Origin of the sequence: Pollutimonas rozaliensis, assembly GCF_048751585.1 — a bacterium.
GTDB lineage: Bacteria > Pseudomonadota > Gammaproteobacteria > Burkholderiales > Burkholderiaceae_B.
The window spans coordinates 1-57,671 of the sequence record NZ_JAZHOB010000009.1; the positions used below are offsets into that span (position 1 = coordinate 1).

A 57,671-nucleotide genomic window follows, 5' to 3' on the forward strand; every position below is an offset into this window, starting at 1 on the left:
TGATCTCGTCTTGCATCTTCATACTCATGGTGATTTCCTAAATTATCACCTGAGCAGGATTTCAGTGGGTCATTACAAAGGGGCGCTCCATCAAAAGATCACACACTTGGCCCCCACGCATCTCGCCTTCCTGGGCAAAGCCGCTTACGCCGCCATTTCGGATCAACGAGACATCGCCTGGGGCTTGCAGCCCACGCGATTCGCGGGTTCTGTCGTGTGGGTCCTGCCGAATCCCAGCGGGCTCAATCGTGCGTTCAGCCTTGATGCCCTGGTTCGGGAATATCGTGAGCTGCGATTGGTCGCGTTCCAAGCGAGTAGCGATCGTCCGCAGCTGCGGTAGCCCTTCAATCGCGTCGCAACAGCACGGCGCTGATGGCCACCACCACGCATACGATGGCCAGGCCGTCTTGCCAGCTCGGCCACTCGCCGATAAAGATGCTGCCCAGCACCCCTACGATGGGCACCGCGGTGACGCTCATGGCGCTGGTCGACGGCGGTAATGCGCGCGCCAGGGAAAACCAGATGACCTGGGCCACGCCGTAATTCAACAGCACCGACCAGAAAAGCACGGCCCAGGTGGTCGCACTGAAAGGCCAGGACGGCATCGGTTCAACGGCGCTGGCCACCAGGCCTAAGCCCAGCGACGCCACCATCAGCATCCAGATCACCAGGGTTTCGGGCGCCAGCGTCAGCTTCGCGCGTTGCATCCAGACCGTGCCCAGGGCCCAACAAAAAGCGGCGGCCTGCATCCAGGCAATGCCCACCGGGCTACCCGCCAGGGCATGAAGCTCGTTCCAGAGCAGCAGTGCGATCGCAATCAGTACGGCGGTGACAGCCAGCGCCAGCCGCGCGGTGAAACGTTCGCCATAAAACAGCACCGTCAGCAAGACCGTGAAAACCGGCATGGTGAAGCCCAGGATGGCGGCGCGGCCGGCCGGTAGATGTGCAACACCGATAATGGACAGACCATGCCAGCCCATCATATTGGGCAAGGCCAGCACGAGAATGCTGCGCCACTGCTTCACGCCGCGCGGCAATACGGGGATCCCCTGCGACCTGTAGTAAGCCAGCAGCACCAGGGCACCACCGGCCATGGTGACGGCGCGAAACCATAATGGGCTCCATTCGCGCAGCCCCAGCTTCATCACGGGCCAGTTCACACCCCACATCAGCGTGAGCAAGACGAGGCCTAGCAGTTGTCGGGCATTCAAAGCGGATACCGGAATAAGAAAGGGAAATAAGAATGGGTTAGCCGAATCTTAGCACCGGTACGGGTGGCTTTTATAGATGGATGCAATGCGCTAGTTGGGGGTAAAAATATTCAATCCCTCCATTTTATTTACCATCCCCTTTGCACCCAGCCAATCGATCGTCTCGGAGCCTTCCAGACAATCATCATGCAATAGGGAAATAAACCTCCTGCCTGACTGAAGCTCTTCCCCAATAATGGTTGCTGATGCAACCCCCTGCTTGTTGAAATTGATCCCGTAAGTCAAGACCCTGGACGGGCCGGACGGATGCTCGGTGAAATCAGCCTTTGGTGAAGCATCAATTTCTTCTTGCAACACTCTACAGTCGTTCTTCTGCCATTTACCCTTAACAGGCTGCGTAGAATAGATGCCAAATGAATGCTTTGAAATCCAATTCCCATTAGCCGTAACGAGGCCAAACGTTCCGGTATCGGCCCTCAGCTTTTTTACCATCTCGCATATCGACATTACGACATAGCTGTTTCCGGCGCCTCCGTAATAAGGCAGCCCGCCTGTTACAGTCAGGCCTCTGGGGTCGTCTTCAGCGATGCCCAGCTCTTTGCAGCTAATCTCGACGGCGGACGGAAAACAGCTATATATATCGAAGTGGCGGACGTCATCAATATCGATGTCAGCCATTTTCAATGCGGATTTCGATGCACTGCGAATTGCCGGAGACGAGAAAAGGTTGGGCTTTTCCGTTACGAACCAATGATCATTGGCATCGGCGTAGCCATGCAAAAACACCCATTTTTCCCTGGGAATGCCTTGCTTTTCAGCGTTTTCCACCGAGGTCACAATGAACGCCCCCGCCTGATCGATAAACGCATTCGAGACCATCAGCCTGGAATACGGGAAGCTGATCCATCTATTTTCCTCATCAATCGTCGCAAGCCGCTCGGCCGTATAAAAATGCGGGCGAACCGCATTTTCGTTGTCGGCCGCAACCTTGGAAAAGCGCGACATGATTTTTGCCATGGACCCGATATGCGAATCTATGGAGCTGCCCCTTGATCTCCTGATAGCGTTTTCGAACAGCGGATATATGGATATGGCGGACTTCAATCCATGATCAAACTCGTGGTTGGTCCACGCCATTCGAGAATCGCCCAACAGTTCGGGGGCTCCCTGCGGGTCTTCATTCCAATTTACATCCACAGATTCTCTTTGCGCGAACAGCTGAGTCTTTAAGACTTCTCCTCCGGTAATCAAGACAGTATCAATTTCCCGGCTTGCAATCTTTTCAGCCGCCCAATTGGCGGCATACTGCGGCATGTTCCCGCTATGCCAAGTGTAAATGTTTCGCTGCGGCGAAATATTGAGCCGGTTCGCAACACTTTGGGGCGGATTCTTTGAGCTTCCGAATTGATGAGCAAACCTGGGAGACGTATCCGCATGGGAGCGGATCACTACCAGGGTATCGATACAATTTCTGAAATCCGCGGATTGGGTATCAAGCAACGCCAACTCCGCAGCCTGCGCCAGCAAGTCATATCTTGACCGTTTTATATCCGGCAAAGGGCTCTTATCCGTAATGCAACCAATGCCCACTACAATTGGAGTTCGGGGATCCATGCCTTGCCCCTTAGTTTGGCTGGATGTTGGCCTGCTTGATCACTTGCCCCCACCGAGGTATTTCACTTTCGACAAACTTGGCGCTTCCGACCGGGTCGAGTTCGATGACGCGCCCCCCGATGCTGCTCACCTTTTTAGTGACTTCCTCTGATTCCAAGCTTGCCGCAATCGCTTTGTGCAGCTTGCTCACCACCGCGGCATCAAGGCCTTTGGGCCCAGCAATCCCGAACCATGCCTCGGTAATAGGCAGATCGAATCCAAGCTCTGCAAGCGTCGGCACGTCTGGCAAGATGCTAAGTCGCTTCTTTGAAGTCACGGCCAGAACCGCAATTTTCCCTGACGAAATATGTTGAGCTATCGAGGAATAGCTACTGATACCCAGTGCGGTATGGCCTCCGAGAACGTCGGTGACAGCGGGAGCCTCTCCTTTATAAGGGATATGGGAAATTTGTATGCCTGCCTCCTTCGAGAAGCTTTCGGCCATCAAATGGACTGCCGTCCCGAAACCACCGTTTGCCATGCTAAGCCGTTCATTCGGCTGCTTTGCCCGATCAATCAGCTGTTTAATGGATTTGATTCCGGAATTTTCGCTCGCAATAATCATGTAGGGAACGGCGAACAAAATAGATAGATGAGTAAAGTCCTTTTCCGGATCGTATCCAATGTCTTTATAGAGAAACTTGTTTGCAGCCATATTGCCATTGGTGGTGATACCCAGCGTATACCCGTCAGGCGCCGAACCGCTTAACAGCTTTGCGCCATGACTGCCTCCCACACCAGGCTTGTTTTCTACGATGACCGGTTGCTTCAGGTTCTCTGACATTTCTTTCGCTACAACCCTGCTGACCACATCGGTAATTCCGCCTGCGGCAAAAGGAACGATTACTTTTATCGCCCTATCCGGATATTCAGCGGAAAATGCCAGTGTGTGAGCAAAAACCAATACAGCGGATAAAGCAAGTTTTAAATTCAGCGCCATCTTCGTCTCCATTTTGTTTCTTTAAAAAACAACTTTTTTGTCTCTCAGGCGCTCGATGTCATCTGCGCCCATACCGAGTACTTCCATTAAAATTTCACCGCTATGCTCCCCTAGCCTGGGCGGAGGCGTGTGCTCTTTTCTTAATGAATTCTGCATTTCAAATGGTGTCTCAAGAATGGGAAACCTATCCCCTTCTTTGTTATGTATGTATTTGACGATGTTCTGGCTTTCCATTTCCTCTGAGCTAAACGCCTCTTCTACGGTGTTGTAGACCCCGAGTGGTATTCCATACTTGATCGCCAGCTTCTTGAGATCCTCCTTCGTCATTTTCTTCAAGGTTTGCTTTATCAGCAGATCCAGCTTGTTTGCATTCGCAACTCGCGCTTCGTACGTTTTGAATTCGTCCCGTTCCGCGATCGATTCATCTAAAAGCACCTTGTCGCAAAAACTTCTAAACGACTTTTCTGTTGTGCATGTCAGGTATATTCGGCCATCCGCACACTCATACAGCCCGGCGGGGCTGGCGTTTTTTGATGAGTTCCCCGCCCGCTCTTCATTTTTATTTGTTATCAGGTAATTGGTCCCGATATTTCCTATAACGGTTACCGCACCCGCCCATAAGCTCGTTTCAACATATTGCCCCCGGCCGGTTCTTTCTCTGGCCAGAAGGGCCGCCAGTATGGCGCTCGTAGCGTTGATGGCGGTGGTTATATCCACGACAGTGGGGCCGACTCTCACAGGTTCATATTCCTTGAACCCATTTAGCGATATCAACCCGCTTTCTGCTTGCATAACAGTATCGAATCCTATGCGCTCTGAAACACTGCTATTTCTATAAAAAGCGGATATGGCGCAATAGATTATTCGTGGATTTATTTTGGAGACTTCCTCGTAAGAAAATCCCAGTTTCGCCATGACTTTGCTGGAAAAATTTTCGACTATGACGTCGGCATCTTTTATCAAACCCGTCAGGATTTCCTTCCCTTCGGGCGTTTTTAGATCCATGCATAAGCTCTTTTTATTCCTGTTCGCCCATATGTACATGGCACCGAAACCATTTTCATTAGGAATGGTGAGCTTTCTGGAATTGTCTCCACCGTCTGGGGTTTCAATTTTTATTACTTCAGCGCCAAGATCGGCAAGAGTCTGCGTCGCATACGGACCTGCGATTAATCTGGACAGATCCAGAACTCTAAGCCCTTCCAGAGCCGTATCTTTTGTTGGGTTTGGCAATCTCGCGCTCCTTTAAAACGTAGGCTATTCAGCCCATATCCGCTGCCATGCTGCGGCTAAACAATGTATTTAGTTTTACGCAAAGATCATGCCAACTTATCAAGCATGGGCTTGAGGTGCAGGCTATTGGGCGTGACTGCCGCCTGCAGACAACGACTCGCCGGTCTTGTCTCCCACAAGCAAAAGGCCGTCCCAATCGGACGGCCCTATGCATTTATTGACGACAGCGTGTTCAAGGCAACGACACACTGTTTTCTTTGACTTTCTTGGCCGTGCGTCGTCCGGCAGCCCCGGATTTAGGCCAAGTGACGTCTTTTCTTAAGGGCATTTCACAGCACACAAAGCCGCATGCCGCTCGATCAATTGATGCTGACCACCGTCACATACAAGCACGCAACTTCCAAGCCCATCACCCTCGCCTGCTCCCTGGGTGACAATGGAGTAGGGCGTGCAGCGCGGCGGATCATTCTTCAGAATAGAAGCTCTGAGGATATGGCACGCCGCCTAACACAGTACTGGCCTGCATTGCCCAGCGTACAACCTGCTGCCCCAAAAATGGAAAATCCTGCGACTTTAGCTCGTTTTCGTCACCAGTCACTGCGATGGATCCGCACACCAGCCCATCGCCCCCCCAAACCGGAGCAGCAACCGAGTTCACTCCCTTGCGGAAGCCGCTTTCAGAAGTGGCGTATCTCCGTTCCCGAATGATCGAAATGGATTGCGCTAGGCTTTGCAGATCGATGCCCGAAAATTCGAACCTTCCACGCTTCGCAGGCTTGCGCAGCGTTTCGCACTGTTCCCGTGAGAAAAACGAAACGATCGCGAGTCCGGCAGCAGTCAATCCGATGGGAATGCTGGATCCTAGCACCGAAGAATACGTCAAACCACGCGGCCCTTCGACCTTGTCGAAGTAAGTAGCGAATGGTGCATTATTACGTAGGAAATATGCCGTGAAGCCGCTGGACTGCGCAGCTTCACGAAGGATGGGGTGCACGCTTCTGTAATAGACGTCTTCCCACAGAACTTGTGAGCCGATTTCCCAGGCCATCAGGGTCGCACGGTACTTGCGAGACCCTGCATCTTGGCGGACATAGCCGGATTCCACTAGCGTTTTTAACAGCCGCTGTACGCCACTGAGGTTGAGTTCAGTCGCCTTGGCCAACTCTGTGATGCCTACGGCCTCGCGCGTGCAGCAGAGAAACTCAAGCAGTTTCAGGCCCTTGGCCAATGTTGCGCTCATCAATACTCCGATCAAAAGTGCCCATGCCGAAAGGGATGTAGCGTTCATTATTCATTTTACACTCCATCATAATCGGTATATGATCTCATTTAATAATATTAATTATCGATATTCAATAATATGACTGGCTTTTATGATGAAGATTTGAGCGGTGCATGGGAAATGCCGGAGCACTTCCGAATGCTGCGAGACACCGTCCGGCGTTTCATGGATGACGAGGTGCGTCCTGTAGAAGAGCGCCAAGCCCACGACTGCTATGCCCTGCCGCACAACGACCTAGAGGCGTTACGAACCAAGGCGCAGGCGGCGGGGCTATGGTGCTTCGCCTCGCCCGAGCAGTACGGAGGAGGCGGCCTGGGTCTGCTTGGCCAGGTCGTCGTAGCGGAAGAGGCAGCCAAATGCCGAATGGGTGCCTACGTGCCCGCCTGTGGAGCTTTTGGCATCGACCCTCCGTCGGTAATCTGGTTGGGAAATGAAAAGCAGCGCCAAAAGTATGGAGTGGGCGGCATTCAAGGCGGAAAAAAGAACTTTGTCGCAATCTCAGAATCTGGCGGAGGATCGGACCCTGCACGAACAATACGCACCCGCGCCGTCAAGTCTGGCGACAAGTATGTGATCAATGGCACCAAGATGTGGATCACAGGAGCGGAAAACGCCGACTGGGGCATTGTTTTCGCGCTCACCGGAGCAAAGGGCGCGAACGGCGGGATCAGTGCGTTCATCGTAGACCGTGACACTCCGGGAATTACCTGCCGTGAAATCGGCGTAATCCGCTCCTATTCACCCTACGAAGTCTTCTTTGACAATGTCGAAGTTCCCAAGGAAAACCTCCTCGGCGATGAAGGCAAAGGATTCGATATCTGTCAAAAATGGCTGGTCCATGCAAGAGTCCCCTACGCTGCGGGAGTGATCGGCATAGCGCAAGCAGCGCTCGGAATCGCGACGGACTGGGCGCGTAACCGTAACGTGCACAAATCCCTGCTCGCCGATAAACAGGCGGTGCAATGGATGATCGCCGACAGTGAAATGGAACTGCGCGCCGCCAGGCTTTTGACCTGGCAAGCGGCATGGAACGGCGATCTCGGGCGTGACATCAAGACCGACGCTTCCATTGCCAAGGTCGTGGCGACCGAGACAGCGGGTCGAGTCATAGACCGGTGCGTTCAGATTCTAGGCGGGATGGGGCTTGCCCGCGAATTGCCGCTCGAGCGTTGGTATCGCGAGCTTCGAATCAAGAGAATCGGCGAGGGGCCATCCGAGGTGCACCGCATGGTTCTAGCACGCGAAATCTTGAAAGGCTAAACACCTATGTCCATTGATTTCCACCTCCAGGATGGCGTGGCGCTGATCACGATAAACCGGCCGGAGCGGGCAAATGCCCTCGACGCCGAGCATTATGCCGCTTTGTCGTCGGCATGGTCGCGAGTACGCGATGATGACGAGGTCCGTGCAGCCATAGTCACCGGCGCCGGCGATCGCGTATTTAGCGCAGGGGCCGATCTGAAATCCTGGATCGGCCGCGAACGCAAGCTGTCAGACCATTGGTTGACTCAGAAAGACCCACTTTTGAATCGGGGGCTCGAAATCTGGAAACCAGTCATATCGGCGATCAACGGCGCATGCATAGGCGGCGGAATGACCTTGATGCTCGCCACCGACCTTCGAATCGCCGTAAAGGGCACCCGTTTCGGCTTATCGGAAACCAAGCGCGGCATCATCGCGGCGAATGGTGGAACGCAACGGATCATGCGGCAGCTTCCCTATGCCATCGCGATGGAGATGCTGCTGCTCGCCGACGACATCAGTGCCGATGATGCGCTTCGATGGGGGTTGATCAACCGTGTCGTAGAACGAGAGCAACTGATTCCAACAGCAATGGATTTTGCCGCCCGCCTCAGCCGGAATGCGCCGCTCGCCGTGCGCGCAGCCAAGGAATTGGCGTTGAGGTCTTTTGATCTTCCATTGGCAGAAGGACTGCGGATGGAACAGTACGTCAATTTAGTCCTGCAGCAAACAGACGATGTCCGAGAAGCTAAAGAGGCATTTGCGGAGCAGCGCCAGCCGAATTTCAAGGAACGCTAGGTGTTCTTGCTGCCCATGACATCGTCTGCAAAATATTGAAAATTAAAGGATTTACTCATGCAAGGGAAAGTTGTCATCGCGGGGGTAGGAAACACGCCTTATGGAAAGCATCCGGGACGAGACAAGGTAGATTTGATCGTCGATGCGGCACGCGAAGCCCTTGAAGACGCCGGCGTCGAAAAGCCGGAGGTCGATGGCGTTTTCGTCAAGATGGCCAATGCCGCTCCCAGCGTGCTCTATGGCCAGAAAGTATCAGAGGCCCTCGGCCTTCAGCCCACCATCGGCTGTGCCCTTGATCAAGGAGGAGCGGCAAATGTGAGCCTCATCAGTTATGCGGCCTTAGCAATCGATGCCGGCATGATCAACACCGCATTGATCTGCTATGGGGATACGGCCCGCACGGGCAGCCACGCCGTGTACCACCGACCTCGCGGCGAGGATGCGGTATGTGGCTGGTACTCGACTGCCGCAGGCTACGCAATGATTCACCAAGCGTACCGTCAACGCTATGGAGCGAAAGACGAGTATTTTGGCGCAGTAGCCGTTGCAGCACGCGCACACGGGGCATTGAATCCCAAAGCGCACTTGCGTAGTCGTCTAACCATGGAAGCCTATCTATCCTCCCCATTCATCGTCGAACCGATGCGGCGTGATGATATTTGCCTGATTTCCGACGGTGGCGCAGCCATTCTACTTATGAGTACAAAGGCAGCGCGCGCCCGACGCAAGGTTAGATCGGTGCCGATACTTGGTATTGGTCAGGCGCAGGAAAGTTGGGAAGTGCAACTACGCCCGGATCTGTTGCACACTCGAGCCGAAGCCAGCGCCGACATGGCTTTTAGCCGCGCCGGAATCCAACGTAGCCAGATCGATTTTGCCCAGCTATACGATTGCTTCACGGTTACTGTCCTCCAAACGCTTGAGGATTATGGGTTTGCGCCTCGAGGACAGGCTGGCCGAAAAGCGTTGGAGGAAGGGCTGGGCATTGACGGTTGGCTACCGTTCAACACCTCTGGCGGCCTGCTTTCCGAAAGTGGCACGCCCGGCCTTCAATTAATCATAGAAGCCGTTCGCCAATTACGCGGCGAAGCCAATATCCAAGTCAAATCGCCGCGCTATGGCCTCGTTTCGAACCAAGGCGGGTCGATGCACACTCACTCCACTTTGATTCTAGGAGCAGCGGGATGAGCATTCCAGAGATTGCGGAGAATACGGTGAGTGCTCCCTACTGGCAAGCATTGCGCGAGGGTCGGCTGGATTTTCAGCATTGCGGAAATTGCGGAAATTCCTGGCTGCCGCCGCGCAACCATTGCCCAAGCTGCCTCGCTTCCGACGTGAGTTGGCTAACCGCGACAGGTAAGGGACGACTGCAGTCCTGGGTGGTATATCACAAGGCCTACGCGCCGCAGCTGAACGACCGTATTCCCTACAACGTCGCCATTGTCGAACTGGTCGAAGGCCCACGCTTGCTAACCAATATTATCGGCTGCCCCGATGGGAAAGGGCTTTCACCCAATGCGAAGGTACAGCTATGTATCGAGGAAGATTTCGGGCGTTGCCTTCCTCGGTTCCGGTTGAAGAATGCAAAAGCCCGAAGTGCGCCGCGCTGAACGTTTTTGCACAGCGGCACCAAAACTACTTAATTTTAAAAGAGAGGAGAAATTTAGATGAAACGCTTTTTCTGTTTATTGAGCACTGCGCTGATGATTTCTACGGCGACCGCCAAGTATCCCGACAAGCCGATACGTATCGTGGTTCCATTTGCCGCGGGCAGCGTGACCGATGTCGTCACAAGGGAACTTGCGCGAGCGATGCATCAGGAACTGAACCAGGACATCGTGGTGGAGAACAGGGCGGGGGCCAATGGGATAGTCGGAACGCAGGCGGTCATCAGGTCGGCCGCCGATGGCTACACACTACTCGTCGTGGGGGTCTCAATTGCCGCCAGCAATCTAAGCCTGATTAAAAACCTTTCGTACGATCCGCGAAAGGATCTGACCCCTATCGGATTCATTGCGGAAACGCCGTACATATTGGTAGCGGACAAGGGCTTTCCCGCCTCCAATCTGAAAGAGCTATATGCCTTGGCGAAAAAAGAGCCTAAGTCCGTCTCGTACGCCTATGCCTCGGGAAGCACTCAGGTTGCTGGAGCGAAACTGGCCAAAGACGGCAGCGTAACGTTTCTTGACGTCCCTTATCAGAGCTCGCCGCAAATTCTTACCGACATAATGGGGCACACCGTAGACGTGGCACTAACCGATTTTGCGCGAGGCTTGCCGCTGGTGCGATCGGGTAAGCTCAAGGCTTTTGGAGTAACCACCAAAGATCGCTTTGTGCTCGCACCCGATATACCCACTCTCAGCGAATCCGGCGCTCCTGGATACGAAATAACAGGCTGGTTCGGTTTGATGGGCCCCGCCGGAATGCCCGCTAACGTGACGGCTGAAATATCCGCAGCGTTGAAAAAGGCGCTTAAGGATAACGAGCTCGTTAAGAAGTTCGCCGCTCAGGGGTTGACGCCTAAGTTCAGCACCTCGGGGGAATTTAAGGAGATCATCAATAAAGAAATCAAATCATGGGGAACCATGATAAAAGACGCTGGCATTGAGCCGGTGTAAATACCACCACGCCGTCGATGAGACGGCTGTGGCCTCATCAGGCTCAGGATTGAACATCGGCATGCCAATCGCCGGAAGCATGCTCACATTCCTCAAGCGGCGCGTCATGCCCGGTCACGGGCATGGTGATTTCAGGAGACGATCATAGAACGCATAGGTTTCATCGGACTGGGCAACATGGGATTTCACATGGCCACACGGTTGCTACAAGCCGGATATTCCTTGGCTGCCCACGATGCGAATCCGGCATTGTCGGCACGGATTACGCAGCACGGAGCAACGTGGGCAAACTCCGCGCAAGAGGTCGCTTCGGCTGCGGAGATCGTCTTCCTGTGTTTGCCGACACCCAATATCGTGGAAGAGGTACTGATCGGCGAGGCCGGTGTAAGCCAAGGCTCCACAGTAAAAATAGTCGTCGACACCTCCACGACGGGGCCTGAGACCACATTTCGCTTGGCTGACTCTTTACGCCGCAACCATATCGACCTTATCGACGCCCCAATAAGCGGCGGCACGGCGGGCGCCGAAAATGGCAGCTTGGCCGTCATGGCCTCTGGAAATCCCGCAAGTTATGAGGCCATAGTGCCTGTACTACGGTGTATAAGCAGCAAGATCTTCTATCTTGGCAGCAAGGCCGGCCAAGGCCAGATCATGAAGATCATCAACAATATGCTGTGCGCCACCGCCACACTTTCCGCGTTCGAGGGCCTGGTCCTTGGCAGCAAGGCCGGCCTCGACAGCCAAACCATGCTGGATGTACTCAACGCGTCGAGCGGACGGAGCTTTGCCACCGAAGTAAAAATACCTCGATGCGTGCTGAACAGAGAGTTTCCGCTGCAGTTTCCGGTCAAACTGCTTCTTAAAGACATAAAACTTTGCCTGGACGAAAGCGTTCGCGCTAGCGTACCGATGTGGGTAAACGAAACCACCAGGCAGATGCTGTCATTCTCCGTTTCCCAGGGCAACGGTTCGAACGACTATGGAACGCTGATCAAGCACTACGAGACATGGGCGGGAACCCAATTCGGGAACCCAAGCTGATCGCGACGCATAACTTGGGAATGCCGAAAATCGATTTAATTTGAAAACTTCATTGTTTGGAATAGATTCATGACCCATTCTATTGGAACTCAACTTGCCCAGTTTTCCTCGCAGTTCAAGTACGAGGATTTTCCTGAGGACGCCATCCAGTTTGCCAAGATTCTCATCATGAAGACGGTCGCAGGCATGGTTGCCGGGGCACGATTTCCCGCAGCGGAAAAAATCACCTCCGTCATAAAAACCAGGAATTCGTCCCCCGAAGTGGGAGTCATCGGCCATGGATTCAAGGCCTCCGCCTGGGAATCCGTACTGGCGCTAGGCGTGTTCGCCCATGCAAGCGAATTGGAAGATGATCGATTTACAGCTCAAGGCGGTGGTTCATGGGACATCGGCGTGCTACCGGTGACCATTGCCCTTGCCCAACGGGAAAAATTGTCGGGCAAGGCATTCCTCGAAGCCTCGATCGTAGGCCTGGAAGTCCACTGCCGAACCTGCAATTTTCCAACATCGCAGCTCGGCCTTCAGATGGTGCCGGGCGCCATCGGGCCCGCCGCCGGAGCGGCCCGGGCCCTGGGCCTGGATGCCGTTGAAACCGCGAACGCGCTTGGAATGGCCATGTCGGGCCCACCGATCATTTCACTCAATTTTGGCACGGACGCACATTACTTCGAATCCGCCATGCAAAACATGCACGCCGTGGTTGCGGTGGACGCAGCCCGCTTTGGAATGACCGCCAATCCGGAGATCGGGCGCTTTATGAGCCGCCTGTTCGGCAGGGACAGAATCGACCAGGATACGATAGTCGACGGCTTGGGAAGCAAATGGTACTTCGAGGAAATCTGGGTGAAAAAGTATCCGTGCTGCTTCGGCACCCATCGCCAGGTTGACTCATTGATCGAGTTGATGTCCGAGCACCACCTTGCTTGTGAGCAAATAGAGTCAGTGGTGGTGGATATCAGCCGCGTAGACCGCGTGCTCGATCGGCCACAGCCACGGGACCTGGGCGATCTGCAGTTCAGTCTTCAGTATGCGCTGTCCGCCGCAATGGTTGATCGCGATGTAACCCTGGAACACTTCAGTGAAACGAAAGTCCATGACGAAAAATACCTATCGCAAATGTCAAAGGTAAAAATCAGTGTGCATGACGATTGGCCGACCGGAACAATGGAATCTCCATCGGTCATAACACTGTCCACGACGGATGGGCGCCAATTCAAAAAGGAGCGCAGATACGCCATAGGTTCGCCCTCCGACCCCCTTTCCATGGAGCAATGCAAACAGCTATTTCGTAAGTTCACGCAAGGGATTCTGCCTCGAGACGTAACGGAAAACGTGCTGGACTCGATTTTGAACCTGGAGAAACTGGACAGTATCGAAGAACTCATGCGTCCGCTGACCTTCCCGGGCAACGCTGGCAAACACGACTGAAAATATTGCCGTTTCTGTGCCTGCCTCTTTAATATACGAAGGATCGTTTATGGAAAACATACTGGGGATGACAGGGATCAAGGTGATCGATTTATCCCGAGTCATCGCTGGCCCGTGGTGCGGAGCGCTGCTGGGAGACCTGGGTGCGGAAGTCATCAAGGTTGAAGGTGTAACGTCCGGCGACGAGTCGCGTTCCTGGCCGCCGCATAAAGACGGCGAAGCGGCAGCTTACCTGCATTTCAATCGCAATAAGCGAAGTGTTTGTCTGGACCTGAAGACGCAGGAGGGCATCGAAGTACTGAAGACACTTATTCGCGAAGCGGACGTTCTCATTGAAAACTTTCGCACCGGCACCATGGAGTCTTTTGGCTTGGGCTATGAAACCCTGTCGGAAATCAATCCCCGTCTCGTTTACGCGTCCGTATCCGCATTCGGCCGCTCGGGGCCGTTGAAGGATCGCGCGGGTTATGAAGCGCTGATGCAGGCATATACCGGGATCATGTCCATAACGGGCGAGCCAGGCGGCCAGCCTGTGCGATCCGGAGTGTCTCTATTAGACCTGTCCACAGGAATACTTTGCGCACTCGGGATATCCACTGCCTTGTTGAACCGGGCACGCACTGGGCTGGGGCAGCGTGTGGAGGCGTCATTGTTTGAAACGGCAGTAAGCATGCTCGCCTTTCATGCTGCCGGCTACTTGATGGCGGGAGACATTCCCAAGCCCCTCGGGTCCAGCCATCCATCCCTGTGCCCCTACCGGACCTTCGAATGCGAACGCGGCGAATACATCTTCATTGCGGCAGGCAATGACCGCTTCTGGTCCAAATTAGCCAAAGCGCTTGGGTTGGACGGACTGGCGACCGATCCAAAGTACGAGAAAAACAAAGACCGTGTTTCCAATCGCACAGAACTCGAAAATATACTCTCAGAAAAAATAAGCACTTTCAACCGCGACACCTTGCTGGTCCTGCTCGACAACGCTGATGTGCCTGCAACACCCGTGAATTCAGTGCCAGAAGCCCTAAGTACGCCCCAAGCTCGAGAATGCGGAATTATTCAACAGGCCGACCACAAGAAGCTCGGCGAAATCCCTTGCATCGGCACACCGTTAAAGTTTTCAGGGCAGGCGCCTCGTATCCGCCAGGCGGCACCTTTGTATGGCGAGCACACGTACGAGGTGCTTGCCGAGCATGGCTATACGAAAACTGAAATCGATCAGCTAGTCAAGAAGCAAGTTGCGGGCTAAGCGGAGGCGCGCCGCCGGCCAAACGCGGCCGGGCCATTCCTGAAGCGGCCTAGCCCAGCCTGTCAAGAGCCGGCCAAAGCCCCTCCCTAAAGCCCCAGCTCAGCCAGCTTCTTATATAAATGGGAGCGCGAAATGCCAAGGTATTCCGCGGTTTTCTTCTTGTTCCCCTCGAAGCGCTGCAGCGCATCCCGAATCATATCCAGCTCTACACGGGATTTTGCCTGGCGGACGTCCGGCAGTTCCGACTGGGCCGCATACTGGAACCCTTCCGCGAATTCTTCCGACTCCGGCCCCGAACTGATCTCCAGCGGCACTTCGCAATCACCACAAGAGATTTCATCGTGCTCTGAAAAGATGGCGGCGCGCTCTATGGTGTGCTGCAGTTGGCGCACATTGCCGGGCCATGGCAGGGACTTCAAATAGGCCATGACGCCGGGGCCGAAGTGCTTGCCCCGTACGTTATGCCGATGCATGAACCGGTCCAGAAACGTCTTTGCCAATAGCGGGACGTCTTCCAGCCGTTCACGCAGGGGCGGGACACGGATCGTGACGGCGCTGATCCGGTAAAAGAGGTCCAGCCGGAAGTCGTTGGCGGCCAGCATGCGCTGGAAGTCGCGATTGCTGGCGGAGATCAGCCGGAAATCCGAACGGCGTTGGGTGCTGCTGCCGACCCGCTGGAAGGTGCCGTCCTGAAGCGTCCGCAGAACCTTGACCTGTATGTCCAGCGGCATGTCGCCGATCTCGTCCAGAAACAGGGTAGTCTGGTCGGACTCTTCGAATTTTCCGGTGCGGCCGCGCTTTTCGGCGCCGGTGAAGGCGCCTCCCTCGTAGCCGAACAGTTCCGCTTCGACTAGGTTTGCCGGTATGGCCGCGGCGTTGACCAGCACCATGTTCTTGTGCCCGCGCGGGCTTAGCTGGTGGATGGCGTGCGCCACAAGATCCTTGCCCACGCCGCTTTCGCCCACCAGCAGCACCGAAACATCCAGCGGAGCAATCTTCTTGATGCTTTCCTTCAGCTTCTGTATGGCTTCGCTCTCGCCGACTATGGCCTCCATGCCCTGCGCGGTACCGCGCAGGCGGGGCAATTCCCGTTCGTAGAAGCTGATTTCCTGGCGCAGCCGTTTGATTTCCTCGCCCAGCGCCTCGACCGCGGCCGGGCTCTTGAACATGACCTGGCCGATGGCGCCGACGATGCGGCCTTCAGGATTCAGGATGGGCGTGCGGCTGACTACCCGGCTGGTGCCCCGCATTTTGTGAACCTGGCCCACTTCCGTCTTGCCGCTATGCAGCACAGCGGCGAGACGGCTGTTCTCGATAATGGTGTTTACCTCGGCCCCCGACGCCTGGCCCCGGTCAACGCCAAAGAACTTTTCGTGTACCGGGCTCATGTAGCGGATGCGGGCCTGGTCATCGACCACGGTAATGGCTTCATAAGGGTCGGTTACAAAGTGGCGCAGGATGTCGGCCGAAAAATCCACGCTGCTGACGAACTCGTACAGGGGATCGCCGCCGTCATGACGGTACAGGACGAAACAACCCGTACCGCTGGCCGAGAAGGAGACCACCGTCATGGGTTCGCTGGTTCCGTCTAGCGTAAACATGGCGGAAACGGGCCGCCGGTCCCGGTTCTGCCATATGGCGCCAAGCTTTTCCTGGATATGGATATCGGCGCCCGTGCCCGACGCAAAGACGGGTTCGCCGTCCGGGCCCAGCACCAGCACCCCGCCACGTGTGTTCTGAGTTTGTCTGCCGCTCTTCATATACATGTCTTCGCTCAAAACATGGTGGACAATTTTTGGACACTTTACCACCCCTGCCCCGGATGGCAATAGGGGATGCACTAGTTGGCATGAATCGTGCTTAAGGAGACAGTAAGAACAGAGACAAGGTAACAACTATGCAGAAAGAATCAGGCGGCCTACCGTTCATTGAACTACCCAAGGTCGACGGGCAAGAGGGGATTTCCCTGCTAAAGGGCATGCAAGTCATCGACTTGAGCACATCTATCGCCGGTCCGTACGGCACGCAATTGCTTGCCGACCTGGGGGCCACGGTGATCAAGGTCGAAAAGCCGGGGGTGGGCGACGATGCCCGCCACTGGGGGCCCCCATTCATCCATGGCGAATCGCCTTGGTATCTCAGCGTCAACCGCAACAAGCACAGTCTGATGTTGGATCTAACGCACCAGAAAGGTCTTGAGCTGCTGGAAAGACTGTTATCGCAAGCTGATGTGCTCGTGGTCAATATGACGGCGCGCGTGCAGAAGAAGCTGGGAATCGACTACGCGCGGCTGGGCCCCAAGTTCCCCCGCCTGATCCATGCTTCGCTGACAGGCTTTGGGTTGCGCGGAAAGCGCAGCCACCTGCCCTGCTACGACCTTATCGCCGAGGGCTATTCCGGCGTCATGGACCTGACCGGCGAAGCGGAAAACGATCCGCAAAAGGTAGGCACGCCCGCCGCCGATCTGCTTGCGGGGCAGGATGTGGCCATGGCGGTCACCGCCGCATACGCCGCGCGCGAGCGCACCGGGAAAGGGGCTGAAATCGACGTATCCATGCAAGCCAGCATGACGCGCTTCATGGCGCCGCGCCTGCTGTCCTATTTAAGCTCCGACGAATTGCCCGGACGCTCGGGTGGCAAGGACTCCGTCATCGCCATTTACCAGGTATTCGATACCGCGGACAAGCAAATTTCCCTTGGGCTGGGCAACGACGCGATATGGCGCCGCTTCTGGGCGGCCATGGGAAAGCCGGAGGTCGGCGAAAACCCACGCTACGCCTCCAATGCGGATCGCCGCAGCCACCGGGACGAAATCGTCGCCATGATTGCCGATATCCTGCGCTCCAAGCCGCGAGACGAGTGGCTGGGCATACTGGCCGGGAACCGGATACCGGCCGGTCCCATCAACCGCCTGGACGACGTGGCCAGGGATGAGGATTTGCTGGAACAGCAATTTCTGTATCAGGCACAGACGGCCAACGGGCCGGTACCGCAAGTCGGCTTGGGTATTACCATCGACGGTGGGGCCGTGGTGCACCGGAAATCGCCGCCTTCGCTGGGCGAAGATACGGAAAACATCCTGAGCAATATGCTCAAGCTGTCGCCCGACGAGATTCAGCAACTGAGAGATGCCGGCGCGGTATGAGCGCGGCACAGTGATTTGACCAGATACACAGAGGACCTTCATGAACACCATTCTGACTTTGCATGACCCCCAGACCGCGCGCGAGAATTACCTTAGCGGCGTGTGGCACCAGGATACGATGTATTCCCTGGCCCGGGAGCATGCTCGCACACGACCCAATGCCTGCGCCCTGCGCGACCCATACCAGCGCCTGACTTGGCGGGAAGCGCTTGCCAGCGTGGACGCCATCGCCGAGGGCCTCTATCAGGGCGGGCTGCGACGCGGCGACCGTGTAGCGGTATGGCTGCCGAATCGTATCGAGTCCGTACTGGTATTCCTGGCGTGCTCGCGCAATGGCTATGTGTGCTGCCCATCGCTGCACCAGAACTATACAAACGCCGAAATCGTCAAGCTTCTCAAGCGTATTCGCTGCAAGGCCTTGTTCTCGCAGCCCGGCTACGGCGCGGATTCAGATCGCTATTCGATTTTTGAAGAATCCAAGGAAATCACCACGCTGAAACAAATCTATGCGCTGACACCGCAAGGCGGCGGGCCGGACGGCAGGTCTTTGCCGACGGGGGCGCTGCCCTTCCCGGATCATACCAACGGCATGGAAATCACCAGCGCCCCTGTGCTCGACCCCGACAAGGTCGTGTATCTGGCATTTACCTCCGGCACGACGGGCGAGCCCAAGGGCGTGATGCATAGCGACAATACCCTGCTTGCCAATGGGCGCGCCCTGGTCACGGACTGGAAGCACGATTCATCGACGATACTGCTTACGCTCAGCCCCATGAGCCACCATATCGGCACCGTCGGCCTGGAACAATCGCTGGTCGCGGGCACGGAACTGGTGCTGCACAACCCGGCGGCAAGCCGATCCGCACTGGATTGGACGATTGAAACCGGCGCCACTTATGTGATGGGCGTGCCGACGCATGCCATGGACATGCTGACGGCGGTGCGCGAAAGAGGGCTCAGCCGCCTGGGGAACGTGAATGTCTTCTACATGGCCGGCGCCACCATTCCCCGGGAAGTCGCCCAGCGCTTCCTGGACTTGGGGATCAAACCCCAGAACGTTTACGGCATGACCGAAAACGGGTCGCACCAGTACACGCTACCCAGCGACGACAACAACACCATCGTGTCGACCTGCGGTCGCGCATGCAAAGGCTATGAAATCAAGATCTTCAATGCCGAGAATCCCGACATCGAGGCAGGCGTAGGCGAAACGGGGGAAATCGGCGGGCGCGGCGGGGTGCTGACGCTGGGCTACTACGATAACCAGGATGCAACCGAGAAATCGTTCAATTCATCCGGCTGGTTCTTGAGCGGCGACCTGGGCACGCTGGACGAAAACGGCTGCCTGCACGTGGTGGGGCGCAAGAAGGACCTGATCATCCGCGGCGGCCACAATATTTATCCCTCCCAGATCGAGGACCTGGCGCACCGCCACCCCAACATACTGAAATCCGCCGCCTTCGCGGTGCCCGACGACAGGCTGGGCGAAAAGGTGTGCCTGGCCGTGATCTTCGCCTCCGGCACGTCGATGAGCGCCAAGGAAGTCCTGCAACATCTGCACGATGCCGGCCTGTCGAAATACGACATGCCCGAGTACTTCATCGCGATGGACGCTTTCCCGCTCACGCCCAGCGGCAAAATCCTGAAGCGCGAAATGATCGAATGGCTGAAGGACGGCAGGCTCGCACCGGCGCCAGTACGCTGGAAGGCGGAAGCCAAGTCCAACAACGAAGGAGTGTCCGCATGACGGTCCAGCTTGACTACAGCAATGAATTTGCCCACATCACCCTGAACCGCCCCAAAGTGCTGAACGCACTGAGCTTTCAGGTGCTTGCGGAATTGAGCGAGCTGCTGGCCAAGGTGGCCGCCTCCGATGCGCGCGGGCTCATCATCACCGGCGAGGGCGAAAAGGCATTCTGCGCCGGCGCCGACATCCCTGAACTGATGAACCGGCCGCTCATGCAGGAGCTCAAAGGGGCGGAGCAAGGCCAGGAGGTTTTCAAGCAGATCGCGGCCCTCAAGATACCATCCGTAGCGGTCATTCATGGATATGCCTTTGGCGGCGGGCTGGAGCTCGCCTTGGCATGCACCTTCCGCGTCGCCACCGATCGCGCCCGCATGGGCTTGCCCGAAGTCAAGCTTGGCCTGATCCCCGGATACGGGGGAACGCAGCGCCTGCCCAGGCTGGTGGGCGAGGGCCGCGCGCTGGACATGATTCTGTCCGGCCGGACGGTCGCCGCCGACGAAGCCGAGCGCATCGGCCTGGTCAACCGCCTGGATAACGAGGGTAGACCTTTGGAGATCGGCAAGCGCTTTCTTGAACCTTATCTCAAGCATAGCCTTTGCGCCTTGTACTTCGCGCGGGAAGCCGTACAGCGCGGCGGCCAGGTGGCGCTTGATGACGGCTTGCGTATCGAGCGCGATCTGTCCACGCTCGCCTACCGTAGCCAGGATGCGGCTGAAGGGCTCAGCGCATTCGTCGAAAAACGCCCCCCTTCTTTCAAGGACAACTGAAGCATGAAAGGTGAACTCATATACGTAACGGGCGCGAGCCGAGGCATCGGCGCCATGATCGCGTACGAACTTGCCAGCCGCGGGTTCGAGGTGGGCTGCCTGTCCCGGTCTGGCGGCAAGCCCCGGCTTGACGACGTCCCGGACGAGATTGCCGCGCGCTGGCATCCCGTGGCATGCGACGTCATGGACGGCGATGCACTGAACAAGGCCATACTGGCGCTGCGCGATAAATTGGAGATCCCCGTTCGCGGCCTGGTCAACAATGCCGGCCTGCACACCGAGATGCCCACCATCGACCTGCCCATGGACGAATTCCGCAAGCTGATGGACATCAACGCGGTAGCCCTCCTGCGCGCCTGCCAGATCGTGCACCCCGTGCTGAAGGAAAACGGAGGCGGCACGATAGTGAACATCGGCTCCTTCTATGACAAGCTGGGGGTCAAGCGCAACGTGGCTTATTGCGCCTCCAAGGCCGCAGTGGGCGCGATTACGCGCTGCCTGGCGGTGGAATGGGCGCGGGACGGTATTCAGGTCGTCGACGTGGCGCCCGGATACATCGCAACAGACTTGAATCGCGAGGCCATGGAGTCCGGCCCGTTGAAAGCCTACCTGGAAAAACGAATTCCCCGCAAGACACCCGGTTCCGCAAAAGACGTCGCCGTACTGGTTTCGTCCTTGTTCCAAGAGGGCATGGGTTTTCTAAGCGGCGAGACCATCTACATCGACGGCGCGCAAAGCGTGTCGGTATGACAAGTGCACATCAGTGCACAAGCATGAAATTCTAAAGGAGAGAGCGTGAATATACTGGAACGTCTGGATGCGGGGCTGTCCCTTGCGGACGAAGAGCGCATGCTGCTCGATTCGGTGCGAGAACTGGCCACATCCGAGTTGGCCCCCAGGGCGGCGGCCTACGACAAGAATAGCGAGTTCCCCTGGGAGAACATCAAGGCGATCAACAACCTGGGCTTGAACGCCATGTTCATCCCGGAAGAGTACGGCGGCATGCCGCTGTCTTACCGCTGCTATCTGGCCTGCGTTCGCGAAGTATCGAAGGCTTGCGCATCGACGGGCATCATCTGGGCCACGAACTTTCATGCGATCAAGCCGGTCATTCAATACGGCTCGCATGAACTCAAGTCGCGCATTCTTCCCCGTATCGCGGAAGGAGGCCTGGCGGCCCTGGTCATTACCGAACCCTCCGCGGGCTCCGACGCCACCGGCATGAAGACGCAGTTCCGTGAAGACGGCGACGACATCGTCGTGGATGGGCAAAAGATCTTCATCAGCAACGGTGACGTGGCCGACGTATACGTCGTATTCGGCAAGTGGGCGGGCGTGGACAGCGCCAAGGAGGCCATTAGCGCCGTCGTCATCGAAAAAGGCACGCCAGGGCTGACGGTGACCGGCACGGAACACAAGATGGGCACGCGCGCATCGGGAACCGCCTCGCTGTCTTTCGAAGGCTGCCGCATTCCACGCGCCAACCTTCTGGCACCCGCCGGCGAGGGGCTGCGCGTGCTGCTTGCCTCCTTGAACAAATCGCGCCCCAGTGTTGCGGCCCATGCACTGGGTATCGCACGAGCGGCATTCGAAGACGCCACCGCCTATATCAACGACAGGCGCCAGTCCGGCCGGCGCATCCTGGAGTTCCAGGGCGTGCAGTTCATGCTGGCCGACCTGGCGGCCGAGCTTGCCCTCTGCGAGAACTGGCTCTGGCATGTCGCCGACCTGGTGGACCGCAACGTGGAAGACATGGGCATCGAGGCGTCGATACTGAAACTGAGGGCAACCGACCTGGCCATGCGCATGACGACCGATGCCGTCCAGTTGCATGGCGGCTACGGCTATTGCCAGGATTTCCGTGCGGAGCGGCTTATGCGCGATGCGAAGATCACCCAGATATGGGAAGGAACGAACCAGATCCATCGCCAGTTGATCGGCCGCAGCTTTCTGAACAAGGAGAAAAAATGAGCGAGATCAAAACAGTCGGGGTCGTTGGCAGCGGCACGATGGGCACCGGCATCGCCATCGTGGTGGCGCGGGCCGGCTTTAAAGTCGTCGTGCTGGACGCAAGACAAGAGGCGCTTGACCACGCGCGAGATCAAGCCGCCGCCTTCCTGGCCAAGTCCGTAGCGCGGGGCAAGCTGGAAAAGGGGCGCGACGAGGCCATCATGGCGCAATGGACCGGCACGTCGCAAGCGGAAGACCTGAAGGAATGCGACTTGATCATCGAGGCCGTGTTCGAAGACCTCAAGGTCAAGCACGAGCTGTTTGCGAAACTGAACGCCATCTGCCCGCCGCACACTATTTTCGCCTCCAACACGTCCACCATCTCGATCACGGAAATCGCCGGCGGCAGCGGGCGCGCGGACCGGGTGGTGGGCATGCACTTCTGCCTGCCCGCCCAGTTGATGAAGCTGGTGGAGATGTCGCCGGGATTGACGACATCCGATGCAACCTTCGATGCCGCCTGGGCATTCTGCGAAGCGATGGGGCAAAAGCCGGTCAAGACGCGGGATACGCCGGGATTCATCCTGAACTACTTCCTGATTCCCTGGCATAACGACGTCATCAATATGGTGGACCAGGGCGTGGCCGAGCCCGCCGACATCGATCTGGCCGTGAAGACCGCGCTGGGCTATCCCCTGGGGCCGCTGGAACTGCTCGACATGGTGGGCATGGACACCCAGAAGCTGCTGTCCGACGCCATGTACGGCCTGACCAATGAGCCCAGGGCGGCATGCCCGCCTTTGGTCAAGCGCATGATAGGCGCCGGCAAGCTGGGCAGGAAAAGCGGCGAAGGCTTCCATGCCTATGGCAACAACAAGATTTTCGGGGCATGAAAGACATGAGCTATCAAATCATCCAACAAGGCGAGAGCCTCTCCTTTCCCGAAACGCATGCTTTCGTCGAGGCCGCATCCAGCCTGGGCGACGCCGTGGTGCTGCTGGGCAGCGAAGCCGGCCAGGCATGGCGGCAAGGTCTTGAACAGACCGCCGGCAAAGCCTTCATCGCCATCGAACTGGACACGGAATGCCTGGGCGTGCACACCGGCGAGGACGAAGGCCCCGCCAACGTCGTGGGGTTCGCGCGGTTCCGCCTGGGCGACGATGCGCCGACCAATCTTGTGGAACTGGTGAAGAAGCCTTTTACGGACGCGACGGCGGTACAGGCCGCCAAATCCGCCTTCGAGGCAGCCGGCCTGATCGTGGCCGTCTGCAACGACTTCCCCGGCCGTATCCTCAACCGCCTGCTGCGCCCCTACTACAACGCCGCACTGCGGCGCCTTGACGAGGGCCTTGCCTCGGCGGCCGACATGGACAAAACGCTATGCCTGGGGCTGGGCTACCCGGAAGGGCCCATCACCTTGCTCAAGCGCAGCGGACTGCATCACCACTACCGCGTCACCCAGGCTCTATACGAGGCGTTGGGCCAGGAAGCCTATGCCCCGGCGCGGCGGGCACAGGTGGCCTGGGCCCGCCACAGGACGGCAACATGACCCAACCCCTTGCAGGCATCAAGGTGCTGGATTTCAGCACCCTATTGCCCGGCCCCATGTGCACCCTGATGCTGGCGGAAGCCGGCGCGGAGGTCATCAAGCTTGAACGCGCCGCGGGCGATGAAATGCGCAGCTACGAACCGCGTTTAGGCGACGACAGCGTGAACTTCGTCCTGTTGAACCGGGGCAAGCGATCGGTCTGCCTGGACCTCAAGGCGGACGCTGACCGAGCCCAGGTGCTTGCGCTGGCGCGGGACGCGGACATCGTGGTCGAGCAGTTCCGGCCCGGCGTCATGCAGCGCCTGGGGCTGGACTACGAGTCCTTGTCGCAGATCAACCCGCGCATCATCTATTGCTCCATCACGACCTACGGCCAGTACGGCCCCAAGGCGCGCCGGGCCGCGCACGACCTTAATTTCCAGGCCGAAACGGGCATGCTGGCGCTTTCCGCCGACGCAAGCGGCACACCCATGGTGCCGCCCACGCTCACGGGAGACCTTGCCGGGGGTACCTACCCTGCGCTGTTCAACATAATGCTGGCCTTGCGCCAGCGTGATCTGGATGGCAAGGGGCAGCACCTGGATATCTCGATGACGGACAACCTGTTCACCCTGATGTACTGGGGATTGGGCAATGGTTGGGCGGCGGGCCAATGGCCGCGCCCCGGCAATGAGCTGGTGACGGGCGGCTCGGTGCGTTACGCCATCTACAAGACGTTGGACGGACGGTTTCTTTCCGCCGCTCCGCTGGAAGACCGTTTCTGGGAAGCCTTCCTGTCGCTGATCGGCGCGCCGGCGCTACTCGACGAATCCGATGAAAACGTCATACGCGCCGAAGTGACGCGCATTATTGCGTCACAGCCGGCCGCGCACTGGATACAGTGCTTCGAAGGCCAAGACGTATGCGTATCCGAGGTCGTCAACCTTGAACAGGCCGTGCAAGACCCGCATTTCAAGGAACGGGGCATCTTCGAACGGGAAGTCGCCACCCGCGACGGTCAAGTCCTGACCGCGCTTCCCGTTCCGGTTTGCGCGGCGTTCAGGTCTCCCGAGACACGCATCGCCGCGCCGTCATTGGGCGAACATACGAAAGACGTACTAGCCAGTACAAAAACAGGAGGCAATACGCAATGAAAGCTGTTGTTATTCACGATTTCGCCGAGCCCGAGGATTTGGGCATCGAAGAATTCCCCCAGCCGCAGCCCGCTGCGGAAGAAGTCCTGATCCACGTTACCCATGCCGGCATCAATTTTCCCGACCTGCTGGTCATGACGGGCAAATATCAGAACCTTCCGGAACGCCCCTTCGTTCCGGGCAAGGATGCCGCCGGCAGCATCGCCGCCGTCGGCGCGGGCGTCACAGGCTTGAAGAAAGGCGACCGTGTGGTTGCCCAGGTCGAGTTCGGCGCCTTTGCCGAGTATGTGGCTGCGCCCGCGGAATCTTGCTACCCCTTGCCCGACACCATTTCCGACGAGGATGCCGCCGGAATGGGGCTGGTTTACCAGACCGCTTACTTTGCGCTGGTGGAGCGCGGCCAGTTCAAACCGGGCGAGATCGTCCTGGTCAATGGCGCAGCGGGAGGCGTGGGCGGCGCCGCGATCCAGATCGTCAAGGCCTTGGGCGGCACCGCCCTGGCGGGCGTCGTCGGCGAGGAACAGGCGCAGGCGGCACGGGCGGTGGGGGCCGACCACATCATCGACCTGGCCGCGCCCAATCTGCGCGACTCGTTGCGGGAGCAGGTGTTTGCCTGCACCGGCGGGCATGGCGCGGACGTCGTGCTGGACCCGCTGGGCGACGAAATATTCGACGCGGCAATCAGGGCGGTGGCATGGTGCGGGCGCCTGGTCTGCATAGGGTTCGCAGCGGGGCGAATTCCAACGCTTAAAGTCAACTACCTGCTGGTCAAGAACATTGCTGTCACGGGATTGCAATGGAGCGACTACCGGGACCGCCAACCCGAAAAAGTACGGGAAGTTCAACGACGGCTTTATGAGCTGCACGCCAAAGGGGCACTGAAGCCTCAGATCACCCAGGTACTGCCGCTGGAGCGCTTTGCTGAACCCTTGCGAGTCATGGCCAATGGCAAGGGACGCGGCAAGTACGTTTTGCGGATGTCCTGACTCGCCTGCTCTTTCACTCGTCGGGCGAGCCGCCCGACGAGCCCCGCCTTTGTCAGCCTGCGACGGCCGCGCTCCGGCCGAAAGCGCCCGCTTCCGCCAAGCCTTGAATGCGCTCCTCATCGTAGCCCAGCCAATCGGCAAATACCTTTTCCGTATGCTCGCCCACACGCGCCGCCACGACGGGATCGGCCAGCGGCGTATCCGAGTAGCGAATCGGCAAGGACATATTGGGCACCCAGCCCAGCTCGGGATGCGGGATACGCGTAAGCATTTCGCGCTCGCGCGCCTCCGGCGAGCGAACGGCCTCTCCCACCGTGCGCAGCACGCCGCAGGGCACGCTCGCCTTGAGCATGCGCGCATGCCAATATTCAAAGGGCTGCTTGGAAAACTCGTTTTGTAGCAAAGCAAAGATTTCGTCGCGTTTCCCCAGCCTGTCTTTGTTGGTGGCGTATGCGGGATTCGCCGCGACATCGGGCATATCCAGCACTTGAGTCAGCAATCGCTGGAAAATCTGAGTATTGCCGCAATTGATCAAGAATGAACGATCCTTGGCCGTGAACACGCCGGACGGGCACGAGTCGGGACTGGTATTGCCCGGCCGCTGGGGCTCCCTGCCGGTGAAGGTCTGTTGCAAGGATGCGTAGCCGGTCATCAGCAGCGCATTGTCGAACAGGGCCACCTCGACAGCCTGACCCTTGCCCGTACGGGCGCGGGACACCAGGGCGCCAAGAATGGCATTCGACGTCATCATCGCCGTGCTGATATCCATCACCGGCGACAAGGCCCTCACCCCTTCCCTGTCGACATAGCCATTCATGGAAATGAAGCCGCTTTCAGCTTGGGCGATGGGATCGAAGCCCAATCTGTCGGAAAACGCCCCTTCGCGCCCATAGGCGGACACGGAACAATAGATCAGCGCGGGGTTGTACTCGCGGCAGGCTTCATAGCCCAGGCCAAATCGCTCCATGACGCCGGTCGAGAAATTCTCTACCACCACATCGGCTTTCGCGATCAGAGCTCGCGCCTGCGCCAAACCCTCCGGCGACTTGAGGTCGAGCGTGATGCTGCGCTTATTGCGATTGCACCACAACCATGGAGCGCCGCCGCCAAACTCCGGAATCATCGGAGGATACTGACGAAAATCATCGCCCCGGCCGGGCGCTTCAATCTTGACAACATCGGCACCCATGTCCGCCATGATCATGGTCGCCAATGGACCCGCAATGTAATGCGTGAAGTCGACGACACGGATTCCTTGCAGCGCCAGCTCCGCACCCGCGGGGCGCGGCCTGTGCACGGGAAAATCCGCTACCGCCTGGCTGTATTTCGAGGTCTTGGAAGAATCGTTCATGGTGTCTCTGAAAGTTGTTCATTGAATAAAAAGTTCGGTACGCGAGCCTGAGGCACGGTTGCTATCCGTGCTCGAGCAAGCTGTTCCCTTCTCCCAGGGCGGGCCAGCCCGATGCCGCCCGTTCGCGCAGAAACTGCGGATCCAACGGGACTTTCAAGGCCGGCAGCCAATCGTCGCCATCGCTGATGCGCCGATCCAGCAGGCCTCGGTTACGAAAATGCGGATGATCCGCCGCTTCCCGCAGCGTGTTGACGACGACCGCGCACGCGTCCTTGCCATCGAAAACCCCACGCCAGTGCGCGCTGTCTCGGCCCGCGATGATGCCGGCGACCTTGTCTCGCGTGCCTTCAGGGTCCTTGCTGTCGTCGCGCCAGTCGGCACCCAGCCCTATCGCTTCGCAAAACACATTCCAGAAACGCTGCTCAAGCGGCGCCGCGGCAATATGGCGGCCGTCGCTGCAGCGATAAATCTGGTAGCGGGGAGAACCGCCGGTCAACCTTTCGCCGCCCGGCTTTGGCCAATCCCCATAGCGCTCGCCCCGTGGAATGCCCCAATAGGGAAACGCCAAGAGATTGTCGGTAATGGAAATATCCACCCAGCTTCCCTCGCCGGTCGCATCGCGGCTGCGCAGCGCAAGCAGGATGTTGATCACCGCCGGCATGGTTCCGGCGCCGATATCGGCCACCAGCACAGGCGGAATGGCGGGAGAGCCATCCACGCCATGAGACAAGGACAACAGGCCCGACTCCGCCATATAGGTCAGGTCGTGACCCGCCACTTGGGCCGAAGGGCCGTCTTGCCCATACCCCGTTATGGAGCAATACACGAGCCGCGGATTGATCTTCTTCAAGTCCTCGTAACCCAAGCCAAGGCGGGCCATGACGCCAGGCCGGAACTGCTCGACCAGCACATCGGCTTCGCGTACCAGCGAGAAAATCTGTTCGCGCACCTCTGGCGACTTCAAATCGGCGGCAATGCTTCTCTTGCCGCTGTTAAGCAGCGCAAAACTCAAGCTGGTCCCGCCCCATCTCGGCAGCCCCGCGCGCAGCTCATCGCCGCCGTCGGGGCGCTCGATCTTGATGACCTGGGCGCCCGCCTCCGCCAGTATCTGGGTGGCGAACGGGCCGGGCAGCAGGTTGCTGAAATCCAGGACTCGGCAATCAGCCAATGGCCTTTTGGAACAGATGTTGTTGGGCACGCTTTTTCTCTCCGGCTTCTTTACGCTGTGGCGCAGGCATCACTGCCACGCCCACACCGTGACAAGCACTACTCCGCCTTCCTCTGACAGTGAATAAGCAAGAACGATGCCAAGAATTCCTCCCAACGCAGGAAGACGAGCATCGCCCTTCATGGCGGAAAAATGATTGTGTGGGGAACATGAGTGCCTGCCCGAAAGACAATCCCGGCTGCATAACGAGATTCACGCCTGAACGGCAAGACACGCCCATAAATTGGCATGCCTTTTGCTTTATGACCTCTATATCAACCATGGACCGATAGGAGGAACAGGGATGTCCACGAAAGATATCAGCCCGAGCTTGCCCAAGCCGATTGCCAACGCCGACTCTCAACCGTACTGGGATGCGGCGCGGGAGCACCGCCTTGTCATCCGCAAGTGCAACAACTGCAACGCGCTGCATTTCATGCCGCGCTACGTGTGCCCCGAGTGCTGGTCGGATCGGCTTGAATGGGTCGACAGCAAGGGAGAAGGAAGCGTCCATAGCTTTTCCATCATGCGCCGGGTATCCGATCCGGCGTTTGCCCCCAAGGTCCCTTATGTCACGGCCTTGATCGATCTTGATGAGGGGCCGCGCATGATGGCCAACGTCCTGGGCGACGATGCCTTGTCGGTCAAGATAGGCGACCGTGTCACGGTCACCTTCGAGGATCGTGGCGACGGTGCGCTACTGCCTCAGTTCGTCCGCGCCCCCAAGGGAGGCAAAGCATGAAATCTCCCGCATCGCTCAAGAATAAAGTCGCCATTGTCGGGGTCGGCGAGTCCGATATCGGCCGAGTGCCGCACATGACGGGCCTGGGGCTGAACGCCCAAGCAGCAAAGCGGGCCCTGGACGATGCCGGCCTGAAAGTGTCCGACATCGATGGTTTCCTGACCGCTTACTCCTTTACCGAGCCCTACTTCATGCTGGGCTCCGTGCTGTGTGAGTACCTGGGGCTCAAGCCACGATACAACGCATCGATGGTGGTCGGCGGCGCCAGCCCCGCCGTAATGCTCAAGCACGCCGCCGAAGCCATCGTCGCGGGCCAAGCGGAAACCATACTGGTCTGCGCCGGCGAGAACCGCGCGACCGGGCAAACACGCGATGCCGCCATGGCCGCCTTGTTGGCGGTGGGCCACCCCTACTTTGAACAGCCTTACGGTGGGTCGATTCCCGGCTACTACGCCATGATCGCCCAACGCCATATGCACGTGTACGGAACAACTCGCGAGCAAATGGCCCAAATGGCCGTCCAGACGCGAGAGCATGCCCTGCTTCACCCGAATGCTCATATGAAGACGCCCTTGACGGTGGAGCAAGTGCTGTCGGCCAAGCCGATTGCGGACCCGCTGGGCATATACGACTGCTGCCTGATCTCCGACGCCGGCGGCGCCTTCATCGTCACCTCGGCCGAACGCGCGCGCGACCTGAAGTCCAAGCCAGCCTACTTGCAGGGTATAGGCGAATACCACACCCACGAACACTTGATGTGCGCGCCCAGCCTGACGGAGTTCGGCGCGTCGGAATCGGGACAGGTGGCCTATGAAATGGCGGGTTTGGGTCCGCAAGACATGGACCTTGCCCAACTGTACGACTGCTTCACCATCGTGCCGATGATAGAGATGGAAGAACTCGGCTTCTGCCGCCGCGGCGAAAGTGGCTCGTACGTGGCCGAGGGAAATACGCGCATAGGCGGGAAGCTGCCCGTCAACACGCACGGCGGCATGCTGTCCTACGCCCATGCCGGCGCGGCGGGCGGACTGTTTGGCATCGTTGAAGCCGTTCGCCAATTGCGCGGCGGGCTGGGCAAACGCCAAGTCGAAGGCGCGGAAGTCGCGCTGGTCCACAACGAAGGCGGAATCCTGTCTTCACATTGCACGCTCATTCTTGCCAACGACAAGGGATGAGCCAACGGCTCAAACCACACACATTCGAATAACCCAGGAAAACCATGACACAAAATCCAAAACCCCGCGGCCACTACTTTGAAGACTTCAAGATCGGCCAGGAATTCATCAGCCCGGCTCGAACCATTACGTCGACCGATATCGTGAACTTCGCCTGCCTGTCCGGCGATTTCAACGAAGTGCACACCAACTTCGAGTACTGCAAAACCACACAGTTCGGCGAGCCCATCGCACACGGCCCGCTGGTCTACGCCATCATGGGCGGCTTGCAGTACGCCAGCGGCATCAACGACGGAACCCTGCTTGCCCTGCTGCAGATCGACGGCTGGAGAATGCTCGACGCCGTCAAGCACGGCGACACGATACGCCTGCATTCAAAGGTGCTGAACAAGAAAGAGTCCAGCAAGCTCGATCGCGGCGTGGTCACCTTCCAGCGACAGTGCGTCAAGCAGGACGGGACCGTCGCGCAAGAGATGACGGCCACGCTGCTGTATCGCCGCCGCCCTCAGGCATAAAGGCCGGAAGCACCCGCCAAAGAGACAGCGGGCGCAATCACTATGGCTGCGACACAGTCGCGGCCAGCCAAACGCATCAGCCGGAAAATCAAGATGTCGATCATGAACAATACCGAGTTCGGCCTGACGGAAGAGCAAAAAATGATTCGCAAGAACGTTCTTCCCATGCTGGCAAAAGTCATGCCCAGCCAAAAAATTCGCGAACTCGACGAAGCGTACGAGTTCCCCTTCGAGGCCTATCAGGCCCTGGCGGATGGAGGCTGGTTGGGGCTTCCTTATGAAGCCTTGTACGGTGGAGCCGAGGCTTCATGGAAGGATTTCACCGTATTCGTCGAAACCGTTGCCTACCATAACGCGCAACTGGCATCGGCCTGGTTGACGACGGTGGTGTACGGCGGCATGCAGGTAAAGCACGGCGGCTCAGAAGCGCTGAAGCAGGAGATCCTGCCCGGCCTGATCAAGGGCGATATTCGACTGGCACTCTGCCTTACCGAGCCGGAAACAGGCTCCGACGTCGCGTCCATCAAGACGCAGGCAAAGGAAGACGGCGACTGCTACGTCATTTCGGGGCAAAAGGTCTACATCACTTGCGCGCACGTAGCGGACCACCTGGTGGTTGCCGCCAAGACGGACCCCAAGGCCGGGCACAAAGGCATTACCTTGTTCCTGGTGGATGCCAAATCACCCGGCATAACCATACGCCCGCTCAAGGGCCTTGGGCGACGAATGATACACACCAACGAAGTGTTCTTTGACGCGGTAAGAGTTCCGAAAAGCAGGATGCTGGGCGAACTGAACGGCGGCTGGAAGGCGTTGATGCGTGGCCTGAACTACGAGCGCTTATCGCTCGCCGCCGCGGCTTGCGGGAATATGGCCCGCATTATCGACTACGCGGCCCAGTATGCGAAAGACCGGGTGCAGTTTGGCGAACCGATCTCGAAGTTCCAGGCCGTATCTCACAAGTTTGCGGACATGCAGATCATGGCTGAAAGCTCCCGCTCCCTGCTCTATCGGGTCGCCGACATGCTGGATGCGGGCGAGAACCCGACCATGCACACCTCCATGCTGAAGGTGCTGGCCTGTGAAAACAACGTGCGCTGCGCGGACATGGGAATGCAGATCATGGGCGGCGCCGGCTACATGAACGATCACGAAATGCAGATGTACTACCGCGACAGCCGGGTCGGCCCCATAGGCGGCGGAACCAGCGAGATCATGCGCACGGTCATCGCCAAGCAAATGGGCTTGTAATGATGCCGCCGCGTGGCCCCGTCAAGCGGACATATTCAACATGATTTTCATGGCATAAATTCATCAATACTGGAGATGTAGATGCAAGCCACCAAGCAGGACGGGGCAAATGGAGTGGACAATCGCCCTTTAGCCGGAATTCGGGTCCTCGATATGACACGCGTATTTTCCGGACCATGGGGGACGCAGATCCTGGGGGACCTGGGCGCTACCGTCATCAAGGTGGAGCAACCCGGCCGCGGAGACGACCAAAGGAAGCTGGGCCCGCCCTTTCTGCAGGATGCCGCCGGAAAGCCAACGAACGAGTCCAGCTATTACCTTAGCGTCAATCGCAACAAGCGCTCCATCGCGGTGGACATCGCATCCGCTGAAGGCCAGGCGATCATCCGGAAACTGGCCACAAAATGCGATGTCCTGGTCGAGAACTTCAAAGTCGGGAACTTGGCCAAATACGGCCTGGACTACGAAAGCATCGCCGCCATCAACCCACGGATTGTTTACTGTTCCATCACCGGCTTTGGACAGACCGGGCCGCGCAGCCGGCAAATGGGCTACGACACGGTCATTCAGGCAATGGCCGGTCTGATGAGCGTAACCGGCAAGCCGGATGGCGAGCCAGGCGGCGAGCCGCTCAAGGTCGGACTGGTGATGGCCGACATGATGGCTGGCACCTATGCCGCCATGGCCATACAAGCCGCGCTCTACGCCAGGGACACTCGCGAAGGGGGAGTTGGGCAATACATCGATATTGCGATGTTTGATGCCCAGTTGGCCGCGATGTCGCATCAGGCCAGCCACTACCTGGTATCGGGCCAATTGCCCGCAAGGTTTGGAAACGGCGCGCCTTCCGTATCGCCCTCTTACGCTTTCAAGTGCCAGGACGGGAAAATCGTGATCGTGGCGGGGAATGACGTGCAGTTTCGCCGGCTATGCGAGGTGCTCGGACTGGAAGCCCTGGCGGATGACGATCGCTACAAAACCAACAGCATGAGGGTCGTGAATCGACAGACCCTTCAGGCGGCAATCGACGAGAAGCTCCAGTCGAACACGAAGGCGTTCTGGTTGAAGCAACTGGAAGAGGCAAATCTCGTCGCGGGCCCGATCAATACTCTTGAAGAAGCCTTGAACGATCCTCAGGCCCTTGCACGCAAGGTGGTACGACACATCGCACACCCCAGCGGAGGCACCGTTCCCATCGTGGCTTCGCCGATGCGCTTGTCGCGCACCCCTCTCGACCAGTATTCAGCCCCACCCACATGCGGCCAGCACACCGACGAAGTGATTGCGGAACTGCTTGCAGAATAGATTTCACCCAGCAGTCTTGAACGAAGCGGAGGCGGCAATCGAGCCGCCTTCATCCCTAGCGTCATTCCACACGTTTTTGCACCAATAAGGTCAATATGAACATGCGTCTTGCACTTCCAGCATTATTTTGCGCCATGCTGTCTTTCTCGACATTAGCCCAAGAAAAACCAGTCAAAATTGTCGTTCCTTTCACGGCCGGCGGCGCCACGGATACCGTCGCACGGGGATTGGCCGCCAGGCTGGCAACCGTCTGGGACCGAACCGTCGTGGTGGAAAATCGGCCTGGCGCGGCGGGAACCATCGGAGCTCGCTACGTTGCTTCTGCTCCACCGGATGGAAACACCTTGGTGATCGTAGCAAGCGGCCACGCCATTAATGAGCTCGTGCACAAACAGCTTCCATACAACACAGTGGAAGACTTTACCGCTGTTGCCCAGGTGGTCGACGTACCCAACGTGCTGCTTGTTCCCAAGGACAGCCCTTATCGAACCGTCAAGGACCTTGTCAAGGCGTCCAAGGATTCCCCGAACGGCCTCACATATGGGACTTCAGGCGTGGGAACCTCCGTGCATCTGGCGGGAGAGCTGTTCAAGGCAATGAGCGGCGCCAACATGGAAGTCATTTTCTTCAAGGGAGACTCCGAATCCCTGGTCAACCTGGTGGGCGGGCATATACCCGTCAGCGTCAACACCGTTCCTGGTGCAAAGCAGCAGATCGATGCGGGCAACGTGCGCGCACTAGGCGTGACGACCAAACAAAGAGTGCCAGTGCTTGGCAACGTACCGACCATCAGTGAGGCGGGTGTGGAAAATTACGAGATGAGCACCTGGTTTGGCATTCTGGGCCCCAAAGGCATGAAGAAGGAAGATGTCCAACGCATCAATGCCGACATCCGCAAAGCAATGAACGATTCTGAATTGTCGCGACAGTTGACTTCTCAGGGCATGATCGTCAACGTCGGAACCCCCGAAGAGTTTGATAACTTGATCCGAGGCGAAATCAAGAAATGGCGCCCCATTGTTGAAAAACTCGGGCTGAAAAAGGATAGCTGATCCCGGTCGCCCACTGTGGCGGCTCCTCGCCGGAGCCGCCACATGCCAGCATTCAGGAATGTGTGTACTTCCTGGGTGGCGGTTGCTATCTTGCGGCGTGGGCCGATGCGGCGGCGCCCGGAAAATCGGCGGGCCGGCGCTCCAGTGCAGCTGACAAGCCTTCGTGGAATTCGGGGTTGGACATGGCCAGGGCCTGGCCAAACCCTTCGTAGGCGATCATGTCCTGCAAAGAGGTTTCGAAGCTGCGCGCCATGATGACCTTGGCCAGCCCCATGACCTCCGCCGGGCCTTCCGCCAGGCGTTTTGCTTCAAGCAGCCCCTCTTTATACAGGTCGGCGTCGGAAACGACTTTTGACACCAGGCCAAGCTCCGCGGCTTCGCGGGCGGAAAAGCTGCCGCCGCTATAAAGAAAGTTCTTGGTGCGCGCCATGCCGATCAACCGGGGCAGATGGTACATGGTGGCGATGTCAGGGATCGCGCCCAGCCTGAAAAAGCCCGCCATGAACTTGGCGCCCTCGCCGGCGATGATGACGTCTCCGGTAAGCGCCAGGCCCATGCCGCCACCCACGGCATGCCCATTCACGCCTATGACTACCGGCTTGTCGAGCCCTATCAATGGCATCAGCCAGCGGCTCAAGCTACGGAAGCGGCGGTGTACGGTCCAAGGGTCGCATGCCGTTTTCAAATGATGCAAATCGCCGCCGGAACAGAATGTCGGCCCTTCTCCCGTCAGGAAGACGGAACGAATGCCGGGATCACCGGCGGCCAAGTCCACCGCCGCGCCAAGCGCTTCGCGCATCTCCAGGGTGAGCGAATTGCGGCTCTTGGGGTTGCTCAGTTTTATGATGAGTACCGCCCCATCCCTCTCCGTCTGTACCAGCTCTTGCGTCATATCGCGCTCCTCTTGTCTATTAATCCGTTTTTCTCATCGCCACGTTTTCAAGGCAATGATGCTCACTGCGATACAGTGATAGGCATAGTCCTATCAAGCAAAAACTATGCCAATCGACGCGGGCGACGCGTGTCTTCGGATTAACGCAAGCCGGCACAGCTGCAAAATTCAGCTCGCCTACCTTTCAGATCAAACCATAAATTGTATTTTTTACGGTCAACCTCATGATTAGCAATACAATGCCAATTCATGGTAAAAGTCTACAAAAAAGACATTTCAGATTTATTTGCAATTAAACACCAAGTTTTGCACAGATTGCGCGGCAAGAGCTGCATGAAACAAGCCAGAAAAGTGCGTCACAACGACATAAACAGGCAAGTCTAGCCCGGTCAAATTGTTTTGTATTTGAATTGCACAGTTTGCGCGACACATAAATGTGTTTGCCAAAGAGACAAATTCTCAAGGTGGCTCAGGAGACAGCATGACAGGGATCCTAATCTTCAACAACATCGATGAAGTGGCTTATTCAAGCGGAGTCGCCACGGATCCGGCCGTACAGCGCCAACTGCGTCAAGAGCTCGACAGGACACGCAGCCAGGGCGGAGGCATCGTGGCCCTGGAGAACGACGGCAAACACATCGCGGTTTACCGGCGATTGGGAAACCAATTTGTCTTTCTGATAGAAGCCGTCGACTCCGAATCCACGCTTTTCGAACTGGTAGCCAGCGTGGATTTCGCCGAGGACGTGCTCACCTATCTCGTGGAAAGCCCCTATCTTTCTTTAGTGTTGGTCGACGATAAAGCGCGCGTTCGGTTCATGCCGCCGGTCCACGAAAAGTTTTTTGGCCTGAAACGAGGCGAGGCGATCGGCCGGCCCGTCACGGAGGTCATCGAAAACACCAAGCTGCACACCGTGGTCCAGAGCGGCAAGGCCGAGATCGGCAAGGTGCAGGAGATGGGCGGTATTACACGGGTCGTGTCGCGTGTGCCCATCAAACGAAACGGCAAGGTCCTGGGTGCGATCGGGCAGGTCATGTTCAAAGGCCCTACGACCGTCCACGAACTGTCGCAGGAAGTCAGCACGCTGCGCTCGCAAGTCGCCTTCTATAAAAACGAGCTTTCCAGCATAAAGAACGATGCGTACGACCTGGAACACATGATAGGTCAAAGCGACGCGATACGGCAGTTGAAAGCCGACATCATGAAGGTTGCGCCCATGCACGTGCCTGTGTTGATCGTGGGCGAAAGCGGAACCGGCAAAGAACTTGCGGCGCAAGCCATTCACCGCCTGAGCGCACGGTCCAAGAACCGCATGGTGTTCGTCAATGCCGCGGCCCTGCCCAGCAGCCTGGTGGAAAGCGAACTATTCGGATACGAAGCCGGGGCGTTCACCGGGGCGGACAAGTCCGGGCGCAAGGGCAAGTTCGAGCAAGCGGACAAGACCTCGCTCTTTTTCGATGAAGTGGGCGATATGGCACCCGAGATCCAGGTCAAGCTGCTGCGGGTGCTGCAAGACGGCATGTTCGAGCGCGTCGGGGGCAACCGCGTGTACCACTCGGATTTCAGGCTGATCTGCGCAAGCAACCGGAATTTCCAGGAAATGATCAACGAGGGCGCATTCAGGCTGGATCTCTATTACAGGATCAGCGGCGTCACCATCCGCATGCCCAGCCTGCGCGAGCGGCTGGACGACATACCCGCCCTGGTGCCGAGCTTCCTGGCCGCCTTTGCCAACCGCCATCGCATGCCCGCCAAGCACGTCGACAAAAGGGTGTACCCATTTCTGCAAGAACAGGCCTGGCCCGGCAACGTGCGCCAGCTTCTGCATGAAGTCGAGAAAGCGGCGATTTTTTCCGACGGCCCCGACTTGCGTGTCGAGGACTTCCGCCTCTCCGGCGACTTGACGCCCGGCGCCGCAACAGATGCCGCGGCTAGCGGAATGAACGTCGTTCAAGGCGGATCCGGCCATCGGCGCATACAGGACGCCGTCAACGAAGTGGAACGAACCATGATCAGCGAAGCCATGGTCAGGCATCAGGGAAATAAAAAGAAAGTCGCCGAAGATCTGGGCATTTCCCGCGCCTATCTCTATAAACGCCTCGCCGATCTTTCCGAGGCCTGAGCAGCGTCGCCGCCGGCGTTCCGCTAAGCGCAGCACCGCGGTGTCTTCCACGTAGGCAGGTCGCCGGGATTTGTATTGAGCGAATACAAATCCCGGATTTCTGCATCACGCCCTTCCTCTGTATTCCCCCTGGCCCCCCTCTTATCAGTCCAAGCACGGCAATGTGAGCTGTCGATGCCCGTCCGTGCCCGTCGTTCCAGGCGGGCTCGCCTTAAGCATGAAAGTTGGCATGTAATTTGCGTCTTCCGAATCGGATAGAGGTTTTTCCACCGAGCGTCTTGCTAGACGGTCAAGACGTGCAATAAGCGGCCTGCGCCAGACAGGGCCTTGGCCAACACAAACTGAGCAACAAAGGAGCAGACAACAATGAAGCACACCTACAAGAAAATAATGCGCTGGACCGGAGCACTGCTTAGTGCCGCCACCATGACGACGGTCGCCTGGGCTGCGGATTATCCAGACAAACCCATCCGCATGATCATCCCCTTTGCCGCGGGAGGCCCAACGGACACACTAGGCCGCTCTTTGGCGGATGAGATGGCGAAACGCCTTGGGCAAAAAGTCATCGTGGAAAACAAGCCCGGAGCGGGCGGGAACGTCGGTTCGGGACTGTTCGCCAAAATGCCCGCCGACGGCTATTCCGTCATGCTCGATACCAACGGTCCGTTGGTTGCGAACCCGCTGTTCATGAAGGACATTACCTTCGACCCGGATAAAGACTTCGACCCCGTGTCGTTCGTGGCCTACCTTCCCAACATGATCGCGGTCCATCCAAGCGTACCCGTCCATTCTGTCAAAGAGCTCATCAAACTGCTGAAGGACAATCCCAATAAGTACAGCTTTGCATCCGGCGGACTTGGGACGAGCACCCACTTCGCTGGCGAGCTGTTCAAGACCATGGCCGGCGTGCAGATGACCCACATTCCATACAAAGGAGACGGCGCTTCGATGCCCGACGTGGTCGGAGGCCAAGTGCCCATCGTCTTTGGCAGCATCTTCGCCGCCAAACGCTATACCGACAGCGGCATGCTCCGGGGGATTGCCGTCACGTCCAAGGACAGGGTGCCATCCGTTCCCGACATGCCCACCGTGGCCGAGTCCGACTTGCCCGGCTATGACCTGACCGCCTGGTATGGGCTGGTCGTGCCGGCCGGCACGCCAAAACCCATCATCAAGAAGTTGAGCGACACGGTCCAAGCGATTACCGCATCCGCCAGCTTCAAGGAACGCGTCGAGTCCATGAGCGGAATCACCAAGGGCAACTCACCCGAGGAGTTCGCGAAGTTCATCAAATCCGAGCACCCGAAGTGGAAAAAGCTGATTGAGGAATCGGGCATCAAGAACAACAACTAGCGGGAGGGCCGCGTGTGGCCCTGTATCGATTTTTGCCCCGAGACGGGCGGCGGCTCGGCGCCGCCCGCCGGTGCGCAGGACAACGTTAAAGGGAAATGAATCATGTTTACATCAGACATACTGAAAGGAAGGGTCGCGTTAATTACCGGCGGAGCCGGCGGCATAGGTTTTGAAATTGCCACCGCCTATGCGCGACTGGGTGCAAACGTGATGGTTGCAAGCCGAAACCAGGAACGAATGGATGGCGCCGTTGCCGCACTGGCCAAGGAAGGCCTGGCAATAAAAGCGGTGAAGACCGACGTAAGAAACTACGACGAGGTCAAGAACGCGGTCGACACGACCGTCGAGCAATACGGGAAGCTGGACATCCTGATCAACAACGCCGCTGGAAACTTCTACTGCCCCACCGCCGACCTGAGCCCCAACGGTTGGAGGACAGTCATCGATATCGACCTGAACGGAACGTTCTACGGTTGCCATGCGGCCTACCAGCACCTGAAAAAATCCGAGCATGGGGGCTGCATCATCAGCATTGCGACCATGCTGGGCTTAAGCGGCTGGCCGGGCGCCGCGCACGCGGGAGCCGCCAAGGCGGGCATCATCTCATTGTCGCGCGCGCTGGCGGTGGAATGGGGCGACGATCAGATTCGCGTCAACACCATTTCGCCCGGGCCCATCGGCGATACGGTGGGCGTGCAACGCTTGTATCAGGAAACCGGGCGCGAAGAACTGGAGCGGAAAAAGACCGCGCTGGGGCGTTTCGGCAAAAAGACGGATATTGCCAATGCCGCGGTTTACCTAGCGTCTGATCTTGGCCAATACATTACCGGCGAAAACATGGTGGTCGACGGCGGCCGCTGGCTCAAGTACGTGGCGGCCTGATCCATGACGGCCTCGGCAAGCTTGCCATACTCCGGCCTGAAGATTCTGGATTTGAGTCAAGGCATCGCAGGCCCCTATTGCGCAATGATCCTTCTGGAAAATGGCGCGGAGGTGATCAAGGTCGAGCCCCCGGCGGGAGACTGGGGTCGCGCCATCGGCAATCAAGTCGACGGCATGAGCGCGCTGTCGACCGCTTACAACCTTGGGAAGCGGTCGATTTGCATCGACGCGTCGACAAAGCAGGGCCGTGCTCTTCTGCATAGTCTGGCGGCACAGGCCGATGTCGTCATAGAAAGCTTCCGGCCCGGCGTGACCGAACGCCTTGGCTTGTCATACGAAGAACTTTCCAAGGAGAACCCCGGGCTGGTGTACGTTTCCGTTACCGCCTTTGGATCAGCCGGCCCGTATGCGGCGCGCCCCGGGTCCGACTCGACGCTTCAAGCCATGAGCGGCATGATGGTTGTCAACAAGGATGCCAACCAGAATCCGCGCAAAGTCGGAATCCTGGCGATAGACATTGCCACTGGAATTTATACCGCGCAGGCGACCAGTACCGCCTTGTACCGCCGCGCCACGCAAGGGAAAGGGACGCATGTGGAAGTGTCCCTGCTTGACGCCGCCGCCGCCATGCAAAGCGGCGCGATCATCGACGAGGCGCTTGGCGGCGGCAGCGTTTCCCAGCCTTTAAGCGTGCCGGCGGGGACATTCGCAACCCAGGATGGGCACATCAACGTGACGTCCTTGCACGACCGAATGTTTCTCAGCCTGTGCCGCGCCATCGGGAAAAACGACTGGGCCGAAGACGCAAGATTCACCACGGCGGCGCAGCGGTTCTCGTACGCGGAAGAAATCAACACCAGCCTGAAGCAAATCTTCCGCGAAAAACCCACGGCCCATTGGGTGAAAAAGCTGAACGAACAGGGAGTCGTTTGCGGCAAGGTCTCCGGGTATGCCGATTTTCTCGAGGACCCCCAGGTAGTGCACCGAAAAATCTTCACACGCAGCGCCGTGACTGCCTCGGTCAATGTGCCGGTTCCCAGGATACCCGGCACCTCGGGCGCAGGGGCGGGAAAGCGCGCCCCGCGCCGGGGCGAGCATACGCGCGAGATTCTTGCCCAGCTGGGGCTCGATGAAAAACAGCAGCGGGAATTATTCGACTCGAGTGCCGTTTCCACTTATCAGAGCACGTCTGAATAGCGGCCCTCCCTACTCACGCCTTCACAGGATCAAGGAAAAATGCAAAGACGACACTTCCTCAGCGCCATGCTCGCCAGCGCCTTTTATACCTCCATGGCCAAAGCCGCTGACAAGCCATTGACCATCATCGTGCCCTTTCAGGCCGGATCGGCCACCGATACCGCGGCGCGGCTGATCGGTGAGAACCTGGGCAAAGCGATGTCCCGGTCGGTGGTGATTGAAAACAAACCCGGCGCCGAGGGCTTGATAGCGGCCAAGGCGGTCATCAATGCCGACCCATCCGGCAATGTTTTGCTGTTCTCGACCAACACGGCTGTCACCGGCATCAACACCTTTCATAAAAAGCCGTTCTATGACCCTTTGACTGACCTGTCGCCTATCACGCAAGCAGGCGAGTTTCCTTTCTTTCTGGTCACGAATGCCAGCCTTCCCTGCAAGACGGCCACCGAGTTCATTGAGTATGCCAAAGCCAACCCCGGCAAGTTGAACTATGCCTCCGGCAGCGCATCGTCCCTGATCGCGATGGCGCAGCTTATCGGCGACGCGGGCCTGGACATGCACCATATTCCTTACAACAGCGAGCCCCCTGCCGTGGTGGATCTGGTGGGTGGCCGGGTCAATGTCATGTTCGCAACGCCGACAACGACCGCCGGGTTCATAAAAGAAGGCAAGCTGCGGGCGCTCATCACCACCTCCAAATCCAGGCTGAACAAATACCCCGACATCCCGACCATGGTCGACTCGGGCTTCGAGAACCTGCCCCTCGTTCCATGGGGCGGCTTCTTCGGCCCGCGCGGCATGCCTCAGGCCGTACGCAAAGAGCTAAGCGATGCCATCAACACGACTCTGGCCGGTCCTCAACTGGTCGCGGCCCTTGCGGAACACCATATCACCGTTACGACATCGAACCCGGACGAATTCTCCGCATTCCTGAAGAACCAGCTGGAGCTTTCCCTGAAAGTCGTCCAGAAGAACGGCCTGGTAAGAGACTGAATTGGAGGCAAATGAAATGGAAGACTCCGGGACCATACGGTTGGATAAAAAAGACGGTTTGGCCACGATAACGCTGGCCCATCCAACGAAACTCAACGCCCTCTCTTCGTCGCTGCGGGAAAAATTCGGCCAGGCTCTGGCCGCCGTCAGCGAAGACGATGAGGTAAAGGTGGTGCTTCTGCGCGCGGAAGGCCGTGCATTCTGCGCCGGCGCCGATCTGAAGGACGCCCCCAGCACGCCGCTAGGGTGGCGGGATCGCGTCATGCTTGCCCAAAAACACCACGTCGCCATTGCACGCATGCGCAAGCCCGTCATCGCCGCCGTCCAAGGCCTGGCGGTGGGGGGCGGAGCATCACTGGCGCTGGTCGCCGACATCCTGATCATGGCGGACGATGCAAAGCTGGTTTTCCCCTTCGTGCGTCTGGGCCTGGTTCCCGACGGGGGCATGGCTTATTTGCTGCAAGCCAAGCTGAACGCCGCCACGGCGCTCGAGCTCTTGCTTAGCGGCGGCAGCATGACGGCCGATGAAGCGCACCGCGTCGGGCTGACGCGCCATCTGGTTCCGGCGGCCGAGCTGGAAGACTTCAGCGAAACGTATGCACGTGAGCTGTGCAAGCTGCCCCCGGAGGCCGTCATGCTTACCAAAGCGCTCTGCACGCAGAAATGGGCGGATGGGCTGGAGCGGATGCTGGCCCACGAGGCCGATGCCTTTGCCCTGGCATCTTCCACCCCAGGGCACCAGAACGCCCTGAAAGAAATGCTCAGCCGTAAGCGATGAAAAGCGTTTTGATCATTCCATCCCTTATCAGTTTCCTAATATCCACGAGGTAGACAATGAATTTCGCAGCAACCGACGATCAAAACATGCTCCGGGCCGCAATCGCAAAGATTGTTCAGTCCGAATGCACGCCTGAGCTGGTCCGGCAGTGGGATAGCGATGGCGTCTTTCCCGAGGATGTCTACGCGACGATGGTGAAGGCGGGGCTGATCTCCATGGTCGTGCCGGCCGAGTACGGCGGCATGGGCAGCCCGATGTCCGACTGCATCATTCTTTATGAAGAAGTGGCCAAGCCTAGCGTGGACTTTGCCACGCGCGTCGCACTGCAAGCCTGGGGCGCTTCGATACTGGCGGACGTCGGCTCCGAGGAACTGAAAAGCACCATCTTGCCCGCCGTGGCGAATGGTGAAATGAAGCTCTCCTTCAGCCTGACCGAGCCAGGGTCGGGTTCCGACGCAGCGTCGCTAAGCACCAAGGCTCGAAAAGACGGCGGCGATTGGGTGATCAGCGGGCAAAAGCTGTTTTCCAGCGGCGCTGACGCGCCGGACAACAAAATCATTCTTGCCGTCCGTACCGAAAAAACCGACAAGCGGCACGATGGGATCTCGCTGTTCCTGGTCCCCAACGATCTGCCCGGCATCACCATACGCCGCCTGGACGTCATCGGCCGGCGCATACTGGGTTTGTCGGAGATCTATTTCGACGATGTGCGCGTGCCTGACCGTTACCTGCTGGGCGAGGCGGGCCAGGGCTGGGGCTACATTGGGCGCCATCTAGAACGAGAGCGAATTACACTGGCCGCCAACTACATCGGCTGCGCCGGCAGCGCCCTGGACGAAGCGGTCAACTACGCCAAGGAAAGGCGCCAGTTCAGCCAGCCCATAGGCAAGTTCCAGTCGATTGCCCATATGCTGGCCGACATGGCGACTGAATTAGAGTGCGGCCGTTGGATGACCATGATGGCGGCCTGGCGCTACGACAACCGCCTGCCTTGCCGCAAAGAAGCCAGCATGGCCAAGCTTTACGTATCCGAGATGCTCCAGCGCGTAACCGCCACAGGCATGCAAGTGCTGGGCGGCCACGCCTACACGACAGACCACGCCATGCAGCGGCATTGGCGCGATGCGCGCAACGCGACTGTCGGGGGTGGAACCTCGCAGATTCAGCGCCAGTTGATCGCTCGCGAGCTTAGCCTGTAAAAACCGGCCTTGAACGCAACAGCCAAACCGGAATCGGCCCGCTTATCGAGAGCGGCCGGTCACCGGTGAAGCGATGTCGTGGGAGTTGTAGATGCACATGAGTTCGTAGCGCATCATCGCCCCCAGCAACAGACCGTCGCGTTGCCCATCGCATAGCAGCGCTTCGCGGTGCAGTGCCAGCGACAGGCTGGCGCGGTTATAGCCCTCGACCAACAGCACCCAATCCGCATAATGGTCAGGCGCGGTACGCCTGGTCGTATCCGAGTTGGTCACGTCCGTTGCTTCCAGATCGGATTCCCAAAGCGACATGGACACCATGTCGCCGGATTCGTGCAGCTGCTTGGCGAGGGTTTCGCGAATGAACTTCCGCGCATCTTCCTTGCGGCCTTCCACGGCCTTGCACTGGACAACGACGGCGGTGGCGCCGACGTGGCTGCCTACCGACCAGGTTTCGCGGCAGACGGCGCGAATGACGTTTTCCATGCGCGGCAAAATCTTGCGCGTCGTCTCGGTGGGGTTATCAAGAACGCGCCGATATTCGTCCGACAAGAGCGTGTCGATGGACTCGCACTTGTACACAATCATGTAGGCGGGCCGGCTTTCGATGGCCTGATACCTGCGAGCGGAAACTATGCCGGGAACGGCCAGGCGTTCGGCGATATGCTCGTGGTGATACCAGTGATTCATTGCCCCATCCAGCTCCGTGGGGATGTCGTGCATGACCAGCAGCAAGCCAGGCGTATCTTCTTTTTTATCGACGTGATGGTTCATCGTTGGCTCGCTCGCGCATTGTTTGGGTAGAGGCATGTCGGTGACACCGCCGCTGTACATGGTTGCTCCTCTGAGTATCCAAGTGCACCATTGCCCAAGGACAATGGTGCAACTTCATATCACCCGTTATAGTCCCGCATCTACGATCGAGCCTGGTAGTGACTTACAGGTCGATAGTATATGCCTGAATGTTTAATTGGCTGTAATGCCCACCTTCTTGATAATCGCGCCCCAGCGCTCGGTTTCATCTTTAATGGTTTGAGCGGCCACTTCGGGTGTGCTGCCTATCGCTTCCATGCCGCGAGAGCTCAAGGCTTCGCGGAATTTCGGACTCTGGCCTATATCCATCAATGCCTTGCTCAGGCGGTCGGCCACGTCTTGCGGCACGCCGGCCGGGGCCATGACCGCGTACCAGCCGAACACATTGAAATCCTTCAAGCCGGACTCTGCTATCGTCGGTACGTCGGGCAGCAAAGCGTTGCGCTTCAGGTCGGCGACCGCAATCGGACGCAGCTTCCCGCCCTTGATAAGCGGCAACGCCCCCCCGACGGTGGCAAAAAGCACGTCAATTCGGCCGCCCACCAGTTCGGTGAAGGCTGGCGCTTCGCCCTTGTAGGGGACGTGCAGGATCTTGATGCCGGTCAGGTCCTTGAACATTTCCATGGTCAAGTGCGCCGTGGAGGCATTGCCCGCGGAGCCGTAATTCAGGGTGTCCGGGTTATCTTTTGCCAGCTTGATGAATTCAGCGATGGTTTTGGGCGGCTTGCCTGGATTGCCTACAAGCACCATGGAGAACTTTGCGATCAGCGAAAGAGGCTTGAAGTCCTTCAAGGTATTGTAGGGAAGGTCCTTATAAAGCGTGGCATTCACGCTGGCCAGGCCTTGACCGCTTATGGTCAGCGTGTAGCCGTCCGCCGGCGCCTTTGCCACATAGTCGGTTCCGATAATACCGCCCGCGCCCGTGCGGTTCTCAACGACCACGGGCTGGCCCAGGCGATCCGACAGTTCTTGTGCCAACAGCCTGGAAAGTATGTCCGACAAGCCCCCCGCCGCATAAGGCGCAATAAGGCGTATGGCCCGATTCGGGTAATCGCTGGCAAGCGCCGGCGTGCTAAGAGCCAAAGCCGCGGTAGCCGTTGCCGCGGCTAAAAGCATTTTTTTCAGCACTGACATTTATGAGTCTCCTTGTTTGCTCAAGGCGCAAAAGTTTGCGCCGGTAATCGAATGAATGGAAATCCAACCGTACAAGTCAATACGCAATAATGATGCCAAGTCTTTACCGCCACGGCCCATCGGTTTGGAAAGCAAAAAGTGGCTGAGTAAAGCACAGAAGATGTCTGCTCAACAGCCACGGCGTACCGGATGGATTCAGGATTCCGGCTGGCGATACCAATTGGGGTAGTACTTCAAGACCAGCGGGCCGTCTTCTCTCCATGCGTGGCATCCGCCTATCTTTAGCGGGCGTGGCGCTGAAGGGTCATTTTTTTTCTCGGCGGCCGCCATTCTCGGCATCATTGTCTGTATGGCCAAGGTGGGCAGCAGCGCCGCCAGTTCCGAAATATGGGAGCATCGCTCGTGCGCCGGAAGCCGTTTTCCAATTTCCTTACGGAAGCCCTTGAGCAAGTTTGCGCCCACCAGCCTTTCCACGTGCAATCCAGCCTCCGGGCAGATCGTGGGGAAGGGCATGCGTTGCATGCTCGCTTCGGCTTCCAGCACGTCCATGTCCTGGTTGACCGTGACCCGCAGCGCCATCAGATGAATGGGTACACCGCAGTCGAAGTGCGTGGTTTGCGAGGTGAAGGATTCCGCCTTCAGGTCCTCGATCAGCGCCTCCAGGTCCCAAAGGCCGTCCTCGCGCTCATAGGATTGAAGGTGGATGCTGCGCGAATGCGCCGCTTTCCTGAGGGCCTTGGGCTTGGAAAGAAAATGCGAGGGGGCCACCATATACAGTCTCCGGGATCAATGTGTTAAGTGCCGGGCCATGCCGGCCGGTTGTCAGCAGGTCGCGCCGGTGTCGACAAGGGCCGCAATTTCGCCGTCCGACAGGCCTGCGGCGGCAAGCAGCTCGCGGCTGTGCTCACCGAGGCGCGGCGCAAGGCAAGTGATTGCGCTGGGTGTTTTTTCGAAATTGACGGGCGGCCGAACCTGCGTCAGCACCCCTTCGCTTGGGTGCGGCATCCGGCTGAACATGCCCACCGCGCATAAATGCGGGTCACCGAACAGATCCTCAAGGGAATTGACCTTCGCCACCGGAACCCCTAGCGGCCGCAATTGACTGAGCCATTCCGCCGACGTGCGCAGCGCCATGATGTCGCCTAGCGTCTTGTATAGCGTTTCGTAGTTCTTGCTGCGGCTGTTCGCCGTGACATAGCGAGGGTCCCTGGCCAGATCGTCGCGATCGGCCAGTTTGAAGAAGTCCTGCCAGTTCCTGTCCGTGTACGGCAAGACGCACAAATAGCCATCCAGCGTGCGATGGGGCTTGCGTAGCTGGCTAAGCACGCGCGCGTAGCCGGCTTCACCGCTATCGGGGTCGAATGTCCGCTCACCCATGTGTTCGATCAGCATGAACGACGCCAGGGCTTCGAACATGGGCACTTCAATGCTCTGGCCCTCTCCGGTACGGAATTTATGCACCAAGGCCCCCAGGATGCTGTACGTAACCGTAAGGCCGGCGACTTTGTCGGCAATGATCGTGGGGGTGAAGCGCGGCTCTCCGGCCAGGCTTGCATTCAGGGAGCACAAGCCTGAAAGCCCCTGGATCATGTCGTCGTAGGCGGGATTGGCGGCATAAGGGCCATCCTGGCCAAAGCCATAAGCCCCGCAGTAGACAATACCCGGGTTGGTTTCCTTGACTCGCGAATAATCCAGATGAAGGCGCTCGATGGCCGCTGGGCGCATGGCATGCACAAACACATCGGCCCCCGCTATCACCCGGTGCAGCGCCTGGCGCGCGGCGGGTTGCTGCAGGTCCAGCATCAGGCTTTTCTTATTTCGATTGACCGAGAGATGGATGGGACCCATGGCGGCGCTGTGGCCGACTCCCATATGCCGCATGATGTCGCCCTGGGGGCTTTCTACCTTGATCACCTCCGCCCCCATGTCGCCAAAAATCTGCGTGGCATAGGGGCCCATGACGACAGACGTAAGATCGACGACTTTAATTCCAGACAGCAATCCAGGCATGACTTCTCCGAATGTTTGACTTGATACCGCAAAAATCCACTTCTCTGAAACTCTTTTAAGCAAATTTGATGCCATGTATGCGACGCCGCGTACGACCGCCGCCACGCAGGCCGCCGCCGTATCGGCGATGGCCTGGGTTGCTTCCCGCAGATACAGTTGTCTGCCGGGATGACATTGAACGGCAAAGCCCCGGCTCCGGCCCGACACCGCTCGGCCGCGCAAAAAAAGCCTGCAACGAGGTGCAGGCTAAAAAGAAGCTCGCAATGCCAGCTTTGAGCTACCGCCCTACTTCTTGACCAGCGGGCAGGTGCTTTCCGACAGCGGGCGCCATGCCTTGTCCGCCGGAATCGTCGCCTGTATTTTCAGCAAATCCCAGTCGGCGGTGGATTCCGCCGGCTTCTTGACCTCGGCCAGGAGCATGTCGTAGACCATGCGCCCGTCGGCGCGAATCTTGCCGTTATGGGTGTAGAAGTCGTTGATCGGCGTTTTCTTCATCTGTTCAGCGACCGCCCCGGCATCGTCCGAGCCCGCCGCCTTGACGGCATTCAGGTAATGCAGGGTAGCCGAGTAGGCGCCGGCTTGAACCATGGACGGCATGGTGCCGTGGGCTTTAAAGAACCGTTTCGAAAAAGCGCGTGTTTCGTCGTTGCGGTCCCAGTAGAAGCCGGTAGTAAATTGCAGGCCTTGCGCCGCTTGCAGCCCCATGCCCTTGACGTCGTGCAGGAAGACCAGCAGCGTGGCCAGCTTCTGCCCGCTTTGCGTAATGCCGAGCTCGGATGCCTGTCGCACGGAGGTCTGCGTGTCGGTGCCGGCATTGGCCAGGCCGATTACCTTGGCGCCCGATGTCTGTGCCTGCAGAAGATACGATGAAAAGTCCGTGGTGTTCAGCGGCGCGCGAACGGCGCCGACGATTTTTCCGCCATTTTCCTTCACGACCGCGCTGGTGTCGCGCTCCAGCGAGTGGCCGAAGGCATAGTCGGCGGTGATGAAGAACCATGAGCTGCCGCCGTTTTGCGTGACGGCCGCGCCTGTGCCGTGTGCCAGCGCGTAGGTGTCATACACATAATGAATGCCGTAGGGAGAGCAGTTCTCGTTGGTCAGGGAAGACGAGGCTGAGCCCGCAAAAATCGTCAGCTTTTTCTTCTCTTTGCCCAGTTTCTGCAACGCCAGCGCCGAGGCGGAGTCGGTCGATTCGATAATCATGCTCACGCCGTCGCGGTCGTACCATTCCCGGGCGCGCGCCGCGGTGATGTCGAGCTTGTTCTGGTAGTCGGCCGACAACACTTCGATCTTGCGGTCCAGGACCTTGCCGCCGAAATCCTTGGCGGCCATCTCGACCGCCTTGACGACGCCGGGTCCGCCATGAGCGGAGTACACCCCCGTCATGTCGACGATGGCGCCGATACGAAAAGGTGCTTTCTCCTGGGCGTTGGCGATGCTTCCGGCCGACAAGGCGCCCAGGATGATCGCCATCATGGTGGTGAGCGTGGGTTGCTTCATGGTTTCATCTCCTTCAGGGGTTTGTTTTAATTGAGTGTCAGAACGGGCAATCCGGATTGAAGTTCGGGCTGCGTTTTTCAAGGAAGGCATCTATCCCTTCCGTGCCCTCCGGCCCGGCAAATCCGGTGAATTCAAGAGCGAGCGAGGCGTCGAAAATAGGCTGGGCCTGCTTGATCCAATGGTTCAGCATCATCTTGGTCCAGCGCTGAGCGGCGGGTGCGCCTTGCGCCAGGCGCGTCGCGATCTCGACGGCGCGGGCCTCGACCTCTTCGTCAGGGAGCGCAAGAGAAACCAGATTCATGCGCTCCGCCTCTTCGCCGGTGAAGGTCTCCGCCGTCAGCAAGTAGTACTTGGCTTTCGCCATGCCGCATAGAATCGGCCAGATGATCGCGGCATGGTCACCCGCCGCCACGCCGATTTTCAGGTGCCCGTCCGAGAACTTGGCATCCTTGGCCGCGATGGACACGTCGGCCAGCAATAGCGTCGCCAGCCCCGCGCCCACCCCCCAGCCGCGAGCCGCCGTAACGATGGGCTTGCGGCAATCGAGCATATTGGTGACCAGATCGCGCGACTCTTTCATGGCGCGCATCCTTAGCGCATAGTCGTCGCAGACCTTCCGTTCGTGCTTGAGGTCGCCGCCGGCCGAGAATGTCTTACCGTCTCCGGTGAAAAGGATCACATTGACGCTGTCGTCGGCGTCGACATCACGCCAGATTTCCGACACCTCTCTATGCATCTGGGCGTCCATGGCCCCCATCTTCAGCGGGGAGCGCATCGTAATACGCAGCACCTTGGGGCTGGGGCGGTCAAATGCCAGTCTTTCATAGCGTGCATAGCGGTCGGTCATGTCTTTCTTCCATCCAAAACAGGTAGGCGTGGTGCGCCGGGCAGAATTATTCTGATGTCATAGTGAAACAGGACGCAAAAGCCGTGCCAGGTTTGCCGACACTCGTCCAGAGACAAAGATTACGCTGATCAGCCCGGAAAAGTGTCAACAGAGTGGTCAGGCTGAAAGCAATGTGTGTCTTCGGTGTACTGCTTGAAGTCACGTTTCCTGGACACTGACGCCCGAGGCAGCGAAGGCGGCGCGGCGCCGCCGGCGCACAACGGATACACTGGCCGGTAATTCCCGGTTTCCTCGATGAAAACCCGCTTCGATACTCCACCCGCCTCTCGACAGACAAGGCGGCGGAATCTGAATAGGCACGGCCATGCGCATCAAGTTACGTCAGGTGGAAGGCTTTCTTGCGGCGGCCGACCTGCTTTCATTTTCTCGCGCGGCCGACAAAATCGGGATGACCCAGCCGGCGTTTTCGCAGTTGATCCGCGATCTGGAGAATGCGCTGGACGTCAAGCTGTTCGACCGCAGTACGCGGCGCGTGCGGATCACCGAGATCGGCCTGCTGCTGCGCGACCAGATGCGACGCGGCCTGCTGGAAATCGACAATGCCTGCAACAATGCGCGCGCCATCACGCGCCTGGAACGCGGCCAACTGACGCTGGCGGTATTGCCTTCATTGGCCCTGGGCTTCGTCACCGAGGCGCTGACGGACTTCCACAAGACCCATCCGGGGGTGCACATTCGGCTGCAAGAGACCCGCACGCCTTACATTGCCGACCTGCTGTCCCGGCACGAGGTGGATTTTGCGGTGTGCTCCCACATCGAGGCCGACGATGCATTGCAGCTTGAACACCTGTTCGACGATGAGCTGGTCGCCGTGCTGCCCAAGGAGCACGCGCTGGCCCGGCGCCAAACATTGGGCTGGGGCCAATTGGCCAATGAGTCCCTGATCTGGCTGGCGGCCCAATCCACGCTGATCCACAACGCCTTTGAAGAAAACGGCCTGGACAAGTCCGCCGATCACCAGGTTCTGAACACCGTTACCGCACTCAGCATGGTGCGCGCCGGATTCGGCATCACCATCGTGCCTCTGGTGGGCTTGCCGGAACTGAACATGCGCGGCCTGGCCCATCGCCGCTTGCGCGCCCCACGCCCGATGCGCGAGATCGTCCTGTGCCATCACGTAAACCACACGCTTTCACCCGCCGCCGAGCAATTCCGGCTGTTCCTGAGGCAAGCTTCGCCGCTCACAAGCGTCCGGCCGAAGACACGATAGGCCCATGCGATGCCATGATTCGAGCTGGAAAAATCCTGCTCTATTCATAAGCATTACCTATGGATTCAAACCATATAAATAATTGTTATGTCTCCCGGAGGGCGCTACATTCATGGCGTTCTCAACTTCAAATATAAGGAGACAATAATGACCAAAACAGTAAAAGCGCTGCTGTACGCCATGCTGCTGGCCTCTTGTTCCTTCGCCGCAGTGGCTGCGCAAGCGGCAAGCTACCCAAGCAAACCCATCACCGTCATCGTTCCCTTCCCTCCCGGCGCCGGCGTCGATATCGTAACGCGCCTGGTCACCACCAAACTATCGGCCGCATTGAACCAGCCCTTCGTGATTGCAAACCGCTCCGGGGCGGGCGGCACCGTCGGCGCGGCCGAAGCGGCGCGCGCGGCGCCCGACGGCTATACCTTGCTCGCCGCGCCTTCCTCCATCGCCGTCAGCCAATCGCTGTACAAGAACCTGTCTTTCAATCTGGACAAGGACTTCAGGGCGGTGGGCCTGATGGCCTCGGTACCTTTCATCCTGGTCACCAATCCCAAGGTGCCGGCCACATCGGTGAAAGAACTGATCCAGCTGGCAAAAGAGAAGCCCGATACCCTGACCTTCGCCTCGACCGGCAACGGCAGTTCGCCCCACCTTAGCGCCGAGATGTTCCAGATGGACGCCGACATCAAACTGCGTCACATCCCCTATCGCGGGTCCAGCCCCGCCATGAACGACTTGACCGGCGGCCTGGTGGACATGATGTTCGCCAATGCCCTGTCGGTGCTGCCGCAAATCCAGTCCGGCCGCCTGCGCGCGCTGGCCATCACCAGCGCCACCCCCAATCCCAACGTGCCCGGCGTGCCCACCATGCAAGAGGCCGGCGTAGCGGGCTACGAGTCCGAAACCTGGTTCTCGCTGCTGGCGCCCGCCGCCACGCCCGCTCCCATCGTCGAGCAACTGAACGCCGAACTGAACCGGGCCATGCAACTGCCCGATGTGCAGAAGACGCTGGCCTCGCAGGCGGCGACCGCACGCTCCGGCACCCCGGCGGAGATCGACGCCTACATCAAGCACGAAACAGAAAGATTCGCCAAGCTCATCAAGGCTTCCGGCACGCATATCGAATAGCCTCAATCCCCACAGCCCTAGCACATGACTCAGACTCCACCCACAAGCTCCGACACGGTCACGCGCACGCTGGCCCGCTACATCGTCCAGTCCCGCTACGAGGATATTCCCAAGAGCGTCGTCCACGAGGCCTCGCGCGCCTTGCTCAACTGGATGGGCTGCGCGATCGGCGCGGCGCGCCACGATACCGTGAACTTTGCGCTGGATGCCTTCGCTCCCTTCTTCGGCCCCGCCCAGGCGCAGGTCGTAGGCCGTTCCGAGCGGGCCGACGTGCTGCACGCCGCCCTGCTGAATGGGATCAGCTCCCATGTGCTTGACTTCGACGACACGCACTACCGCACGGTGCATCCCAGCGCTCCGGTCATGCCCGTGGTGCTGGCCCTGGCCGAATGGCGCCGTTTCACCGGCGAACAGTTGATCCACGCTTTCGTGGTGGGAGTCGAGGCCGAGGTCCGCATCGCCCTGTCGGTGTTCCCCGAACACTATGACCGCGGCTGGCACATTACCGGCACCGCCGGCATCTTCGGCGCGGCGGCCGCCGCCGGCAAGCTGCTGGGCCTGGACGAGAAGCAAATGACCTGGGCCTTGGGCATCGCAGCGACCCAGTCGTCGGGCCTGCGCGAGATGTTCGGCAGCATGTGCAAGAGCTTTCACCCCGGCCATGCCGCGCAAAGCGGGCTGGCCGCCGCTTTCATGGCGGAACGCGGGTACACCAGTTCCGACCGCGCCCTGGAGGCTCCGCGCGGCTTCGGCCGGGTCATGTCCAGCCGCTTCGACCCGGATGTCATCACGGCGCCATGGGGCGAACGCTACGAGCTGGCGCAGAACATGTACAAGCCCTTCGCCTGCGGGCTGGTGGTGCACGCCGTCATCGACGGCTGCCTGCAGCTACGGCGCGAACACGCGCCGGAAGCCGCACAGATCGAATCGATTCAAGCGACGGTTTCTCCTCTTGTCCTTGAACTGACCGGCAAGCGCACGCCCATGACCGGCCTGGAAGGCAAGTTCAGCGTCTACCATGCCTTGGCGGTTGCCATCATCCAGGGCGCCGCCGGCGAGGCCCAGTTCAGCACTGAAGCGGTTCGGTCTCCCGAAGTCGTGGCGCTGCGCGAACGCGTCAGCGCTGTCGTCGATCCCAAGATGCGCAAGCTGGAAGGGCGCGTGCGCATCGTGCTGCGCGACGGCCGGGTACTGGACCGCCACATTTCCGAAGCCTTGGGTACGCTGGCTCACCCCATGAGCGACCAGGATTTGGAAGAAAAATTCCGCGGGCTGGTCCAAGCGATATTGCCCGACGACCAGGCCAACGCGCTGATTCAGGCATGCTGGGACTTGCCGCAGCTTGGCGATGCGGGAACGATCGCGCGGCTGGCCGCCACGGCATGACCCTGGCGGGGGCCGTGACGCCGCTCAGGTGTCCGGCTCGCCGATGTCCTCGTTCCAGAGGCTGGGCTTGTCGTCGATGAACTTGCGCATCAACGCGATGCAGCCGGCGTCTTGCAGGACATCGACCTTGATGCCCCGTGAGCGCAGCCATTCTTCCTCGCCCATGAAGGTCTGGTTTTCACCGACGATAATGTGCGGAATACCATACAGCAGTATGGCGCCGCTGCACATGGAGCAAGGCGACAGGGTGGTATAGAGCACGCATTCGCGATAGACCTGCGCGCTTTGGCGGCCGGCATTCTCGAAGGCGTCCATCTCGCCATGCAGGATGGCGCTGCCCCGCTGCACGCGGCGGTTGTGGCCACGGCCCAGAATACGGCCCCGGTGCACGATGACCGAACCGATGGGAATGCCCCCCTCCTCAAGGCCGAGTTGCGCTTCTTCCAGTGCGGCTTGCATGAATGGATCCATGGTGCTCCTAATCCTTCCTTGGTCAATGATGAAAATCAGTGTCGCGACGGCCGCAGGTGCTCGCGCCGGAACCCCTGCCCCAGAATACGGGCGGGAAGCGAACGGATGAAGCCAGACCTTAGCAGCAAGCGCGCGAGACGGGGCAGTTCCACCGGCCTGTCGCCGTCCCGCCTGGCCAGCGCCGGCGCAATGACGCGCCGCTGGATGAACACCTGCAGTGCCTGGATGATCTTCGTAGGCAACAGGCGCCGCTGTTGTACGGCGGCAAGGACGGAATCATCCGGCAGGCCGGAGGCCAGCAAGGCGGGGGCCAGGATATTGCCGGCCGCCACCGCGTCTTGTATCGCGAGATTGATGCCCACGCCGCCTATGGGCGACATGGCATGCGCGGCGTCGCCGATCAGCAGCAAGCCGGGCTGATGCCATTGCTCCAGGCGATCCACCCGGACCTCCAGCAGCTTGACGTCGTCCCATGAGGCAATGCCTTGAACACGATCGCCCAGAAACTGCAGCTTTCCGGCTACCTTGTCCTGGAAATCCTTAATCGGCTTCCGGCGCCATGCATCGGCTTCGCCCTTGGCGATCACGCTGGCGATCTGCCAATACTCATTGCGGTTGAGCATGACCAGGAAATTGCCATATCCCGGTACGCCGAAGGTGCCCGCCGGGTCGGAGGGCAAGCGCGGCAGCCGGAACCACATGACATCCATGGGCGCGCCGAGATCCCGCGTCCGCAGGCCTGCCGCCGAACGAAGCAAAGAGTGCCGGCCGTCGCAGCCCACGACCAGATCGGCATCGATCCGGACCAGGCCTTCGGGCGACTCGGCCATGACGCCGGTCACACGGCCGCAAGGGTCACGCAGCAGGTCCGTTGCCTGGTGCCGCATGCATAGCTGGAAGCCGTCATGGCGCAGCGCTTCGGTGGCCAGCAGGTCAAGCAAGTCCCATTGCGGAACCAGCGCCATATAGGGAAAGGGCCGCAAGCGTCGGAAATCGCCCAGCGCGTGCATGCCGTCGGCGAACAGGCCTTCAATCTGCTCCACCCTGTGCTGGGGCACGGCGTCGAACTTTTCCTTCAGGCCCAGTTCTGACAGTATCTCCAGCGTGGACGGATGCACGGTATCCCCACGAAAATCACGCAGGAAATCGCCGTGCTTCTCCAGCACGATGACGCCGACACCGGCACGCGCGAGCAGCAATCCCAGCATCATGCCGGCGGGCCCGCCGCCGACGATGCAACATCGGGTGCGCTTGCTTTGAACAGCTTTTTCCATAGGTCAAAGTCTGCATGCGAGCGATGCGCGGGTCAAGAAAAACTCCATGGCGCAATGCCCTCCGTCCCATTGAGACGTTAGGGAAATCCTTGGTATCGAAGTTGTAAACAAGCCTTTTCAATGGTGACCACGTCTGTACAATAAATTTAGCCCCCTTTTGAATGGAATGGTAAACACGGCAGCCTGAGCCTATGGTCAACGCTTTTTTCACCTCGTGAATTGATGGGTCATTTTTTTAGGTAGTCGCCTTCGGTTTCATCCAAAGGGTGTCTTATCACCAAAAGGAGAACGAGCATGCCAAACGAAATGATGAAGAATTGGGACCAGTACCGCCCCACTAAAACAATATGGTTCTGGTCCTGCGCGGCGGTTGCCGCCCTGACGATGGTGCTTGGGTTCACTGCGGGCGGATGGGTCACCGGCGGCACCGCGGCCAAGCAGATAGCCAGCTCGTCCGAGCAGGCGGTGGCCAAGCTGGCCGCCAATATATGCGCCTACCGCTTCATGGCTGCGCCCGACGCCCAGAAGCAGCTTACGGAGCTTAAGGAAATCGACTCCTGGAAACAGGATGGCTTCATTGAAAAAGGCGGCTGGGTAACCTTTGCCAATATGGATCACCCAATCGACGGCGCCGCCGATCTGTGCGCCAGCAAGGTATTGGCGGTGAAAACGGATACGGCCGATAGCGGCGCGTAATCATAAGCAAGCATTGCCCCCTGGCCGGAGACAGCCAGGGGCGCCGCAACCGAGTTGCGTTCCATTTGCAAGCGGCACCTAGGGTTTCAAGGAGTCATGTCGAGCTGCGGCCTGCGTAACTCGGCTACTCCATATCCGCCAAAGTCCGTGCCACCGCCAGGAATGACGCCAGCGCCGGATTGCCATCCCCTTGCCGCCAAGCCATGGAAACTTCCTGCGTCAGGTAATGCGTATCGTCGGAAAGCGGCACGTATTTGACCTTGGGATGCATCAGCGAAGTCAGGTTGCTGGGGATCACCGCCACCGACAGCCCGGCCGCGACCAGACAGATTACCCCGCCGACCTGCGAGCACTCTTGCTCGATATTGGGATAGAAATTTGCCGTTGCGCAGGCGGCAATCAATTGCGCATGCGCGGTGGGCACCTTTTCCTTCGAGAACGACACAAACGACTCGTGCGCCAATTGCCTTAACGCAATCGTCTTGCGCCCCGCCAGCGGGTGGGTCCCCGGTAACGCCGCCATCAGGCGGTCACGCTTGTACAGGCGCGTCTCGATCTGCGCTGCCTCTTGCGGCAGCGGCGTTCGCAAGAGGCCCAGATCCAGATAACGGCCCTTCAATTGTTCGATTTGGTCCTTGGTCGTCATTTCGACCATACGCAACCGAACTTGCGGATACTCATGCCGAAAGAGGCCGATCAGTTCAGGCATGTATCCATAGCCCGTGCTGCCGATGAAGCCTAATGACAATTGGCCGATTTCACCGGTGCTGGCGTGCTGCGTGCGCTCGATGGCTACCCGCTCGTACTTGAGCCACTGATAGGCCTCTTCCAAAAACACCTTACCCGCAGGGGTCAGCGCCACACTGCGCTTATTGCGCAGGAACAGTGGCGTGCCCACATAGGCCTCCAGTTTCTGGATGGCCTGGCTGAGCGGAGACTGGGCCATGCCCACGCGAAATGCCGCGCGGCCATAGTGCAGTTCCTCGGCAACCGCGATGAATTGCCGGAGCAGGCGGCTATTGAGCATTAAGATAATTTATGTCTTATAGACATACAAATTATATGTTGGACATGCAGCAACGACAATCCTACACTCAAGGGCAGTTCATCAGGAAGCCCACAATGAGCCAAGCCAGCATCTCGCCCGACGAAGCGTATCAAGCAA

54 protein-coding genes (1 of these 54 running past the window's edge) are annotated in these 57,671 nt (G+C 58.6%); 36 read left to right on the top strand and 18 right to left on the bottom strand.

The genetic code is table 11. The features are described from left to right. Positions 1-340 (top strand): uracil-DNA glycosylase family protein (locus tag V0R37_RS16765; RefSeq protein WP_489685806.1); only part of this gene is annotated, 340 nt, incomplete at its 5' end. Positions 341-344: 4 nt separating this feature from the next. Here the strand turns inward: V0R37_RS16765 and V0R37_RS16770 are convergent. From V0R37_RS16770 to V0R37_RS16790, 5 genes are all read right to left on the bottom strand, one after another. Continuing rightward, positions 345-1,211: a DMT family transporter gene (locus V0R37_RS16770; RefSeq protein WP_420375602.1), complete on the bottom strand. Its 867-nt coding sequence runs from the start codon at positions 1,209-1,211 to the stop codon at positions 345-347. 90 nt (positions 1,212-1,301) lie between these two features. Further along, a complete protein-coding gene (locus V0R37_RS16775) occupies positions 1,302-2,825 on the bottom strand; it encodes an acetyl-CoA acetyltransferase (RefSeq protein ID WP_420375603.1) in 1,524 nt (507 codons plus the stop codon). A 10-nt stretch (positions 2,826-2,835) separates the two neighbouring features. Next, positions 2,836-3,816, bottom strand: coding sequence for a Bug family tripartite tricarboxylate transporter substrate binding protein (locus V0R37_RS16780; protein ID WP_420375604.1), 981 nt, complete (start codon positions 3,814-3,816; stop codon positions 2,836-2,838). Positions 3,817-3,825: 9 nt separating this feature from the next. Next, positions 3,826-5,037, bottom strand: a complete 1,212-nt coding sequence (locus tag V0R37_RS16785) for a CaiB/BaiF CoA transferase family protein (RefSeq protein WP_420375605.1) — start codon at positions 5,035-5,037, stop codon at positions 3,826-3,828. A 463-nt stretch (positions 5,038-5,500) separates the two neighbouring features. Next, positions 5,501-6,277 carry an IclR family transcriptional regulator gene (locus V0R37_RS16790; RefSeq protein ID WP_489685807.1) on the bottom strand — a complete coding sequence of 259 codons (777 nt, stop codon included), beginning with the start codon at positions 6,275-6,277 and terminating at the stop codon, positions 5,501-5,503. A 120-nt stretch (positions 6,278-6,397) separates the two neighbouring features. Here V0R37_RS16790 and V0R37_RS16795 point away from each other — a divergent pair, with 120 nt between their 5' ends. The 8 genes from V0R37_RS16795 (at position 6,398) to V0R37_RS16830 (ending at position 14,692) form a co-directional block, all read left to right on the top strand. After that, a complete protein-coding gene (locus V0R37_RS16795; protein WP_420375607.1) occupies positions 6,398-7,579 on the top strand; it encodes an acyl-CoA dehydrogenase family protein in 1,182 nt (393 codons plus the stop codon). A gap of 6 nt (positions 7,580-7,585) precedes the next feature. Next, positions 7,586-8,359: an enoyl-CoA hydratase/isomerase family protein gene (locus V0R37_RS16800; protein ID WP_420375608.1), complete on the top strand. Its 774-nt coding sequence runs from the start codon at positions 7,586-7,588 to the stop codon at positions 8,357-8,359. Between the two features lie 57 nt (positions 8,360-8,416). Then, positions 8,417-9,547, top strand: a complete 1,131-nt coding sequence (locus V0R37_RS16805; protein ID WP_420375609.1) for a thiolase family protein — start codon at positions 8,417-8,419, stop codon at positions 9,545-9,547. After that, positions 9,544-9,969 (top strand): Zn-ribbon domain-containing OB-fold protein, encoded by a 426-nt coding sequence (locus tag V0R37_RS16810; RefSeq protein WP_420375610.1) that lies wholly within the window; start codon positions 9,544-9,546, stop codon positions 9,967-9,969. Before V0R37_RS16805 ends, V0R37_RS16810 begins: the two co-directional genes overlap by 4 nt. A 57-nt stretch (positions 9,970-10,026) precedes the next feature. Further along, a complete protein-coding gene (locus V0R37_RS16815) occupies positions 10,027-10,977 on the top strand; it encodes a Bug family tripartite tricarboxylate transporter substrate binding protein (protein WP_420375611.1) in 951 nt (316 codons plus the stop codon). Positions 10,978-11,130: 153 nt separating this feature from the next. After that, positions 11,131-12,018, top strand: coding sequence for an NAD(P)-dependent oxidoreductase (locus tag V0R37_RS16820; RefSeq protein ID WP_420375869.1), 888 nt, complete (start codon positions 11,131-11,133; stop codon positions 12,016-12,018). A gap of 69 nt (positions 12,019-12,087) precedes the next feature. Continuing rightward, complete coding sequence (locus tag V0R37_RS16825; protein ID WP_420375612.1) at positions 12,088-13,446, top strand: MmgE/PrpD family protein; 1,359 nt, start codon at positions 12,088-12,090, stop codon at positions 13,444-13,446. Positions 13,447-13,495: 49 nt separating this feature from the next. After that, the gene (locus V0R37_RS16830) at positions 13,496-14,692 is read left to right on the top strand and encodes a CaiB/BaiF CoA transferase family protein (RefSeq protein ID WP_420375613.1); all 1,197 of its coding nucleotides are present in this window, start codon (positions 13,496-13,498) and stop codon (positions 14,690-14,692) included. A gap of 86 nt (positions 14,693-14,778) precedes the next feature. Here V0R37_RS16830 and V0R37_RS16835 read toward each other — a convergent pair whose 3' ends face one another. Next, on the bottom strand, positions 14,779-16,452 hold the full coding sequence (locus V0R37_RS16835) for a sigma-54 interaction domain-containing protein (RefSeq protein WP_420375614.1): 1,674 nt from the start codon (positions 16,450-16,452) through the stop codon (positions 14,779-14,781). Positions 16,453-16,589: 137 nt separating this feature from the next. Here V0R37_RS16835 and V0R37_RS16840 point away from each other — a divergent pair, with 137 nt between their 5' ends. The 9 genes from V0R37_RS16840 to V0R37_RS16880 are packed head-to-tail and all read left to right on the top strand — an operon-like array spanning position 16,590 to position 25,969. Further along, positions 16,590-17,837, top strand: a complete 1,248-nt coding sequence (locus V0R37_RS16840; protein WP_420375615.1) for a CaiB/BaiF CoA transferase family protein — start codon at positions 16,590-16,592, stop codon at positions 17,835-17,837. A gap of 40 nt (positions 17,838-17,877) precedes the next feature. Further along, positions 17,878-19,584 (top strand): class I adenylate-forming enzyme family protein, encoded by a 1,707-nt coding sequence (locus V0R37_RS16845; RefSeq protein ID WP_420375616.1) that lies wholly within the window; start codon positions 17,878-17,880, stop codon positions 19,582-19,584. Further along, positions 19,581-20,351: an enoyl-CoA hydratase/isomerase family protein gene (locus V0R37_RS16850; protein WP_420375617.1), complete on the top strand. Its 771-nt coding sequence runs from the start codon at positions 19,581-19,583 to the stop codon at positions 20,349-20,351. Before V0R37_RS16845 ends, V0R37_RS16850 begins: the two co-directional genes overlap by 4 nt. Before the next feature lie 3 nt (positions 20,352-20,354). Further along, complete coding sequence (locus V0R37_RS16855; protein ID WP_420375618.1) at positions 20,355-21,101, top strand: SDR family NAD(P)-dependent oxidoreductase; 747 nt, start codon at positions 20,355-20,357, stop codon at positions 21,099-21,101. Between the two features lie 45 nt (positions 21,102-21,146). Continuing rightward, complete coding sequence (locus tag V0R37_RS16860) at positions 21,147-22,322, top strand: acyl-CoA dehydrogenase family protein (protein WP_420375619.1); 1,176 nt, start codon at positions 21,147-21,149, stop codon at positions 22,320-22,322. Further along, positions 22,319-23,194, top strand: a complete 876-nt coding sequence (locus V0R37_RS16865; RefSeq protein ID WP_420375620.1) for a 3-hydroxyacyl-CoA dehydrogenase family protein — start codon at positions 22,319-22,321, stop codon at positions 23,192-23,194. Before V0R37_RS16860 ends, V0R37_RS16865 begins: the two co-directional genes overlap by 4 nt. 5 nt (positions 23,195-23,199) lie before the next feature. Beyond that, on the top strand, positions 23,200-23,850 hold the full coding sequence (locus V0R37_RS16870) for a 3-hydroxyacyl-CoA dehydrogenase family protein (RefSeq protein WP_420375621.1): 651 nt from the start codon (positions 23,200-23,202) through the stop codon (positions 23,848-23,850). After that, on the top strand, positions 23,847-24,983 hold the full coding sequence (locus V0R37_RS16875; protein ID WP_420375622.1) for a CaiB/BaiF CoA transferase family protein: 1,137 nt from the start codon (positions 23,847-23,849) through the stop codon (positions 24,981-24,983). Before V0R37_RS16870 ends, V0R37_RS16875 begins: the two co-directional genes overlap by 4 nt. Further along, positions 24,980-25,969 carry an NADPH:quinone oxidoreductase family protein gene (locus V0R37_RS16880; RefSeq protein WP_420375623.1) on the top strand — a complete coding sequence of 330 codons (990 nt, stop codon included), beginning with the start codon at positions 24,980-24,982 and terminating at the stop codon, positions 25,967-25,969. Before V0R37_RS16875 ends, V0R37_RS16880 begins: the two co-directional genes overlap by 4 nt. Before the next feature lie 52 nt (positions 25,970-26,021). On the opposite strand, the gene V0R37_RS16885 is transcribed toward V0R37_RS16880, so the two are convergent. Beyond that, positions 26,022-27,320 (bottom strand): CaiB/BaiF CoA transferase family protein, encoded by a 1,299-nt coding sequence (locus V0R37_RS16885; RefSeq protein ID WP_420375624.1) that lies wholly within the window; start codon positions 27,318-27,320, stop codon positions 26,022-26,024. 61 nt (positions 27,321-27,381) lie between these two features. Beyond that, positions 27,382-28,518 carry a CaiB/BaiF CoA transferase family protein gene (locus V0R37_RS16890; RefSeq protein WP_420375625.1) on the bottom strand — a complete coding sequence of 379 codons (1,137 nt, stop codon included), beginning with the start codon at positions 28,516-28,518 and terminating at the stop codon, positions 27,382-27,384. 313 nt (positions 28,519-28,831) lie between these two features. On the opposite strand from V0R37_RS16890, the gene V0R37_RS16895 reads away from it, so the two are divergent. The 6 genes from V0R37_RS16895 (at position 28,832) to V0R37_RS16920 (ending at position 34,567) form a co-directional block, all read left to right on the top strand. Beyond that, positions 28,832-29,269 carry a Zn-ribbon domain-containing OB-fold protein gene (locus tag V0R37_RS16895; protein ID WP_420375626.1) on the top strand — a complete coding sequence of 146 codons (438 nt, stop codon included), beginning with the start codon at positions 28,832-28,834 and terminating at the stop codon, positions 29,267-29,269. After that, on the top strand, positions 29,266-30,444 hold the full coding sequence (locus V0R37_RS16900) for a thiolase C-terminal domain-containing protein (RefSeq protein WP_420375627.1): 1,179 nt from the start codon (positions 29,266-29,268) through the stop codon (positions 30,442-30,444). The genes V0R37_RS16895 and V0R37_RS16900 overlap by 4 nt, the downstream gene beginning before the upstream one ends. Before the next feature lie 44 nt (positions 30,445-30,488). Next, positions 30,489-30,959 carry a MaoC/PaaZ C-terminal domain-containing protein gene (locus V0R37_RS16905; RefSeq protein ID WP_420375628.1) on the top strand — a complete coding sequence of 157 codons (471 nt, stop codon included), beginning with the start codon at positions 30,489-30,491 and terminating at the stop codon, positions 30,957-30,959. A 42-nt stretch (positions 30,960-31,001) separates the two neighbouring features. Beyond that, on the top strand, positions 31,002-32,210 hold the full coding sequence (locus V0R37_RS16910; RefSeq protein WP_420375629.1) for an acyl-CoA dehydrogenase family protein: 1,209 nt from the start codon (positions 31,002-31,004) through the stop codon (positions 32,208-32,210). Between the two features lie 81 nt (positions 32,211-32,291). Next, on the top strand, positions 32,292-33,515 hold the full coding sequence (locus tag V0R37_RS16915; RefSeq protein WP_420375630.1) for a CaiB/BaiF CoA transferase family protein: 1,224 nt from the start codon (positions 32,292-32,294) through the stop codon (positions 33,513-33,515). A 95-nt stretch (positions 33,516-33,610) separates the two neighbouring features. Then, on the top strand, positions 33,611-34,567 hold the full coding sequence (locus V0R37_RS16920; RefSeq protein ID WP_420375631.1) for a Bug family tripartite tricarboxylate transporter substrate binding protein: 957 nt from the start codon (positions 33,611-33,613) through the stop codon (positions 34,565-34,567). Between the two features lie 85 nt (positions 34,568-34,652). On the opposite strand, the gene V0R37_RS16925 is transcribed toward V0R37_RS16920, so the two are convergent. Continuing rightward, positions 34,653-35,459, bottom strand: a complete 807-nt coding sequence (locus tag V0R37_RS16925) for an enoyl-CoA hydratase/isomerase family protein (RefSeq protein ID WP_420375632.1) — start codon at positions 35,457-35,459, stop codon at positions 34,653-34,655. Positions 35,460-35,940: 481 nt separating this feature from the next. Here V0R37_RS16925 and V0R37_RS16930 point away from each other — a divergent pair, with 481 nt between their 5' ends. The 7 genes from V0R37_RS16930 (at position 35,941) to V0R37_RS16960 (ending at position 43,983) form a co-directional block, all read left to right on the top strand. Continuing rightward, the gene (locus tag V0R37_RS16930; protein WP_420375633.1) at positions 35,941-37,581 is read left to right on the top strand and encodes a sigma-54 interaction domain-containing protein; all 1,641 of its coding nucleotides are present in this window, start codon (positions 35,941-35,943) and stop codon (positions 37,579-37,581) included. Between the two features lie 366 nt (positions 37,582-37,947). Beyond that, the gene (locus V0R37_RS16935; RefSeq protein ID WP_420375634.1) at positions 37,948-38,934 is read left to right on the top strand and encodes a Bug family tripartite tricarboxylate transporter substrate binding protein; all 987 of its coding nucleotides are present in this window, start codon (positions 37,948-37,950) and stop codon (positions 38,932-38,934) included. A 102-nt stretch (positions 38,935-39,036) separates the two neighbouring features. Further along, the gene (locus V0R37_RS16940; protein WP_420375635.1) at positions 39,037-39,816 is read left to right on the top strand and encodes an SDR family oxidoreductase; all 780 of its coding nucleotides are present in this window, start codon (positions 39,037-39,039) and stop codon (positions 39,814-39,816) included. 3 nt (positions 39,817-39,819) lie between these two features. Continuing rightward, entirely contained in the window at positions 39,820-41,013 is a 1,194-nt protein-coding gene (locus V0R37_RS16945; protein WP_420375636.1) for a CaiB/BaiF CoA transferase family protein, read from the top strand. A 39-nt stretch (positions 41,014-41,052) separates the two neighbouring features. Then, entirely contained in the window at positions 41,053-42,006 is a 954-nt protein-coding gene (locus V0R37_RS16950; protein WP_420375637.1) for a Bug family tripartite tricarboxylate transporter substrate binding protein, read from the top strand. A 16-nt stretch (positions 42,007-42,022) separates the two neighbouring features. Then, entirely contained in the window at positions 42,023-42,784 is a 762-nt protein-coding gene (locus tag V0R37_RS16955) for an enoyl-CoA hydratase/isomerase family protein (protein WP_420375638.1), read from the top strand. 56 nt (positions 42,785-42,840) lie between these two features. After that, positions 42,841-43,983, top strand: coding sequence for an acyl-CoA dehydrogenase family protein (locus tag V0R37_RS16960; RefSeq protein WP_420375639.1), 1,143 nt, complete (start codon positions 42,841-42,843; stop codon positions 43,981-43,983). 42 nt (positions 43,984-44,025) lie between these two features. Here V0R37_RS16960 and V0R37_RS16965 read toward each other — a convergent pair whose 3' ends face one another. From V0R37_RS16965 to V0R37_RS16990, 6 genes are all read right to left on the bottom strand, one after another. Next, entirely contained in the window at positions 44,026-44,814 is a 789-nt protein-coding gene (locus V0R37_RS16965; RefSeq protein WP_420375640.1) for a hypothetical protein, read from the bottom strand. Between the two features lie 132 nt (positions 44,815-44,946). Further along, positions 44,947-45,927, bottom strand: a complete 981-nt coding sequence (locus V0R37_RS16970; protein WP_420375641.1) for a Bug family tripartite tricarboxylate transporter substrate binding protein — start codon at positions 45,925-45,927, stop codon at positions 44,947-44,949. Positions 45,928-46,122: 195 nt separating this feature from the next. Continuing rightward, a complete protein-coding gene (locus V0R37_RS16975) occupies positions 46,123-46,698 on the bottom strand; it encodes a DUF2889 domain-containing protein (RefSeq protein ID WP_420375642.1) in 576 nt (191 codons plus the stop codon). A gap of 51 nt (positions 46,699-46,749) precedes the next feature. Beyond that, a complete protein-coding gene (locus V0R37_RS16980; RefSeq protein WP_420375643.1) occupies positions 46,750-47,937 on the bottom strand; it encodes a CaiB/BaiF CoA transferase family protein in 1,188 nt (395 codons plus the stop codon). Positions 47,938-48,222: 285 nt separating this feature from the next. Further along, complete coding sequence (locus tag V0R37_RS16985) at positions 48,223-49,437, bottom strand: ABC transporter substrate-binding protein (RefSeq protein ID WP_420375644.1); 1,215 nt, start codon at positions 49,435-49,437, stop codon at positions 48,223-48,225. A 37-nt stretch (positions 49,438-49,474) separates the two neighbouring features. After that, on the bottom strand, positions 49,475-50,284 hold the full coding sequence (locus V0R37_RS16990; protein WP_420375645.1) for an enoyl-CoA hydratase/isomerase family protein: 810 nt from the start codon (positions 50,282-50,284) through the stop codon (positions 49,475-49,477). A 364-nt stretch (positions 50,285-50,648) separates the two neighbouring features. Between V0R37_RS16990 and V0R37_RS16995 the strand changes: the two genes are divergently transcribed. The 3 genes from V0R37_RS16995 (at position 50,649) to V0R37_RS17005 (ending at position 54,065) form a co-directional block, all read left to right on the top strand. Continuing rightward, positions 50,649-51,554, top strand: a complete 906-nt coding sequence (locus tag V0R37_RS16995) for a LysR family transcriptional regulator (protein WP_420375646.1) — start codon at positions 50,649-50,651, stop codon at positions 51,552-51,554. 147 nt (positions 51,555-51,701) lie between these two features. Continuing rightward, complete coding sequence (locus V0R37_RS17000; protein ID WP_420375647.1) at positions 51,702-52,679, top strand: Bug family tripartite tricarboxylate transporter substrate binding protein; 978 nt, start codon at positions 51,702-51,704, stop codon at positions 52,677-52,679. A 24-nt stretch (positions 52,680-52,703) separates the two neighbouring features. Next, positions 52,704-54,065 carry an MmgE/PrpD family protein gene (locus tag V0R37_RS17005; RefSeq protein WP_420375648.1) on the top strand — a complete coding sequence of 454 codons (1,362 nt, stop codon included), beginning with the start codon at positions 52,704-52,706 and terminating at the stop codon, positions 54,063-54,065. Positions 54,066-54,089: 24 nt separating this feature from the next. Here V0R37_RS17005 and V0R37_RS17010 read toward each other — a convergent pair whose 3' ends face one another. Together V0R37_RS17010 and V0R37_RS17015 are read right to left on the bottom strand one after the other, a co-directional pair. Next, positions 54,090-54,536: a nucleoside deaminase gene (locus V0R37_RS17010; RefSeq protein ID WP_420375649.1), complete on the bottom strand. Its 447-nt coding sequence runs from the start codon at positions 54,534-54,536 to the stop codon at positions 54,090-54,092. Between the two features lie 35 nt (positions 54,537-54,571). Then, positions 54,572-55,810: an FAD-dependent oxidoreductase gene (locus V0R37_RS17015; protein WP_420375650.1), complete on the bottom strand. Its 1,239-nt coding sequence runs from the start codon at positions 55,808-55,810 to the stop codon at positions 54,572-54,574. 294 nt (positions 55,811-56,104) lie between these two features. Between V0R37_RS17015 and V0R37_RS17020 the strand changes: the two genes are divergently transcribed. Then, positions 56,105-56,506, top strand: a complete 402-nt coding sequence (locus V0R37_RS17020; protein WP_420375651.1) for a hypothetical protein — start codon at positions 56,105-56,107, stop codon at positions 56,504-56,506. Between the two features lie 124 nt (positions 56,507-56,630). Here V0R37_RS17020 and V0R37_RS17025 read toward each other — a convergent pair whose 3' ends face one another. Further along, the gene (locus V0R37_RS17025) at positions 56,631-57,533 is read right to left on the bottom strand and encodes a LysR family transcriptional regulator (RefSeq protein ID WP_420375652.1); all 903 of its coding nucleotides are present in this window, start codon (positions 57,531-57,533) and stop codon (positions 56,631-56,633) included. 95 nt (positions 57,534-57,628) lie between these two features. On the opposite strand from V0R37_RS17025, the gene V0R37_RS17030 reads away from it, so the two are divergent. Beyond that, positions 57,629-57,671 carry the start of a CoA transferase gene (locus V0R37_RS17030; RefSeq protein ID WP_420375653.1) on the top strand. It continues 1,385 nt past the right edge of the window, so the window shows 43 of its 1,428 coding nt (coding positions 1-43); the start codon lies at positions 57,629-57,631; its stop codon lies off the right edge, out of view.

Coding starts and splice junctions, on each gene's coding strand:
- V0R37_RS16775 (WP_420375603.1), bottom strand. CDS start 2,825: ATGGATCCCCGAACTCCAATTGTAGTGGGCATTGGTTGCATTACGGAT.
- V0R37_RS16780 (WP_420375604.1), bottom strand. CDS start 3,816: ATGGAGACGAAGATGGCGCTGAATTTAAAACTTGCTTTATCCGCTGTA.
- V0R37_RS16790 (WP_489685807.1), bottom strand. CDS start 6,277: ATGAGCGCAACATTGGCCAAGGGCCTGAAACTGCTTGAGTTTCTCTGC.
- V0R37_RS16795 (WP_420375607.1), top strand. CDS start 6,398: ATGACTGGCTTTTATGATGAAGATTTGAGCGGTGCATGGGAAATGCCG.
- V0R37_RS16800 (WP_420375608.1), top strand. CDS start 7,586: ATGTCCATTGATTTCCACCTCCAGGATGGCGTGGCGCTGATCACGATA.
- V0R37_RS16805 (WP_420375609.1), top strand. CDS start 8,417: ATGCAAGGGAAAGTTGTCATCGCGGGGGTAGGAAACACGCCTTATGGA.
- V0R37_RS16810 (WP_420375610.1), top strand. CDS start 9,544: ATGAGCATTCCAGAGATTGCGGAGAATACGGTGAGTGCTCCCTACTGG.
- V0R37_RS16815 (WP_420375611.1), top strand. CDS start 10,027: ATGAAACGCTTTTTCTGTTTATTGAGCACTGCGCTGATGATTTCTACG.
- V0R37_RS16825 (WP_420375612.1), top strand. CDS start 12,088: ATGACCCATTCTATTGGAACTCAACTTGCCCAGTTTTCCTCGCAGTTC.
- V0R37_RS16830 (WP_420375613.1), top strand. CDS start 13,496: ATGGAAAACATACTGGGGATGACAGGGATCAAGGTGATCGATTTATCC.
- V0R37_RS16835 (WP_420375614.1), bottom strand. CDS start 16,452: ATGAAGAGCGGCAGACAAACTCAGAACACACGTGGCGGGGTGCTGGTG.
- V0R37_RS16840 (WP_420375615.1), top strand. CDS start 16,590: ATGCAGAAAGAATCAGGCGGCCTACCGTTCATTGAACTACCCAAGGTC.
- V0R37_RS16845 (WP_420375616.1), top strand. CDS start 17,878: ATGAACACCATTCTGACTTTGCATGACCCCCAGACCGCGCGCGAGAAT.
- V0R37_RS16850 (WP_420375617.1), top strand. CDS start 19,581: ATGACGGTCCAGCTTGACTACAGCAATGAATTTGCCCACATCACCCTG.
- V0R37_RS16855 (WP_420375618.1), top strand. CDS start 20,355: ATGAAAGGTGAACTCATATACGTAACGGGCGCGAGCCGAGGCATCGGC.
- V0R37_RS16865 (WP_420375620.1), top strand. CDS start 22,319: ATGAGCGAGATCAAAACAGTCGGGGTCGTTGGCAGCGGCACGATGGGC.
- V0R37_RS16870 (WP_420375621.1), top strand. CDS start 23,200: ATGAGCTATCAAATCATCCAACAAGGCGAGAGCCTCTCCTTTCCCGAA.
- V0R37_RS16875 (WP_420375622.1), top strand. CDS start 23,847: ATGACCCAACCCCTTGCAGGCATCAAGGTGCTGGATTTCAGCACCCTA.
- V0R37_RS16880 (WP_420375623.1), top strand. CDS start 24,980: ATGAAAGCTGTTGTTATTCACGATTTCGCCGAGCCCGAGGATTTGGGC.
- V0R37_RS16885 (WP_420375624.1), bottom strand. CDS start 27,320: ATGAACGATTCTTCCAAGACCTCGAAATACAGCCAGGCGGTAGCGGAT.
- V0R37_RS16895 (WP_420375626.1), top strand. CDS start 28,832: ATGTCCACGAAAGATATCAGCCCGAGCTTGCCCAAGCCGATTGCCAAC.
- V0R37_RS16900 (WP_420375627.1), top strand. CDS start 29,266: ATGAAATCTCCCGCATCGCTCAAGAATAAAGTCGCCATTGTCGGGGTC.
- V0R37_RS16905 (WP_420375628.1), top strand. CDS start 30,489: ATGACACAAAATCCAAAACCCCGCGGCCACTACTTTGAAGACTTCAAG.
- V0R37_RS16910 (WP_420375629.1), top strand. CDS start 31,002: ATGGCTGCGACACAGTCGCGGCCAGCCAAACGCATCAGCCGGAAAATC.
- V0R37_RS16915 (WP_420375630.1), top strand. CDS start 32,292: ATGCAAGCCACCAAGCAGGACGGGGCAAATGGAGTGGACAATCGCCCT.
- V0R37_RS16920 (WP_420375631.1), top strand. CDS start 33,611: ATGAACATGCGTCTTGCACTTCCAGCATTATTTTGCGCCATGCTGTCT.
- V0R37_RS16925 (WP_420375632.1), bottom strand. CDS start 35,459: ATGACGCAAGAGCTGGTACAGACGGAGAGGGATGGGGCGGTACTCATC.
- V0R37_RS16930 (WP_420375633.1), top strand. CDS start 35,941: ATGACAGGGATCCTAATCTTCAACAACATCGATGAAGTGGCTTATTCA.
- V0R37_RS16935 (WP_420375634.1), top strand. CDS start 37,948: ATGAAGCACACCTACAAGAAAATAATGCGCTGGACCGGAGCACTGCTT.
- V0R37_RS16940 (WP_420375635.1), top strand. CDS start 39,037: ATGTTTACATCAGACATACTGAAAGGAAGGGTCGCGTTAATTACCGGC.
- V0R37_RS16945 (WP_420375636.1), top strand. CDS start 39,820: ATGACGGCCTCGGCAAGCTTGCCATACTCCGGCCTGAAGATTCTGGAT.
- V0R37_RS16950 (WP_420375637.1), top strand. CDS start 41,053: ATGCAAAGACGACACTTCCTCAGCGCCATGCTCGCCAGCGCCTTTTAT.
- V0R37_RS16955 (WP_420375638.1), top strand. CDS start 42,023: ATGGAAGACTCCGGGACCATACGGTTGGATAAAAAAGACGGTTTGGCC.
- V0R37_RS16960 (WP_420375639.1), top strand. CDS start 42,841: ATGAATTTCGCAGCAACCGACGATCAAAACATGCTCCGGGCCGCAATC.
- V0R37_RS16965 (WP_420375640.1), bottom strand. CDS start 44,814: ATGTACAGCGGCGGTGTCACCGACATGCCTCTACCCAAACAATGCGCG.
- V0R37_RS16970 (WP_420375641.1), bottom strand. CDS start 45,927: ATGTCAGTGCTGAAAAAAATGCTTTTAGCCGCGGCAACGGCTACCGCG.
- V0R37_RS16975 (WP_420375642.1), bottom strand. CDS start 46,698: ATGGTGGCCCCCTCGCATTTTCTTTCCAAGCCCAAGGCCCTCAGGAAA.
- V0R37_RS16980 (WP_420375643.1), bottom strand. CDS start 47,937: ATGCCTGGATTGCTGTCTGGAATTAAAGTCGTCGATCTTACGTCTGTC.
- V0R37_RS16985 (WP_420375644.1), bottom strand. CDS start 49,437: ATGAAGCAACCCACGCTCACCACCATGATGGCGATCATCCTGGGCGCC.
- V0R37_RS16990 (WP_420375645.1), bottom strand. CDS start 50,284: ATGACCGACCGCTATGCACGCTATGAAAGACTGGCATTTGACCGCCCC.
- V0R37_RS16995 (WP_420375646.1), top strand. CDS start 50,649: ATGCGCATCAAGTTACGTCAGGTGGAAGGCTTTCTTGCGGCGGCCGAC.
- V0R37_RS17000 (WP_420375647.1), top strand. CDS start 51,702: ATGACCAAAACAGTAAAAGCGCTGCTGTACGCCATGCTGCTGGCCTCT.
- V0R37_RS17005 (WP_420375648.1), top strand. CDS start 52,704: ATGACTCAGACTCCACCCACAAGCTCCGACACGGTCACGCGCACGCTG.
- V0R37_RS17010 (WP_420375649.1), bottom strand. CDS start 54,536: ATGGATCCATTCATGCAAGCCGCACTGGAAGAAGCGCAACTCGGCCTT.
- V0R37_RS17015 (WP_420375650.1), bottom strand. CDS start 55,810: ATGGAAAAAGCTGTTCAAAGCAAGCGCACCCGATGTTGCATCGTCGGC.
- V0R37_RS17020 (WP_420375651.1), top strand. CDS start 56,105: ATGCCAAACGAAATGATGAAGAATTGGGACCAGTACCGCCCCACTAAA.
- V0R37_RS17025 (WP_420375652.1), bottom strand. CDS start 57,533: ATGCTCAATAGCCGCCTGCTCCGGCAATTCATCGCGGTTGCCGAGGAA.